Origin of the sequence: Veillonella sp. DNF00869 (assembly GCF_001553345.1) — a bacterium.
Classification (GTDB): Bacteria; Bacillota; Negativicutes; order Veillonellales; family Veillonellaceae; genus F0422.
In genome coordinates this window covers 1-57,671 of the sequence record NZ_KQ960771.1, presented here as the reverse complement: position 1 = coordinate 57,671, position 57,671 = coordinate 1, and the positions used below count along the sequence as shown (strand labels likewise).

61 protein-coding genes and 1 riboswitch (1 of these 62 running past the window's edge) are annotated in these 57,671 nt (G+C 38.0%); of the genes, 2 read left to right on the top strand and 59 right to left on the bottom strand.

Annotated features, from left to right (window positions below; genetic code table 11):
* The 19 genes from fmt to HMPREF3032_RS04520 form a co-directional block, all read right to left on the bottom strand.
* Nucleotides 1-88 carry the 5' portion of a methionyl-tRNA formyltransferase gene (gene fmt / locus HMPREF3032_RS04610; protein ID WP_062402418.1) on the bottom strand. 890 nt of this gene lie to the left of the window's left edge, so 88 of the gene's 978 nt are visible here — the first part of the coding sequence; it begins with the start codon at nucleotides 86-88; its stop codon lies off the left edge, out of view.
* Nucleotides 88-564 carry a peptide deformylase gene (gene def / locus HMPREF3032_RS04605; protein WP_009353453.1) on the bottom strand — a complete coding sequence of 159 codons (477 nt, stop codon included), beginning with the start codon at nucleotides 562-564 and terminating at the stop codon, nucleotides 88-90. The genes fmt and def overlap by 1 nt, the downstream gene beginning before the upstream one ends.
* A gap of 8 nt (nucleotides 565-572) precedes the next feature.
* The gene (priA, locus tag HMPREF3032_RS04600) at nucleotides 573-2,753 is read right to left on the bottom strand and encodes a replication restart helicase PriA (RefSeq protein ID WP_062402415.1); all 2,181 of its coding nucleotides are present in this window, start codon (nucleotides 2,751-2,753) and stop codon (nucleotides 573-575) included.
* A gap of 294 nt (nucleotides 2,754-3,047) precedes the next feature.
* Nucleotides 3,048-4,238 carry a methionine adenosyltransferase gene (metK, locus tag HMPREF3032_RS04595; protein ID WP_062402412.1) on the bottom strand — a complete coding sequence of 397 codons (1,191 nt, stop codon included), beginning with the start codon at nucleotides 4,236-4,238 and terminating at the stop codon, nucleotides 3,048-3,050.
* 49 nt (nucleotides 4,239-4,287) lie between these two features.
* A riboswitch (SAM riboswitch) is annotated at nucleotides 4,288-4,389 on the bottom strand.
* A 57-nt stretch (nucleotides 4,390-4,446) separates the two neighbouring features.
* On the bottom strand, nucleotides 4,447-5,628 hold the full coding sequence (gene coaBC, locus HMPREF3032_RS04590) for a bifunctional phosphopantothenoylcysteine decarboxylase/phosphopantothenate--cysteine ligase CoaBC (protein ID WP_062402410.1): 1,182 nt from the start codon (nucleotides 5,626-5,628) through the stop codon (nucleotides 4,447-4,449).
* A 218-nt stretch (nucleotides 5,629-5,846) separates the two neighbouring features.
* Nucleotides 5,847-6,293, bottom strand: a complete 447-nt coding sequence (locus HMPREF3032_RS04585; protein WP_009353257.1) for a GNAT family N-acetyltransferase — start codon at nucleotides 6,291-6,293, stop codon at nucleotides 5,847-5,849.
* 167 nt (nucleotides 6,294-6,460) lie between these two features.
* Complete coding sequence (locus tag HMPREF3032_RS04580) at nucleotides 6,461-6,901, bottom strand: hypothetical protein (protein WP_009353256.1); 441 nt, start codon at nucleotides 6,899-6,901, stop codon at nucleotides 6,461-6,463.
* Nucleotides 6,902-6,910: 9 nt separating this feature from the next.
* On the bottom strand, nucleotides 6,911-7,402 hold the full coding sequence (coaD, locus tag HMPREF3032_RS04575; RefSeq protein WP_062402407.1) for a pantetheine-phosphate adenylyltransferase: 492 nt from the start codon (nucleotides 7,400-7,402) through the stop codon (nucleotides 6,911-6,913).
* 15 nt (nucleotides 7,403-7,417) lie between these two features.
* Nucleotides 7,418-7,963, bottom strand: coding sequence for a 16S rRNA (guanine(966)-N(2))-methyltransferase RsmD (gene rsmD, locus HMPREF3032_RS04570; protein WP_062402404.1), 546 nt, complete (start codon nucleotides 7,961-7,963; stop codon nucleotides 7,418-7,420).
* Nucleotides 7,964-8,048: 85 nt separating this feature from the next.
* On the bottom strand, nucleotides 8,049-9,050 hold the full coding sequence (locus HMPREF3032_RS04565; protein ID WP_062402402.1) for an NAD(P)H-dependent glycerol-3-phosphate dehydrogenase: 1,002 nt from the start codon (nucleotides 9,048-9,050) through the stop codon (nucleotides 8,049-8,051).
* Between the two features lie 2 nt (nucleotides 9,051-9,052).
* The gene (plsY, locus tag HMPREF3032_RS04560; RefSeq protein ID WP_369813341.1) at nucleotides 9,053-9,652 is read right to left on the bottom strand and encodes a glycerol-3-phosphate 1-O-acyltransferase PlsY; all 600 of its coding nucleotides are present in this window, start codon (nucleotides 9,650-9,652) and stop codon (nucleotides 9,053-9,055) included.
* Nucleotides 9,649-10,983, bottom strand: coding sequence for a ribosome biogenesis GTPase Der (gene der / locus HMPREF3032_RS04555; RefSeq protein WP_009353825.1), 1,335 nt, complete (start codon nucleotides 10,981-10,983; stop codon nucleotides 9,649-9,651). Before der ends, plsY begins: the two co-directional genes overlap by 4 nt.
* Before the next feature lie 137 nt (nucleotides 10,984-11,120).
* Nucleotides 11,121-13,028 (bottom strand): bifunctional 4-hydroxy-3-methylbut-2-enyl diphosphate reductase/30S ribosomal protein S1, encoded by a 1,908-nt coding sequence (locus HMPREF3032_RS04550; RefSeq protein ID WP_062402399.1) that lies wholly within the window; start codon nucleotides 13,026-13,028, stop codon nucleotides 11,121-11,123.
* 9 nt (nucleotides 13,029-13,037) lie between these two features.
* Nucleotides 13,038-13,643: a lysophospholipid acyltransferase family protein gene (locus HMPREF3032_RS04545; protein ID WP_062402396.1), complete on the bottom strand. Its 606-nt coding sequence runs from the start codon at nucleotides 13,641-13,643 to the stop codon at nucleotides 13,038-13,040.
* A complete protein-coding gene (gene cmk, locus HMPREF3032_RS04540; protein WP_062402394.1) occupies nucleotides 13,636-14,322 on the bottom strand; it encodes a (d)CMP kinase in 687 nt (228 codons plus the stop codon). The genes HMPREF3032_RS04545 and cmk overlap by 8 nt, the downstream gene beginning before the upstream one ends.
* Before the next feature lies 1 nt (nucleotide 14,323).
* Complete coding sequence (locus tag HMPREF3032_RS04535) at nucleotides 14,324-15,568, bottom strand: BaiN/RdsA family NAD(P)/FAD-dependent oxidoreductase (protein WP_062402391.1); 1,245 nt, start codon at nucleotides 15,566-15,568, stop codon at nucleotides 14,324-14,326.
* An 8-nt stretch (nucleotides 15,569-15,576) separates the two neighbouring features.
* Nucleotides 15,577-16,299, bottom strand: a complete 723-nt coding sequence (locus HMPREF3032_RS04530) for a pseudouridine synthase (protein ID WP_062402389.1) — start codon at nucleotides 16,297-16,299, stop codon at nucleotides 15,577-15,579.
* Nucleotide 16,300: 1 nt separating this feature from the next.
* The gene (gene scpB, locus HMPREF3032_RS04525) at nucleotides 16,301-16,837 is read right to left on the bottom strand and encodes an SMC-Scp complex subunit ScpB (protein ID WP_082717797.1); all 537 of its coding nucleotides are present in this window, start codon (nucleotides 16,835-16,837) and stop codon (nucleotides 16,301-16,303) included.
* Nucleotides 16,834-17,565 carry a segregation and condensation protein A gene (locus HMPREF3032_RS04520; RefSeq protein ID WP_009353860.1) on the bottom strand — a complete coding sequence of 244 codons (732 nt, stop codon included), beginning with the start codon at nucleotides 17,563-17,565 and terminating at the stop codon, nucleotides 16,834-16,836. The genes scpB and HMPREF3032_RS04520 overlap by 4 nt, the downstream gene beginning before the upstream one ends.
* A gap of 176 nt (nucleotides 17,566-17,741) precedes the next feature.
* Here HMPREF3032_RS04520 and HMPREF3032_RS04515 point away from each other — a divergent pair, with 176 nt between their 5' ends.
* Nucleotides 17,742-19,568 (top strand): phosphoethanolamine transferase, encoded by a 1,827-nt coding sequence (locus HMPREF3032_RS04515; RefSeq protein ID WP_062402386.1) that lies wholly within the window; start codon nucleotides 17,742-17,744, stop codon nucleotides 19,566-19,568.
* A 225-nt stretch (nucleotides 19,569-19,793) separates the two neighbouring features.
* Here HMPREF3032_RS04515 and HMPREF3032_RS04510 read toward each other — a convergent pair whose 3' ends face one another.
* The 29 genes from HMPREF3032_RS04510 to recG form a co-directional block, all read right to left on the bottom strand.
* The gene (locus tag HMPREF3032_RS04510) at nucleotides 19,794-21,401 is read right to left on the bottom strand and encodes an ArnT family glycosyltransferase (protein ID WP_082717796.1); all 1,608 of its coding nucleotides are present in this window, start codon (nucleotides 21,399-21,401) and stop codon (nucleotides 19,794-19,796) included.
* Nucleotides 21,402-21,426: 25 nt separating this feature from the next.
* Nucleotides 21,427-21,762 (bottom strand): hypothetical protein, encoded by a 336-nt coding sequence (locus HMPREF3032_RS04505; RefSeq protein ID WP_009353859.1) that lies wholly within the window; start codon nucleotides 21,760-21,762, stop codon nucleotides 21,427-21,429.
* Nucleotides 21,763-21,770: 8 nt separating this feature from the next.
* Nucleotides 21,771-23,216, bottom strand: coding sequence for an Asp-tRNA(Asn)/Glu-tRNA(Gln) amidotransferase subunit GatB (gatB, locus tag HMPREF3032_RS04500; RefSeq protein ID WP_062402380.1), 1,446 nt, complete (start codon nucleotides 23,214-23,216; stop codon nucleotides 21,771-21,773).
* Nucleotides 23,213-24,670, bottom strand: a complete 1,458-nt coding sequence (gatA, locus tag HMPREF3032_RS04495) for an Asp-tRNA(Asn)/Glu-tRNA(Gln) amidotransferase subunit GatA (protein WP_062402377.1) — start codon at nucleotides 24,668-24,670, stop codon at nucleotides 23,213-23,215. Before gatA ends, gatB begins: the two co-directional genes overlap by 4 nt.
* A gap of 10 nt (nucleotides 24,671-24,680) precedes the next feature.
* Complete coding sequence (gene gatC, locus HMPREF3032_RS04490; RefSeq protein ID WP_062402374.1) at nucleotides 24,681-24,965, bottom strand: Asp-tRNA(Asn)/Glu-tRNA(Gln) amidotransferase subunit GatC; 285 nt, start codon at nucleotides 24,963-24,965, stop codon at nucleotides 24,681-24,683.
* Between the two features lie 107 nt (nucleotides 24,966-25,072).
* Nucleotides 25,073-26,284 carry an ABC transporter permease gene (locus HMPREF3032_RS04485; protein WP_062402371.1) on the bottom strand — a complete coding sequence of 404 codons (1,212 nt, stop codon included), beginning with the start codon at nucleotides 26,282-26,284 and terminating at the stop codon, nucleotides 25,073-25,075.
* Complete coding sequence (locus HMPREF3032_RS04480) at nucleotides 26,277-27,014, bottom strand: ABC transporter ATP-binding protein (RefSeq protein ID WP_062402368.1); 738 nt, start codon at nucleotides 27,012-27,014, stop codon at nucleotides 26,277-26,279. The genes HMPREF3032_RS04485 and HMPREF3032_RS04480 overlap by 8 nt, the downstream gene beginning before the upstream one ends.
* On the bottom strand, nucleotides 27,014-28,081 hold the full coding sequence (locus HMPREF3032_RS04475; RefSeq protein ID WP_082717795.1) for an efflux RND transporter periplasmic adaptor subunit: 1,068 nt from the start codon (nucleotides 28,079-28,081) through the stop codon (nucleotides 27,014-27,016). The genes HMPREF3032_RS04480 and HMPREF3032_RS04475 overlap by 1 nt, the downstream gene beginning before the upstream one ends.
* Nucleotides 28,082-28,342: 261 nt before the next feature.
* Nucleotides 28,343-29,302, bottom strand: coding sequence for a 6-phosphofructokinase (gene pfkA, locus HMPREF3032_RS04470; RefSeq protein WP_062402363.1), 960 nt, complete (start codon nucleotides 29,300-29,302; stop codon nucleotides 28,343-28,345).
* A gap of 1 nt (nucleotide 29,303) precedes the next feature.
* Nucleotides 29,304-29,867 (bottom strand): shikimate kinase, encoded by a 564-nt coding sequence (locus tag HMPREF3032_RS04465; protein WP_062402360.1) that lies wholly within the window; start codon nucleotides 29,865-29,867, stop codon nucleotides 29,304-29,306.
* Between the two features lie 86 nt (nucleotides 29,868-29,953).
* Complete coding sequence (locus HMPREF3032_RS04460; RefSeq protein ID WP_062402357.1) at nucleotides 29,954-30,337, bottom strand: hypothetical protein; 384 nt, start codon at nucleotides 30,335-30,337, stop codon at nucleotides 29,954-29,956.
* A gap of 34 nt (nucleotides 30,338-30,371) precedes the next feature.
* Complete coding sequence (locus HMPREF3032_RS04455) at nucleotides 30,372-30,800, bottom strand: hypothetical protein (protein WP_197413488.1); 429 nt, start codon at nucleotides 30,798-30,800, stop codon at nucleotides 30,372-30,374.
* A 112-nt stretch (nucleotides 30,801-30,912) separates the two neighbouring features.
* Nucleotides 30,913-31,746: a hypothetical protein gene (locus tag HMPREF3032_RS04450; RefSeq protein WP_062402352.1), complete on the bottom strand. Its 834-nt coding sequence runs from the start codon at nucleotides 31,744-31,746 to the stop codon at nucleotides 30,913-30,915.
* 11 nt (nucleotides 31,747-31,757) lie between these two features.
* Nucleotides 31,758-32,198 carry a hypothetical protein gene (locus HMPREF3032_RS04445; RefSeq protein WP_009353848.1) on the bottom strand — a complete coding sequence of 147 codons (441 nt, stop codon included), beginning with the start codon at nucleotides 32,196-32,198 and terminating at the stop codon, nucleotides 31,758-31,760.
* Between the two features lie 193 nt (nucleotides 32,199-32,391).
* On the bottom strand, nucleotides 32,392-32,997 hold the full coding sequence (locus tag HMPREF3032_RS04440; RefSeq protein WP_038144945.1) for a hypothetical protein: 606 nt from the start codon (nucleotides 32,995-32,997) through the stop codon (nucleotides 32,392-32,394).
* 135 nt (nucleotides 32,998-33,132) lie between these two features.
* Nucleotides 33,133-33,489 (bottom strand): hypothetical protein, encoded by a 357-nt coding sequence (locus HMPREF3032_RS04435; RefSeq protein WP_038144948.1) that lies wholly within the window; start codon nucleotides 33,487-33,489, stop codon nucleotides 33,133-33,135.
* Complete coding sequence (locus HMPREF3032_RS04430) at nucleotides 33,486-33,950, bottom strand: hypothetical protein (protein WP_062402349.1); 465 nt, start codon at nucleotides 33,948-33,950, stop codon at nucleotides 33,486-33,488. The genes HMPREF3032_RS04435 and HMPREF3032_RS04430 overlap by 4 nt, the downstream gene beginning before the upstream one ends.
* On the bottom strand, nucleotides 33,950-34,561 hold the full coding sequence (locus tag HMPREF3032_RS04425) for a prepilin peptidase (protein WP_062402347.1): 612 nt from the start codon (nucleotides 34,559-34,561) through the stop codon (nucleotides 33,950-33,952). Before HMPREF3032_RS04425 ends, HMPREF3032_RS04430 begins: the two co-directional genes overlap by 1 nt.
* 22 nt (nucleotides 34,562-34,583) lie before the next feature.
* Nucleotides 34,584-34,961: a competence type IV pilus major pilin ComGC gene (locus HMPREF3032_RS04420; RefSeq protein WP_062402344.1), complete on the bottom strand. Its 378-nt coding sequence runs from the start codon at nucleotides 34,959-34,961 to the stop codon at nucleotides 34,584-34,586.
* 8 nt (nucleotides 34,962-34,969) lie between these two features.
* Complete coding sequence (locus HMPREF3032_RS04415; RefSeq protein ID WP_062402341.1) at nucleotides 34,970-36,145, bottom strand: type II secretion system F family protein; 1,176 nt, start codon at nucleotides 36,143-36,145, stop codon at nucleotides 34,970-34,972.
* Between the two features lie 12 nt (nucleotides 36,146-36,157).
* Nucleotides 36,158-37,150, bottom strand: coding sequence for a type IV pilus twitching motility protein PilT (locus HMPREF3032_RS04410; RefSeq protein WP_062402338.1), 993 nt, complete (start codon nucleotides 37,148-37,150; stop codon nucleotides 36,158-36,160).
* Nucleotides 37,147-38,160, bottom strand: coding sequence for a GspE/PulE family protein (locus HMPREF3032_RS04405; RefSeq protein WP_062402335.1), 1,014 nt, complete (start codon nucleotides 38,158-38,160; stop codon nucleotides 37,147-37,149). Before HMPREF3032_RS04405 ends, HMPREF3032_RS04410 begins: the two co-directional genes overlap by 4 nt.
* Before the next feature lie 211 nt (nucleotides 38,161-38,371).
* Nucleotides 38,372-40,258: an acyltransferase family protein gene (locus HMPREF3032_RS04400; RefSeq protein WP_082717794.1), complete on the bottom strand. Its 1,887-nt coding sequence runs from the start codon at nucleotides 40,256-40,258 to the stop codon at nucleotides 38,372-38,374.
* A 168-nt stretch (nucleotides 40,259-40,426) separates the two neighbouring features.
* Nucleotides 40,427-41,695, bottom strand: coding sequence for a glycosyltransferase family 2 protein (locus tag HMPREF3032_RS04395; RefSeq protein WP_009353839.1), 1,269 nt, complete (start codon nucleotides 41,693-41,695; stop codon nucleotides 40,427-40,429).
* A 12-nt stretch (nucleotides 41,696-41,707) separates the two neighbouring features.
* Nucleotides 41,708-42,379, bottom strand: coding sequence for a CDP-diacylglycerol--serine O-phosphatidyltransferase (pssA, locus tag HMPREF3032_RS04390; RefSeq protein WP_062402329.1), 672 nt, complete (start codon nucleotides 42,377-42,379; stop codon nucleotides 41,708-41,710).
* On the bottom strand, nucleotides 42,372-43,007 hold the full coding sequence (locus HMPREF3032_RS04385) for a phosphatidylserine decarboxylase family protein (protein ID WP_062402326.1): 636 nt from the start codon (nucleotides 43,005-43,007) through the stop codon (nucleotides 42,372-42,374). The genes pssA and HMPREF3032_RS04385 overlap by 8 nt, the downstream gene beginning before the upstream one ends.
* Nucleotides 43,008-43,059: 52 nt before the next feature.
* Nucleotides 43,060-43,785 carry a WecB/TagA/CpsF family glycosyltransferase gene (locus tag HMPREF3032_RS04380; protein WP_156439354.1) on the bottom strand — a complete coding sequence of 242 codons (726 nt, stop codon included), beginning with the start codon at nucleotides 43,783-43,785 and terminating at the stop codon, nucleotides 43,060-43,062.
* A 102-nt stretch (nucleotides 43,786-43,887) separates the two neighbouring features.
* Complete coding sequence (locus tag HMPREF3032_RS04375) at nucleotides 43,888-44,076, bottom strand: 4-oxalocrotonate tautomerase (protein WP_009353866.1); 189 nt, start codon at nucleotides 44,074-44,076, stop codon at nucleotides 43,888-43,890.
* Nucleotides 44,077-44,170: 94 nt separating this feature from the next.
* A complete protein-coding gene (gene recG / locus HMPREF3032_RS04370; RefSeq protein ID WP_062402322.1) occupies nucleotides 44,171-46,207 on the bottom strand; it encodes an ATP-dependent DNA helicase RecG in 2,037 nt (678 codons plus the stop codon).
* A gap of 552 nt (nucleotides 46,208-46,759) precedes the next feature.
* On the opposite strand from recG, the gene rpmB reads away from it, so the two are divergent.
* Complete coding sequence (gene rpmB, locus HMPREF3032_RS04365) at nucleotides 46,760-46,948, top strand: 50S ribosomal protein L28 (protein ID WP_062402319.1); 189 nt, start codon at nucleotides 46,760-46,762, stop codon at nucleotides 46,946-46,948.
* A gap of 169 nt (nucleotides 46,949-47,117) precedes the next feature.
* Here the strand turns inward: rpmB and HMPREF3032_RS04360 are convergent, their stop codons facing one another.
* The 11 genes from HMPREF3032_RS04360 to HMPREF3032_RS04315 all read right to left on the bottom strand — a co-directional run bounded on the left by HMPREF3032_RS04360 (nucleotide 47,118) and on the right by HMPREF3032_RS04315 (nucleotide 57,226).
* Nucleotides 47,118-48,344 carry a phosphopentomutase gene (locus HMPREF3032_RS04360; RefSeq protein ID WP_062402316.1) on the bottom strand — a complete coding sequence of 409 codons (1,227 nt, stop codon included), beginning with the start codon at nucleotides 48,342-48,344 and terminating at the stop codon, nucleotides 47,118-47,120.
* Nucleotides 48,345-48,416: 72 nt separating this feature from the next.
* Nucleotides 48,417-48,941: an NUDIX domain-containing protein gene (locus HMPREF3032_RS04355; RefSeq protein ID WP_062402313.1), complete on the bottom strand. Its 525-nt coding sequence runs from the start codon at nucleotides 48,939-48,941 to the stop codon at nucleotides 48,417-48,419.
* Between the two features lie 9 nt (nucleotides 48,942-48,950).
* Nucleotides 48,951-49,115, bottom strand: coding sequence for a hypothetical protein (locus tag HMPREF3032_RS07590; RefSeq protein WP_156439341.1), 165 nt, complete (start codon nucleotides 49,113-49,115; stop codon nucleotides 48,951-48,953).
* Complete coding sequence (locus HMPREF3032_RS04350) at nucleotides 49,115-49,831, bottom strand: hypothetical protein (RefSeq protein ID WP_062402312.1); 717 nt, start codon at nucleotides 49,829-49,831, stop codon at nucleotides 49,115-49,117. The genes HMPREF3032_RS07590 and HMPREF3032_RS04350 overlap by 1 nt, the downstream gene beginning before the upstream one ends.
* Before the next feature lie 44 nt (nucleotides 49,832-49,875).
* Nucleotides 49,876-50,739, bottom strand: coding sequence for a type II restriction endonuclease (locus HMPREF3032_RS04345; protein ID WP_072270762.1), 864 nt, complete (start codon nucleotides 50,737-50,739; stop codon nucleotides 49,876-49,878).
* Nucleotides 50,730-51,506 carry a DNA-methyltransferase gene (locus tag HMPREF3032_RS04340; protein ID WP_062402309.1) on the bottom strand — a complete coding sequence of 259 codons (777 nt, stop codon included), beginning with the start codon at nucleotides 51,504-51,506 and terminating at the stop codon, nucleotides 50,730-50,732. Before HMPREF3032_RS04340 ends, HMPREF3032_RS04345 begins: the two co-directional genes overlap by 10 nt.
* Before the next feature lie 19 nt (nucleotides 51,507-51,525).
* Nucleotides 51,526-52,359, bottom strand: a complete 834-nt coding sequence (locus HMPREF3032_RS04335) for a DNA adenine methylase (protein ID WP_062402307.1) — start codon at nucleotides 52,357-52,359, stop codon at nucleotides 51,526-51,528.
* A gap of 30 nt (nucleotides 52,360-52,389) precedes the next feature.
* The gene (locus HMPREF3032_RS04330; RefSeq protein WP_062402304.1) at nucleotides 52,390-52,959 is read right to left on the bottom strand and encodes a Cap15 family cyclic dinucleotide receptor domain-containing protein; all 570 of its coding nucleotides are present in this window, start codon (nucleotides 52,957-52,959) and stop codon (nucleotides 52,390-52,392) included.
* Nucleotides 52,943-53,902: a nucleotidyltransferase domain-containing protein gene (locus HMPREF3032_RS04325; protein WP_062402301.1), complete on the bottom strand. Its 960-nt coding sequence runs from the start codon at nucleotides 53,900-53,902 to the stop codon at nucleotides 52,943-52,945. Before HMPREF3032_RS04325 ends, HMPREF3032_RS04330 begins: the two co-directional genes overlap by 17 nt.
* 29 nt (nucleotides 53,903-53,931) lie before the next feature.
* Nucleotides 53,932-56,166, bottom strand: a complete 2,235-nt coding sequence (locus tag HMPREF3032_RS04320; RefSeq protein ID WP_062402298.1) for a S8 family peptidase — start codon at nucleotides 56,164-56,166, stop codon at nucleotides 53,932-53,934.
* A gap of 1 nt (nucleotide 56,167) precedes the next feature.
* Nucleotides 56,168-57,226: an ATP-binding protein gene (locus tag HMPREF3032_RS04315; RefSeq protein WP_062402295.1), complete on the bottom strand. Its 1,059-nt coding sequence runs from the start codon at nucleotides 57,224-57,226 to the stop codon at nucleotides 56,168-56,170.
* Between the last annotated feature and the right edge of the window lie 445 nt (nucleotides 57,227-57,671).

Genomic DNA, 57,671 nt, shown 5'->3' with positions numbered 1-57,671 from the left:
CCACAGTGTGTGGACTATCGATTAAAGCCTGTAACGTTGGGACTGCTATATCTGGAGTACCCATAAATACTATACGTAATGGATTCATTATTGTTGTTCCTTTTTATGGATAAAAATCTCATTGGGATTCACTAACTTTTCCACAAATAAAATACCATTTAAATGGTCGATTTCATGTTGAAAAATACGAGCTAAAAAGCCTTCTGCCTTAATTTTTATCTTTTTATTATTTCGATTGATACCATGTACTTCAATTTTGTCATAGCGTTCTACATCACCAAACAACTCCGGTACACTCAAACAGCCTTCTAAGCCTACTTGAGAGCCTTCTTTTTTCACGATTTCTGGATTGATAACTTCGATTAAGCCATTTCCATCATCTAGTACAATAATTCGTTTGGATACATTGACTTGTGGTGCCGCCAAGCCTACACCATCTGTTTTATACATAGTTTCAGCCATATCATCTAATAATTGACGAATCTTTTTATTTACGAACTCTACCGGTTCTGCTATTTGTTTTAACACAGGATGCCCTGTTTTCATGACTTCTAAAACTGCCATAGTCCCTCCTATACTGGATCCACATCTATATAGATATGGGGCAATGTAAATATATCTGAATGATACATGTGTGATTTTAAATTCGATAAATCAATACCACGAATCATAATACAAAGTCGATACATATCTCGTATCTTTGCGGCGCCATTTTCATAGGGCCCTAGTATATCAATACGCTGACCTTCACAAGCCTGGCGCAAAGTGTTGGCTAATTCTGTCGCTCTTGTTCGTACTACTGAAAGCTTTTCATCTAATAAGGTAATTTGTATCATTTCACCAATTGGTGGATACAACAAAGCTTTACGAGCCTCTATTTCTTCCTCATAAAAGCTAACATAATCATGGTGCGTGCTGTGCTGAATAGCATAATGTTCAGGACTATAGGTTTGTACCACTACTTTTCCTGATTTATTACCACGACCAGCACGACCAGCTGCTTGCGTTAGCAAATTAAATGTTCTTTCAGAAGCCGTATACACAGGAATATGCAATACAGAATCAGCAGTAATAATTCCCACTGCGGTAACATTTGAAAAATCATGTCCTTTTGCCACCATTTGCGTGCCCAACAAAATATCATATTGACCAGCACCAAAGGCTTCTAAAATACGCTGAGATTCTCCTTTTTTAGAAGTTGTATCTTGATCTAGACGAGCAATTCTAGCTTGTGGAAAACGTTTTGCTAATTCTTCTTCTACTTTTTGCGTGCCTGTACCAAAAAATTTAATTTTATGGCTACCACAATGCGGACAAATTTGAGGCACTTTTTCATGATGGTCACAGTAATGGCAACGCAAGTCCTTCCCCGCTTGATGATACACCATAGATATATCACAGTGAGGACAATGGATAGGTTTACCACAGTCACGACACATGACAAATGTACTATGACCTCGGCGATTCAGCAAAAGAATGATTTGCTCACGTTTCTGTAGTGTTTCTTGGATTAAAGTATCTAACGCCATAGAAAATACAGAGTAATTCCCATAGAACATTTCTTCTTTCATATCCACAACAGTCACCTTAGGCATAGGTTGATGAAAAATACGATGCTCTAAAGATAGTAACTCATAGATACCTTGGCTCGCTAAATAATAAGCCTGTACGGACGGTGTAGCAGACCCAAAAATAAGCGGACATTGATGGCTTGCACTGCGCCATCTTGCCACCATGCGTGCATCATAACGAGTCATATCTTGTTGTTTATAAGATGGGTCGTGTTCCTCATCGACTACAATAAGACCGATATCTTCTGTAGGTGCAAACACTGCTGAACGAGCACCTATGATAATATGGCTATCTTTCCGACGTAAACGCTCCCAATTGTTATAACGTTCCGCTTTTGTTAACTGGCTGTGAAAAACGACCACTTCTTGACCAAACTTCTCTACAAATCGTCGCACTATTTGCGTAGTTAAGGCAATTTCTGGAACTAGAATAATAGCAATCTTATCTTGTTGAATCGTCTCTTGTGCAGCTTTTAGATATACTTGTGTTTTTCCACTACCTGTCACACCATGGAGTAAAAACGCTTTACTTTTCTGGTTAGCAATACACTCCTGAATAGGTTCGTATACAGCCTGCTGGGACTCAGTTAAAGGAATGTCTATACTATCCACAACTTCCTCATACCGTGTTTTCGTCATTTCATACCGCCAATCTATGTCGATATGAGAACATTCTTTTACTTGCTTAATGACAGGCAAACTAAATCCTGCCAATCGTAAGGCACTTACTGAGGTTGCTCCATGTTCTAATAAGTATTCTGCCAACAAACGTTGCTTTTGTTTCCTCACTCCAAATAGTTCTACATGAAAGGAATCCTTAGGCACAAGCCATTCAATTTTAGGTCTGTCATAAGATTTTAATTTACTTTTATCGACAGTAAACAAGCTTAATGCTTCTGCAAGGGTACATAGATAATACTCGCTAAGCTTACGAGCTGTTCTCAGCATTTCCGTTGAAAACCAAGGTGTTGGATCTAATACAGCTAATATGGGTTTTATCACAAATGATGGATTTTCTATGTCACAATAACCTATAAGGATTCCCTCTTCTTTAGAGGCTCCTAAGGGAACTGCTACGCGAGTTCCAATAGGTACATTCCCTAATGAATCAGGGATTTCATAGGTTAAAGGTTTATTCAATTGTTTCGCAGGACGATTAATAATAATTTCACCTAAACGCATCATAACCTCCTGACTAAACACTCTTCATTATACCACGTTTGTACCTTCGATTCATACTATTTCATACCCTACTTCTACACATTTGCATATGATGAAATTTCTTTTAGGAGTAAGATGATAGGACAAAATCACTTGGTAGTCTAATTCCATCTTCTTATAAGATGTAAACACATGACAACCTAGACTCTTATAATTTATATACATGACAACTGGGGTAACAAAAATAGAGGACAAAGACATACGTCTTTATCCTCTATATATGTATCATTCAAAAGCGAAGGGCAAATTAATCTATTATAAGCCTGCTTCTTTACGAAGTACTTCTGCTTTATCTGTGCGTTCCCATGGAAGGTCTACATCTGTACGACCAAAGTGTCCATAGGCAGCAGTTTTTTTGTAGTGTGGTTTCAACAAGTCTAACATTTCAATGATACCTGCTGGACGAAGGTCAAAATGTTTGCCTACTAATGCAGAGATTTTTTCTTCTTCAATTTTTGCAGTACCAAATGTTTCCACCATGATAGATACAGGTTTTGCTACACCAATTGCGTAAGCTACTTGTACTTCACATTTATCAGCAAGACCAGCTGCCACGATATTTTTAGCTACATAACGGGCTGCATATGCTGCGGAACGGTCAACTTTTGTAGGATCTTTACCGGAGAAAGCTCCACCGCCATGACGAGCCATACCGCCATAAGTATCTACAATAATTTTACGACCTGTCAAACCAGCATCGCCTTGTGGACCACCGATTACAAAACGACCAGTTGGGTTGATGAAGTATTTTGTATTTTCATCAATAAATCCTTCTGGAAGAACTGGATCAATAACATATTTTTTAATATCTGCTTGGATTTGTTCCAATGTAACTTCTGGTCCATGTTGTGTAGAAATAACGATAGTTTCAATACGTTTAGGTTTTCCATCTACATATTCAACAGTTACTTGTGTTTTACCATCTGGACGAAGATAATCCAATGTACCATCTTTACGAACTTTTGTTAATTGACGAGATAAACGGTGCGCCAAGCTAATAGGCATAGGCATCAATTCTTCTGTTTCATTGGATGCGAAACCAAACATCATGCCTTGGTCACCAGCACCGATTTTATCAAAGGCATCACTACCACCTTCACGAGATTCTAATGCTTCATCAACACCCATCGCAATGTCTGCAGATTGTTCGTCAATCGCTACGTTAACGCCACAAGTATCAGCATCAAAACCGAATTTTGCACGAGTATAGCCGATTTCACGAATTGTATCGCGAACAATGTGAGGAATATCTACATATGTATTGGTAGTAATTTCGCCTACTACATGAACTTGTCCTGTTGTTACTAATGTTTCACAGGCAACGTGCGCTGTTGGATCTTTTTCTAAAATAGCATCCAATACAGCATCTGAAATTTGGTCAGCAATTTTGTCTGGATGACCTTCTGTTACAGATTCAGAAGTGAAAAATACATGTTTTTCTGCCATGAATAAACCTCCAATAAAAAAATTCCTCATCCCAAGATGAGGAATTATATCCCCATCTTCCGATCAAATATCGTTGGATTTAGCACCTCTTCCATCAGGAATGGTTGCTGTAGCTTCACAGGGCCTTTCCCTCCACTACTCTTGATGAGACTTGTATCATACATATAATACTTAGTTTAAAATCACTACCATGTATTATAGCATAGATTTATAGGTCTGCCAAGGCTTGAATGATGCGTTCTGCCACATCAAGTTTCGACATATTAGGTAAACTTACAATTTGATCTCCAGGATAAATAAATGTCACTTCATTTGTATCTACATCAAATCCAGCATTGGATTTACTTACATCATTAGCTACTAACATGTCCAAATTCTTTTTGCGCACTTTTTCTTTTCCATAGGCAATGACATCTTGCGTTTCCGCTGCAAAACCAATTAATTTTTGTTGCTGTTTACGCTCTCCTAAGCTTGCTAAAATATCTGGATTTTTTACCAACTCTAATATCATAGTTTCTTGTTTTTTTATTTTATTATTTGCTACCTCAGCCACACGATAGTCCGCCACAGCCGCAGCCATAATCACCGCATCTGCAGAGTCATAGTGACTATCTATAGCCTCTTTCATCTCTGTAGCAGAACAAACTATAATACGCTCTACACCAATTGGCACAGCAAGATCTGTGGGAGCAGATACCAAAATTGTCTTAGCACCGGCTTGGGCTGCTTTTAATGCTACCGCGTATCCCATCTTTCCACTAGATCGATTCGTAATATATCGAACTGGATCAATTGCTTCTTGCGTACCACCGGCACTGACGATAACCGTTTTACCTTGCAGTAGTTCTGTTTTCCCTAAATGAAAGTCCACCCAGTCCATAATTTTTTGCGGATCTGGCAAACGCCCTTTTCCTTCTACCCCACATGCTAGGAGTCCACTGTCAGGTTCTAGCACATGAACACCTCTACCACGTAAGATAGATAAATTTTCTTGCACAGTTGGATGGGCATACATGTTACTATTCATAGCTGGACATACAAATACAGGGGCCGTTGTGGCCAATAATTGGGTAGATAACATATCATCTGCAATTCCATACGCCATTTTAGCAATCATATTAGCCGTTGCAGGTGCTATCACATAAGCATCTGCCCAAGTTGCATAGGCAATATGCTCTACATTCCAATCCTGTACATTTTCAAACATTTCCACAGCCACTTTGTGTTTACTAATTTCACCAAACACAAGGGGACTCACAAATTTAGTGGCATTTCTCGTCATTACCACTTTTACTTCTGCTCCCGATTTATATAAACGGCTTACTAACTCTACTGCTTTATAAGCTGCTATTCCTGCTGTTACACCTACTACAATATGCTTACCCTTCAAAGGTCTCACCTTCCTATAGAACTAATTCAATTAATAGACTTTCTATACTTACCCTATTATACAGTATCTGGATAAGTAATACATCAATATTTTTATCCATAAAGACTCAAAATATCTTTATCCACGAAAAAAGCTGTATACAAATTAAAAGGAGCATAATTTGTTACAGCTTTTTACGTATTTATATGATGAATATAAAATCCATCAATGATTAACCTCTACAGAGGTAATGATAAATGAACTACTGTCTTTACCGGCTTCTTGGTACCATCTAATTTTTTAAATCCTAAGCTTGTATATAATTCTTTTGCATTTTCCATACTTGGCAAGCTATCTAGTAGCAATGTTTTATATCCAAATTCACGAGCATCTTCTACTACCATTTTAGCCATATTTGTACCTAAAGAACTGTGCCTAAATGCTGGACGAACATACAACCGTTTCATAGCCGCTGTTTTACTATCTACATAACGCAACGCAACACAGCCTGCTGGTTTGTTATCGATAAAGGCAATATACAAGGCTTCACCTTCACCTTTATATTTTTCTTCCAGTCCATGAAACTCTCTTAAATTAGCAGATACTCCTAATGATCGTACATACTCTACAAACAAATCTTTTACTTCATCAATATAATCGTGGCCATTACGAATTTCAAAATTCATAGTATACCTCCTCATAGTATTACATGAAACTGATATTGTTAGTATTCGACGAAATTATAAAAACTCCTTTTATTTTTTTAATTTTGTATGACTAGCAAATATAAAAATCTCTAATTTTAATAAAAAGCACCTTTTAAGAGTACCTCTCAAAAAGTGCTTAATTAATGTTATTTGTGCAATGTTTGACGATTTTCTTGCAATGCTTCTAATGTACGCTCTAAATTAGATTCTACATATTTGAATACATCACTAGCATATTGAATAGAACTATTTTTGAGTTCTTCCGAAGATTTATTAGCCTCTGCAATAATATGATTAGCATGTTCTTGTGCTTGTTTTACCAATTCACTTTCTTCTGTTAATTTTTGAATGTATTCTTTCGCTTGTTCAATTAATGCATCCGCTTGTTTTTGACCTTCCGCTACAATACGATCACGCTCTGCTACAATACGACGAGATTCTTCTAATTCAAGAGGCAAAGATTCTGTTAATGCATCTACAATACGCATAATTTCTTCTTCTTCAATTAATTTTTTATTTGTCATAATCATATTGTTACTAGTAACAATTAAATTTTCCAACTCTTCTAATAATTTTTCTGTTCTCATGATGTCCTCCTATTTATCTTGTTTTCTATGAAATTTATCTTCCAATGCTTGTTTCACAACTGTAGGTACTAAGCCATCTAACTTACCACCATACCTAGCCAATTCCCGTATACCTGTAGAGCTTACAAAGGCATATTTATTATTGGTCATAATAAAAACAGTTTCAATCTCATCATCCAAATATTTTGAAAACAAAGCACGTTGAAATTCATATTCAAAGTCACTTAAAGCTCGAAGTCCACGGATGATGATATGACTATCTCGTGATTTCACATACTCATTCAACAAACCGCTTCCAAAATCAACTTCAATGTTAGAAATATGTGATACAGATTGACGAATTAACTCTGCCCTCTCATCCAAAGTGAATAAATACTTCTTATTTGGATTTTCTAAAATTACTACTATTAACTTATCCACTAATTTACTAGCGCGCTCAAATATATCTATATGTCCATTTGTAACAGGATCAAAACTACCTGGACAAACTCCAATTCTCACAGTATAAGCCCCTTTCTATGGTTCTCGACAAAGAATGTCAACGCGAGTATACCCAAAGGATAAAGCTTTCACAACCACCCACTTAGGCAATAATTCTAGAGTTTCATTCTTATGGCGTTCTATAATTAAAAAGCCATCTTCGGTAAGTAATTGTAACTCGTCCACTAAGTCCAAAGTTTTTTGAACATACCCTTTTTCATAAGGGGGATCTGAAAATATTAACTGAAACTGCTTTCCTTTTAACCGTGTAAGTGCTGATTCCATAGTACATTTCATAATTTCTAATCGATCATCTACTTTACAGTGTCGGCTATTACTTTGGATACAATCAACAGTGCGTGTATCTACTGCGATGGCATGACTAGCACCTCGACTTAAGGACTCTATGGCTAATGCGCCAGTACCCGAAAACAAATCTAGCACCTGAGCTTCAAAAAATCCTCTTCGACTTTGTATAACATTACAAATACTCTCACGCACTCGATCTTGTGTAGGTCTTGTATCCATCCCCTTCGGAGCCTGTATAGTATGCCCTTTGGCTGTTCCTGAAATAATTCTCATATAATTTACTACCTATACTTGTATATTCTACATGATTTTACTATGGGGTACAATAGATTTTTTATAAAATCTTCCTCATAATCTGTTACTTATTACAAACTTCTTGTTTTACATCTCGCATCATTAACTGCATCAACACCTCAGCAGGAGAAACTTGATGATATAATACCTCATACAAAGCATTAGTAATAGGCATATCAATCCCTTTTACTTTAGCTATGTCATATATAATACGTACTGCAAAAAAACCTTCTACCACCATTTGGGATCGATTAATGATATCCTCCATAGTTTCTCCATTTGCCAACTTTTGTCCAGCTCGCCGATTCCGACTATGGGGACTCATACAAGTAGCGATTAAATCTCCCATTCCTGAAAGCCCTGCATAGGTTTCTGATTTTGCTCCCATGGCAACACCAAACTTTGTCATTTCATGAAGACCACGAGTTAATAAGGCTGCTAACAAATTATCTCCTAATTGCATGCCATGTGCAATTCCCGCTGCTAAAGCAATAATATTTTTTGTGGCTCCTCCTAGTTCTACGCCGATTACATCTGTATTCCCATACACTCGAAAACTAGGACCTCCCAAAGCACGTTGCAAACTACATATAGCATCTTCATTTTGACTTGCTACAACTGTGGCAGCCGGCAAACCACGGCCTACTTCTTCTGCATGATTAGGCCCAGATAAAATAGCCGTTGCTTTCACTAAGCCCTGTACCTCTTCTTCAATAACCTGAGATAATCGCTTTTCACTATCTTTTTCCAATCCTTTAGAGCAACCTACTATAATCATAGAAGGTCCTAGATAGGGCTTTAATTCTTGTAGAGTACGCCTCACATAAGTTGATGGAGTAACCATCAATACCACTTCTGCATCTTGTAAAGCTTTGCTATAAGAATGTTGAAACTCTAAAGTAAGTGGTAAAACTACATCTGGCAAATAAGGGTTAATACGATATTCACGCAAATAATTTGCTTTTTCTTCCGTGCGACAATACATCGTCACTTGATGCCCCGCCTCTAGCCCTTTTAGAGCTAATGCAGTGCCCCAGCTACCTGATCCAATGACTGCAATTTTCATAATTACTTATCCTTTGTAATACGTTTAACAGCTAATTCTTTTCCTTGCAAAAGACGTACAATATTTTCTCTATGACGGAATACGACAAATAATGCCGCTATAGCGCCAAAGATGATGTATGGTAAAGGTTCAGATAAACAATACATCACAATAGGCACAAGAGTAGCTGCTACGATAGATCCTAAGGACACATAGGAAGTAAACTTGACAATAATGCCCCATACAGCAAAGCAAATTATAGCCGCTATAGGAGATAATGCAATGAGTACCCCCAATCCTGTCGCAACCCCTCTACCGCCAGAAAAGCCAAGAAAAATAGACCAATTATGACCAATCATAGCACATAAGCCACCTACAATCATCCATTCTGGATTCGGCAAAAATAAGAGAACTCCTATGGCACCCTTTCCAGCATCCCCTAGGAAAACAGGCAAAGCAGCTTTCATCCCTAGTACACGATACGTATTGGTAGCACCAATATTTTTACTACCATATTGACGTACATCTGTATGAAAACATAGCTTTCCAATAATTAAACCTGTAGGAATAGAACCTATTACGTATGCAAGTAAAACTAATACAACAATTTCCACCGTTATCATTCTTCATCAGATCCCTTCTTACCACGAAGTACTAAGCGAATTGGAGTTCCTTCGAATCCAAAGGATTCTCGAAGTCGGTTTTCTAAGAAACGCATATAGGAAAAATGAATCAATTCAGGTTCATTCACAAATAATATAAATGTTGGCGGTTTTACACTAGCCTGTGTCATATAATAAATTTTAGGAATACGGCCACCACGAGATGGCACTGGATTTACTGTTTGCGCATCCGATAACAATTGGTTCAATACACTTGTAGAAATACGCATATGTTGTTGCTCAGATACGTATTTAATTAATTCTGCTAAGCGATGAACACGTTGTTTCGTTAAAGCTGAAGCAAACAAGATTGGAGCATAACGTAAAAATCCCATTTCATCATATATATCTTCTGTGAATCGCAATGTAGTTTTATCGTCTTTTTCAATCAAATCCCATTTATTGACAACAATCACTAAGCCTTTTCCAGATTCATGAGCATAGCCAACAATTTTTTTATCTTGTTCAGTCACTCCATCTGTAGCATCTAATACTAAAACAACAATATCAGAGCGATCAATAGCACGAAGAGAACGAACAATACTATATCTTTCTACAGGTGCATCAATACGAGATTTACGTCGCATACCTGCTGTATCGATTAATACAAAATCCTGTCCATCATGACTCCAATGGGTGTCGATAGAATCACGTGTTGTACCAGCCACATCACTAACAATAACACGTTCTTGACCTAATAAGGCATTTGTTAGAGATGATTTACCCACATTAGGACGCCCAATCAAGGCTACATGGATTGTATCTTCATCTTCCTCACTAGCACTTTGTGGAGGAAAATGTTTCACTACATCATCAAGTAAATCACCTAAATTCATCAAATTTTTAGCAGAAATACCAATTGGGTCACCAATACCTAAATTATAGAACTCATAAATATTAGCCTCTTGATTTACACTATCGATTTTGTTAACTACTAAAATCACAGGCTTACCACTAGCACGCAACAAGTTGGCCACTTCTTCATCAGCAATGGTAATCCCTTGCTTACCATCTACAACAAAGAGAATCACATCAGCTTCTTCAATCGCTAGTTGTGCCTGAAAACGCATCATTTTAGGAATTTCATGACTTTCTGCAGTAATAAACTCAATCCCACCAGTGTCAATCATAGTAAATTCACGTTGTAGCCATTCTGCATCAAAATAAATTCTATCACGTGTAACACCTGGAATATCTTCTACAATCGAAATTCGTTTATTAACAATGGCATTAAATAATGTAGACTTTCCTACATTCGGTCTTCCTACGACCGCAACTAATGGTTTTGACATGCTTTCACCTCATATTTCAACTTCCTCAAAGGAAGAGTAAGAACACATAGTTTATCAACTTATATTGTATCACATAAACGAAAGCAAAAAAAGAACAGTAAGTCCATTGGACCTACTGTTCTTCTATTATCTAGAAATTATTCAGCTTCTTCTTCAGTTGCTACTGGTTCCATTAACTCAGTTAATTTTAAACCTAATTTCTTTTCATCTTTGTTGAAAGAAATCACTTCTACTTCTACTTCTTGACCACGGCTCAAGTAATCTTCTACTTTTGCATTGCGTTGTTTAGTTACTTGAGAGATGTGAAGTAAACCTTGGATATCATCATTGATAGCAACAAATGCACCGTATTGTACTGTGCGAACTACTTTACCAGTTACAACATCACCTACATGGATAGTTTCTTCTGCAACGTCCCATGGGCTTTTGGATAATGCTTTTAAAGATAAAGAGATTTTGCTATTTTCTTCATCAAAGGATTGTAATTTAACGTCGATTTCTTGACCTACTGCTAACACGTCTTCAACGCGTTTAATTTTTTGCCAAGAGATGTCGGAAATGTGAAGTAAACCTTCGATTCCTCCGATATCAACGAATGCGCCATAAGGCATGATTTTGCGAACAGTACCTTTGTAAGTACCGCCAACTTCTACATTTGCTAACGCTTCTTTTAATTTAGCTTGGCGTTCCACTTCAAGTACTTCACGACGGGAAAGAACCAAACGGTTTTTCTTTTCTTCAACTTCAAGTACTTTAGCTTCGAATTCTGTACCTACTAAGTTATCAAGGGATTTCACGAAGTGAATGTCACCTTGGGAAAGTGGAATAAAACCACGTAAAGACTTAACAGTTACGACTAAACCTGCAGGAATTGCATCCACACCTTTACAGATGATTGGCTCATCTTTTTCTTGTGCTTCAATAACATATTGCCAATCTTCATCTTTAGCCAAACGAGTGATAGAAAGATAGATTGGGCTATCTTCTTTGATGTGGTTAAGGATAACAGCTTTGATTTTATCGCCTTCCTTTAATACATCTTTAGCAGAAGCTGGTGTAGGGTATGCCATTTCTTTTCTTTCTAACTGTGCTTCTGTTTTGTAGCCAAAGGATACATATGCACGTTCGTCATCGATTTGTACAACTTCCCCTTCAATCACATTACCTTTCTTAAATTCTTCTGCTTGCGCTTCTGATGCTGCAAATAATTCTGCAAAATTTTCCATCGTCTGAATGACCTCCTTAATTATCCAGTCTGGTGTCGATGCACCAGCCGTGACTCCTACTGTTGTGACGTCCTTCAACCACGTCATTTGTATTTCAGTAGAAGTTTCTATGTGATATGTAGTACATCCTACATCACGACATACTTCTGCTAATCTAGTCGTGTTGCCAGAGTTCTTCCCACCTACCACGATCATAAGATCCACTTCTTTCGCCAAAGCTACAGCAGAGTTTTGACGTTCCTCAGTAGCCTGACAAATTGTCTTGAAGATCTTTTGATCATTAGATTTTTGTTCTAATATTTTTATTATACTTTGAAACTTAAATTGTGAAAAGGTAGTTTGTACTACAACCCCAATTTTTTCCACGAATTGAATATTTTTGGCATCTTCTTCTGTTTCTACAATAATCCCTTTATTACCTGCCCACAGATTAATACTCTTTACCTCTGGATGTTTCTTCTCTCCGAGAATAACTAAAGTTAACCCTTCATCCACTACAGATTTTGCATCTCGCTGTGCCTTCTGTACATGTGGACAAGTAGCATCAATCACTGGTAATCCACGTGTTTCTGCCTCTTCATATACTTCTGGTCCAACCCCATGGGAGCGAATGATAATAGTACCTTCTTCTACATCATTCAATTCATTAATAGCATAGACACCATTATCCTCTAACCGACCTACTACTTGAGGGTTATGAATAATAGGCCCCAATGTATAACTTACATCTTTTGAGTCTGCTGCTTTTTCTGCCATCGTAACAGCACGCTTTACGCCATAGCAAAACCCACAGTTTTCTGCCAATCGTATTGTAAACATAGCATTCCCCTATTTATACTTACCTGCTTTATAATCATCAATCATAGTTTGAATAGCTGTTTTTACCACATCATTCACGTTTGCAATAGCTTCTACAGTTGCTTTTGCTTTTGCTACAGGAATCGGTTTTCCAATAATAACAGCTACTTCTCCACGAATCATTTTGTCGCTACCTACAATGGCCACCGGTACTACTGGTACACCTGTGCGCAATGCCATCGAAGCTACTCCATCGTGAAAGCGACCTAATGTGTCACCCTTTTGTCGTGTACCTTCTGGAAAAATACCTAACATTAAATTATCTTTTAGTAAATTCATAGCATGACGAATAGCTAATTTATCGACTCCACCACGGCGTACCGGAAAAGCTCCTAACCAAGTACAAACTAATTTAGAAATCGGATTTCTAAATAGTTCCTCTTTCGCCATAAAATTCACATGACGTGGCAAGGCAAACCCACATAAAGGGGGATCATTATTACTCTTATGATTGGGAGAAATGATAACCGGTCCTTCTTTAGGCACATTTTCTTTTCCATAGACCTTTGTTCTATACCACCAACCATAAACGATGGTAAATGCAGATCTCCATAAGCATTCAGAAAATTTATCCATGATGGCCTCCTAATTCTGCTTTGCGAATTAAGTCGATAAGAGTTTGTACTGTCTCTTCTATACTAAGATGATCCGTTTCTACAACCACTGCATCATCTACGCATACAAGAGGAGATTCTTTTCGATTCATATCCATGGCATCTCGCTCTGCTACAGTACGACATACTTCTTCCAAAGAGATATTCTCAGAATCTTTCAGCTCCAGCCAACGTCGATATCCACGAGTCTCCACAGATGCTGTTAAATAGACCTTTAGTTCCGCATTAGGTAACACAACGGAACCAATATCCCGACCGTCCAGAATCACACCGCCCACTGATGCCATGTGACGTTGCATTTCTACCAACTTAGTGCGCACTGCTTTTTGTGCAGCCACTTGAGACACATGACTTGTCACATATTGTGTACGGATATCTTGGGATACATCTGTTCCATTTACCCATACAGATAAACCCGTTTCTTCTACACGTAGTTCTAATTGAATCTTAGACAAAGCAGCTTCTACTGCATCTTCATCATCAATAGATATACCCGCATTCAGTAGTGCCCATGTAATGCCACGATACATAGCTCCTGTATCAATATATAAATATCCTAATTTCTTAGCTACTACTTTAGAAATACTACTTTTACCTGCACCAGCAGGACCATCAATGGCTACGGAAATTCGTCGATTCATATTAGACTCCTCCTTCTGCTGCATGAGTGGCAGCTACGTAAGCTGTGGAAAAAGCAACTTGCAGATTATAGCCCCCTGTGAAAGCATCCACATCCAAGACTTCTCCTGCCATATATAAACCATCTACCAATTTAGATTGCATCGTTTTGGGATCTACTTCTTTTACAGAAATGCCACCAGCTGTCACAATAGCCTCTGCTATAGGGCGAGGTTTATGTACGGTGAGTCGCATATGTTGTATGGTATCCACCAGTCGCAAGCGCTCCTCTTTTGTAATATCATGAATAGCCTTGGTTCCTTCCAATTCCGCTAATTGACATATAACTGGAATTAACTTGGATGGCAATAAACCTTTCAATACATTCACTAATTGCTTATTTTGAGACTCACTGAAATCACGTTGTACCCGCTTATCTAGTACTTCTCGAGATAAAGCTGGTTTTAAGTTGATTTCAATAATGATAGGATCTACTTGTTTCTTTAGCAATTTGGTCACTGTATGAGAAGCAGACAAAATAATCGGTCCCGTCACACCAAAATGGGCAAATAGCATTTCTCCAAATTGCTTTGTTTGTACTTTGTTTTTCGCAATAATAGAGACTTCTACATTTTTTAGACTCAGCCCCATCAAGTCTTTCACCCAATGCTCTTTCGTTTCTAAAGGAATTAAGGAGGCCCTTAGTTCCACGATAGTATGTCCAACAGAAGAGGCTAATTCATAACCATCTCCAGTAGATCCTGTTAATGGATAGGACATCCCACCTGTTGCGATGATAGCTGCATCGCACTCATAGGTTCCTTTATCTGTAATCACACCTGTAATAGCGCCATCTCGTACGATTAAATCCTTAACAGTTTCTTCTAAATGAAGTTGTCCACCTAATTTACGATACGTGTCTATAAAGGCATTACGCACATCCGTTGCTTTATCAGACTCTGGAAACACACGGCCACCACGCTCAACCTTAGTAGGGACACCCCAACTATTGAGCAAATGAATCATATCTTCGTTCGTCCATTGTTGGTACGCACTATATAGAAATTTACCATTTCCAGGCGTTTGCTTAATAAAATCTTCTATAGGAGCTGCATTGGTCACATTACAACGTCCTTTTCCTGTAATCCCCATTTTAAGGCCCACCATCTTCATTTTTTCAATGATACGCACAGAGGCACCTAATTGTGTAGCTCGGACGCCAGCCATAAGACCTGCAGCGCCGCCACCGATGACAATAATTTTTTTCATATGTATCCTTATTTTATAGCTTGTAATTGCTTCACTTCTTCTCGTGTCAATTTACGGAATGCTCCTCGTTTTAACCCTTTCAAATTCAATCCCGCATAATTGATGCGTTTCAAATTATGAATAGAGTACCCAAAGTGTTCAAACATACGTCGCACTTGACGATTGCGTCCTTCATGGATGGTAATCTCTACCGTTGTAAGGCCTGTTTTTCCATTAAATCCGTAGTCTGTAATTTCACAAGGCGCCGTCATACCGTCTTCTAGTTTGATACCTACTGCTAACTGTTCTAAATGTTCATCAAGCACACGATCTTTTACTTTTACTTCGTAGGTTTTCGTCACACCTTTTGATGGATGGGCTAAATTTTGCGCCATAGTTCCATCATTCGTCAATAGTAATAATCCTTCTGTATGGTAGTCTAATCGGCCTACAGGATAAATACGAACTTTTACAGAGTTAATATAATCCATAACAGTTTTGCGTCCTTCAGGATCTGTAATGGATGTAATCACCCCTTTTGGCTTGTTAAAAATATAATATTCCAATGCCTCTGGCTCCAATAGTTGTCCATCCACTTTAACGCGGTCCCGTGTAGGATTTACCTTTGCACCCAGTTCTTTTACATATTTACCATTCACAAGTACTTTGCCAGAAGTAATCAATTCTTCTGCTTTTCGTCGTGATGCCACACCACAACGGGCAATATATTTTTGCAAACGTTCTAGTTCCATATTAATCTCCTTCTATATCTATGGATAACCCCGCTGAAAGAGGCATAGACTGTTGCAATTCTTCAATAGAATTGGCACCTACAGTCCTTAAAAAGTTATCCGATGTTCCGTAAATCACAGGACGTCCGATAGTTTCCTTTCGTCCTAACTCTACAATCATGTCACGGGCCAATAATTGTTTTAATACTTTTTCACAGTTCACACCACGAAATTCTTCTACTTCACCTTTTGTGATAGGCTGTTTGAAAGCAATTACAGCCAACGTTTCCATAGCCGCTCCAGATAGCTTTTCATCTCTATGGCGAATTTTAGTAACAAATTCACTGCATTCTTGGGCGCTCACTAGTTCTATGCCCGATGCACTTTTACGAATCCTAATTCCTCGCCGTTCCTGTACTAACCTTTCTTCGTAACCTTTGATAGCTTTTTCAACTTCTGGTGCATAGACTTCAAAAATATCTGCTAATGTATCTATCGTTAAAGGGGTAGCTGCTGCAAATAATACAGCCTCTAACTGATGAAATTCAATGCTATTCACAGCGCATCTCCTTCTTCTATACCTTCTACAATCACGTTATATATATCGTGATTGCCCACTATAATTCGCAATAGTTGACGTTTCATTAACTCTAATAACGCCAAAAATGTAACCACACTTTCTTCCTTCGTCTGTACCGAAGCAAATAAATTTACACAGGGCACTTGTTGATTCCTCGTCGCTAGTAATACATCTTCAATCCCTTGTTCCAATGTATATTCTTCACGTTCCATCATAACTTTGGGAGCTTCTACCTCAGGTCGATCATATCGTTCCTGCACTTTCTGAAAGCATGCCACTAATGCATCCCACTCCACAGTACAAACAAGATCTAATCCCACTTGGCTAAGCTCTTCCGGTCTATTAAATACATAGGATCCATCGGATACACGTTCTTCTAAGAGCTCCGTCAATTCTTTGATGCGTTTAAACTCCACCAATCGATTCACCAATTCGTCTCGTGGATCTTCTGTATCACTTTCATCCTTATGATTTATCTTAGGCAATAAAAGGCGTGACTTAATCTGCAACAACGTAGCTGCCATCACTAAAAACTCACTACTATAGGCAATATCAAATTGATTCCAAGTTTTGAGTATATCCATATATTGTGAGGTGATATGCACAATGGGAATATCGTATATATCAATCTGATTCTTTTCAATCAAATGCAACAAAAGATCCAAAGGGCCTTCAAAAATATCCAGTTTAAAATCGTAGGTATTCATGAAAACTCCTTTCTACCAAAAATAAAGGTATGGCTTTCACCACACCTTGTATGAAAAAATTGCATTTCCTATTAGAAACAGTTAGAATAATACATAGACATACCAACGTATGTATCTAATAAGTATTATAAATGAAATGGGCGAAAATTGCTACACCCAGAAAGAGAGGCGACACTATGCATCGTCAAAGATGGAAACAGTTGGGACTGTATACCATCGTGTCCACTATCATCGCAGTGGCACTATTTTACATCTACGAACCAATTACTTTAGGGTTTGACATAGAAGATATCCTTACCTTATTCGTTCCTACTATTGTAGGCTTAACAGTCTTACAATCGATCATTCGTAGTTCCTTTACAAAGGGATATATCATTGGTCATGGCATCGTAAGTATCAGTTGGGCATTAACATTCCCGCTCTTATTTCACTGGTCTTATGAAAAGCCTTTTTACTTCTACGAATTCGCCAACGATTTTTTATTTGGTCTAGTCTTATTCTGTGGTCTTAGTGTCACCCACTATTGGCTACTACAATGGGGAAAGGCAAAACGTATTTGGTCTGCTCTATACAGCATCCTTGACGTAGCATTGCTCCTTATACCAGTTGGTCAAATCGGGTACTATCTATCCACTTGGCATTGTATTACTCCTGCCACTATGATGGCATTGTATCAAACCAACCCCGAGGAAGCCTTAGGATTTGTAAAAAATATTATCGGCGTAGGTGGCATCGGAGGGGCTATCATAGGTATCGCTATCATACTTGGTCTTTTATACTTTGCCAATGTAAAAGCTCAAACGAACGATGAGCCTACTGTGTTCTATTCCTCTTTCTTTCAGCGATATCAAGATGATATAAAATGGATTCTATCCATCGCCCTCATCGTGTATGGTGGATATTACCTTTTCCCTCGTACAGATATTGTCAGCAATTGGCTAGAAGTTCGAGCCTATATGAAAGAGTTGCAATCTTATAATGATAAGCATGTTAGTGTATTTAACAATTTACAATTAAGCACTACCGAAACAGCGGCGCAAAAAACTCCAGGTACTGTCATCTTAGTCATTGGAGAATCTTCTTCTAGAGATTACATGAAAATGTATACTCCTGACTTCCCTTACGATGATACTCCATGGCAAGGTTCCCTGTATCAAAATCCAAACTTCAATGTCTTTAAACACGCTTACTCTTCCTATGTGCAAACTGTACCAACCTTGGAAAGAGCCTTAACAGAGCGCAATCAATATGACGACAAACCATTCTTTGATGCCACAACCATTATCGATGTAGCAAAAAAAGCTGGATATCACACCTCTTGGTTATCTAACCAAGGTGTATATGGTGAATACGATACAGCTATCTCTCTCATTGCAAAAGCAAGTGATACGCCCCGTTGGGCTCATGAATCCTATGCCTTCTCTGATCAATATGATGGCGCTTTGTTACCACTTTTAAAAGACGTACCAAAGAACCAAAATAATTTCATCGTCATCCATATTATGGGTAGTCATATCTACTACAACGATAGATATCCTCACGAGTTCAGCAAATGGAAACAAGGTCCAAACCCTGAAGGAATTGAAGCTTATGCCAATAGCCAACTATATACTGATTGGCTGTTACAAGAAATTTACACCTATGCTAAGGATAACTTAAACTTACAAGCCATGGTCTATTTCTCTGACCACGGAGAAAATATTAAAACATCTCACAATCCAGACATTTTCAACTTTGGAATGACACGGATACCAATGTGGGTGTACTTATCTCCTACATATCGTAATGCGTACCCAGAAACAGCAATTACCCTACACGATCATGAACAACAATTTTTCACCAATGACTTATTGTATGATATGCTAGTGGGTATCATACATGCTCCATCTGGTAACTATGATGTAACACGAGATTTTTCTAACAAAGCATATCGCTTTAATGTTAATAACTTAACCACAATGTTAGGTACACAACCATTGTCCTTAGATCCTGAGGCGAAATAAAATAGTACAAGTACAAAACAGGCACCAGCTATTGCAGTTGGTGCCTGTTTCATATCTATTTTTGTATATAAATATAAGCCTTTTAGAATCGCTTTCTCTGTCCTCCTGCATCTATTATCGAGTCATACAATATTCCTTGAATGTAAGTCTCATGCCACCTGTCCTATAGTAACAGAAACTTATTGGGGATACTCCCTAGGAGCATCCCCAATACTATAATTACCATTATTTCGCTTTGTAGAAGACTCCTAGAGAATTTCTTTCTACAGGTTGAACCTGGTTATATAAATTTGTTTCTTTAAAATACGTTGCGTATTTATTTGGCACATAAATCAAAGCACGTGATAGTTTCTCTGTATCTTTTGCCAAGTCAGTAGGTTTCACCATAGGCATGATATTTTTCCCATTTTCCCAAACACTTTCGTGTTCTTTGTAATGTATGAAGGAAGTAGTCCGTCCCAAATAGTAGGATAAAGACGTACGATAATTGCCATATTGATACACCTCTAATGGCGTAGTACCTTCCAATGTCATCACTTCATTAGCTAATATTTTTCCAGATTGGTCTTCCATAACTGGCACTAAATTAGGAACTAATGCTAAATAAAAAATGATCGCACTCGTTGCCATACTGCACACTAAGACAGACCCTGTTCGTTTACTAGCGGCATAAATAAACGTCAACACAGTCACTGCCAAACTAATCCAAAGATACGCACTATGTGACAAAGACATACTCAATCCCACTATGACTAATCCTAATAAAAATGGAAATCCACCCAGTGCATATAGGGTAAACACCCTCCATGTCATCTTACGATCTTTGTATCCTTCTATACAAGCATGAATGCCCATGCCTGCCCATAATGCCAAAGGAATCAGCATAATAAATGTGTAGGTAACATATTTAGTGGCCATACACGTGTAGAACAGAACGGTTCCTACAAACCAAAAAATAGACCAATACCAAATATAGGCGTGTTTCTGTTTATTGATACCACGAACTACAAAGCTAGTCCATGGCATCATGCATACTGGCAACAAGGCAAAATATAAATACCACCAATTATGTTCAGGATGTTCTGGTACAGTAGCCCTCGTTATATTATGTAGGCCTAAAAATCCTTGGATAAATGTATCTCCATGAACATGGTACATATATCCATACCAAGGTACTACGACTAGGATAAAAGCAAGAATACCTTTCCAAGAAAAGACATATTTAAACCAATCCATACGACGATTCAAGGCCACATATAGAATTAAAATAATCCCTGGTAGCACGATCCCTACAGGGCCTTTGGTAAGTACCGCTAACCCAGCAAACATATACGCATAGACCATATGGCGATGACTTTCACCAGTGATACCACGATATAAATAGTAAAAAATACCCATAGAAAAGAGAAATAAATATCCATCCGTCACGACAGCATGACCGATGTACCAAAATTCTAACGCCGTTCCTAGGGCAATGGCACTCCACATAGCAATCCGTTCTACTTGATATATACTGAAAGCCATCCGATACATCGCTAATACTGTACAAGTAGAAACGACAATGGATGGCAATCGAGCAGCTAAATCAGAGATACCAAACAAAGAGTAGGACAGTATAAGCCCCCAATATGCCATAATTGGTTTATCATACCAATACATGTCATAAATCATAGGAGACAAAAACTCTCCATGTTTCATCATGGTCACGGCAGACAAAGCGTAGTTTGATTCCACTGTATCCGTCACAGGCAGCGCCCATGCCATAAACAGATAGAACAAAAACGTTCCTATCCCTAGCCATGCAAACCGCTTCCATGAAAATGTTTGTTCCATAGTAATACAACCTCTGTATTTACATTTAAAAAAATAACTTTCCCAACAAGCGCATTACTAGCCAAGCTAAAATAATCACAAAGGCACCAGCAATGATAAATTTAGCTAGTGCAAATAACACTATAATAAGCATCACGACGCCTACTGCTATGCCTAGTTTCCACTTCCAACTAAGAGCATTCCACAAAAATATCTTCATATTAGGAATGGTTTGAAATTGGTCTTGTTCCTGTTGAGAAGATTGATAACGAGGAGCGTCATATGTACGCCCCTCTTCATCTATTGTTGTACCATCAAAGTCACGCAATTCCTCTTCTGAAAGAACGCGCGTTCCTTCATCATACTTTTGTTCTTGACTCATAGTCACTCCTATAGAGCTTGTAAATGTTTTTCCAACAATTCATTCACTACGCCAGGATTGGCTTTACCTTTAGAGGCACGCATCACTTGGCCCACCAAGAATCCGATAGCTTTACCTTTACCAGATTTGAAATCTTCCACAGATTTTGGATTATCTGCAATGACTTGTTTTACAATTTCTTCAATAGCTCCTGTATCGGTAATTTGAACTAAGCCTTCTTCTTCTACAATTTTGTCTGGATTTTTACCAGTTTCAAACATTTTGACAATCACTTGTTTTGCAATTTTACCAGAAATCGTGCCTTTTTCAATTAGGCTAATCATATCAGCCAATTGTTTTGGTTGTACTTTGCTATCCGCATAAGAAATACCAGCATCGTTCACAAGTTTTGCCAAATCACCGATGATCCAGTTAGATGCCGTTTTTGCATCTGCTCCAGCCTCTACGACAGCATCGAAATAGTCCGCTGTACCGCGTTGGCTCGTCAATGTACGCGCATCTTCACTAGACAATCCATAGGATTCCATGAAGCGTTGTTGTTTCGCTTCTGGCAATTCTGGTAAGCATTGACGAATTTCTTCTACATAGTTAGGGTCTACCACAATAGGTACCAAATCTGGTTCTGGGAAGAAACGGTAGTCATTTTCCTTCTCTTTCTTACGCATGGAAAGAGTGATACCTTTACTATCGTCCCAAGTACGAGTTTCTTGAACAATCGTTTCTCCGTCTTCCAATGCTTCTGCTTGACGAAGTGCTTCGTATTCAATGCCTTTTTGGATACCTGTTAAAGAGTTCATATTCTTGATTTCAGTTTTTGTGCCTAATTTAGTTTCCCCTACTGGTCGAATAGAAATGTTCGCATCACAACGCAAACTACCTTCTTCCATACGTCCGTCAGATACGCCTAAATATTGTACAATAGCACGAATTTTATCCACATATTGGCGCGCTTCTTCACCAGAACGAAGATCAGGTTCTGATACGATTTCTAACAATGGTACACCTGTACGATTGTAGTCTACATTGGATCTATCAGAACTAGAAATAGTAGCACCACTATGCACTAATTTACCAGCATCTTCTTCCATATGGATACGGTTGATACGAATGCGACGAGTTTCACCATTCACCTCTACATCAAGATGACCGTTTACGCAGATAGGCAAGTCAAATTGAGAAGTTTGCCAGTTTTTAGGCAAATCTGGGTAATAATAGTTTTTGCGGTCAAATTTATTGAATAGTACGATTTCACAGTTTAATGCTAAACCGACTTTGATAGCATATTCCAACACTTTTTGGTTAAATACAGGCATGGTTCCTGGCAAACCTAAGCAAGTTGGACATACATGTGTATTATGGTCGCCCCCGAAGGCCGTTGTACAGGAGCAGAAAATTTTTGAATTTGTTTTCAGTTCAGTATGAACTTCAAGGCCTACTACTGTTTCATATTTCATAGTTTCAATTCTCCCATAGTTGGCAATTTTGTAAATTCAGGACATTCTTGTTCAAAGCTATAGGCTGCTTGCACCAATGTACTTTCACCCATAGCAGGCGCCAATAATTGCATACCGATTGGCATACCATTAGAACCAAATCCAGCAGGAATACTGATACCTGGGATACCTGCCAAGTTAACTGGCACTGTACATACATCCTCTAAATACATAGTCAATGGATCGTTGATTTTTTCACCAAATTTAAAAGCTGTATTCGGAGCGGTTGGTGTTAATAATACATCACATTCTTGGAATGCTGCATCAAACTCATTTTTAATCAAACGACGAGCTTTTAGAGCTTTTAAATAGTATGCATCATAATAACCAGAACTCAATACATAGGTACCTAACAAGATACGGCGTTGTACTTCTTCACCAAAGCCTGCCGTACGAGTTTTAGTGGACATTTCCACTAAATTATCTGCTGGCACGCGAAGGCCGTAGCTAACTCCATCATAACGAGCTAGGTTAGAACTAGCTTCTGCTAAAGCGATGATATAGTACGCAGACAAGGCATATTTTGTAGTTGGCAAAGAAATATCTACAATAGTGGCACCCATATTGCGATACGTTTCAATAGCTTTTTCCAGAGCTGCACGCACTTCTGGATGTAAACCTTCACCAAAATATTCTTTAGGCACACCGATGCGCAAGCCTTTTACATCTTTCACAAGAGCTTTTGTATAATCGACACGATCTCCTGGGATGGATGTAGAATCATGGAAATCATGGCCTGTAATAGCATTCAACACGATAGCTGCATCACGTACATCTCTTGTCACAGGGCCAATTTGGTCCAACGAAGATGCATAAGCAATTAATCCATAGCGAGATACATTGCCATAGGTTGGTTTCAAACCAACCACGCCACAGTAGGATGCTGGTTGACGAATGGATCCACCTGTATCGGAGCCTAATGCCCAAATAGCGCTACCACTGGCAACCGCCGCTGCACTACCACCGGAAGAACCGCCTGGAACATAATCTGGATTCCATGGGTTTGTCGTTTTGCCTAAAGCAGAATTCTCTGTGGAACTACCCATAGCAAACTCGTCCATGTTTAATTTACCCAAAATAACAGCATCTTGAGCTTGTAATTTTTCGATAACAGTAGCATTGTACGGAGGCACAAAGTTTTCCAACATATGGGATCCACATGTAGTGGCCACACCTTTTGTACAAATATTATCTTTAATCGCCCCAGGAATCCCTGCTAATGGCGAAATAGTTTCTCCCTTGGCGATTTTTGCATCTACAGCCTCTGCTTGTGCTAACGCCGCTTCATGAGAGTCAGACAAGTACGCATGTACTGTTGGCTCTACATTATCTTTATGTGCCAATACAGCTTTTGTAAGCTCTAGGGCAGAAATTTCTTTATTTACTAATTTTTGATGTAATTCAAAAAGAGTCATGTATCTTCTCCTAGTTCTGTACAACACGAGGTACTCTGAAATACCCATTCTCTTCTTCAGGTGCATTTTGTAACGCCGCTTCACGTCGCAATGATGGTTTCATCTCATCTGGACGATACACATTTTGTAATGGCACCGCATGAGCCATCGGCTCTACATCTGTTAAATCTAATTCTTCTAATTCCTCCACATAGGTAAGGATATTACTGAGGGCTTTTTCAGCAGCCTCTAAATCTTTAATTTCTAATCGGGATAATAAGGCAATATTCTTAATTTCCTCTTGACTAATTTTCATAGACACACATCCTTTCAATTCATATATTATACCATATTCTCTCGGGAAAAAGAAAAATACCAATATATAATAGGCCTAGTTTCCTATACATATTGGTATTTAATCAGCTATTCATAATGTAAGGCATCAATAGGATTTAACTTAGCTGCTTTTCTAGCCGGATATAAACCAAATACAAGACCTATCGTCATAGAGAATCCAAAGGATAATAAAATAGGTCCTGTGGTCACTACAGTTTTTAACTTAGCTACTGTAGCAATCAGCTGTGACGCACCAATCCCCACTAAAATACCGATGGCACCACCTACGAGAGAGATAACGACGGCTTCAATTAAAAACTGTGTAATAATCGTACGATACGTAGCACCTAAGGCTTTACGAACACCAATTTCTCGAGTACGTTCCGTAACAGACACAAGCATGATATTCATAATGCCAATGCCACCAACTAATAAAGAAATCGCTGCCACAGCACCTAGGAATAAGGTCATGGTAGCTGTATTTTCTTCTACCGCCTTCATAATGGACGCCATATTGTTCACATTAAAATCATCGAGATCAGGATTTTTAATGCCATGACGGACACGCAAGATATTTTCTATATCTGCTTGCACCCGTTCTAAGTCTTCGCCTTCTTTTGCTTGAATGTAGATCATACGCAAATAATCAACACCCATCACACGTTCCATCATAGTTGTATACGGTACTACAATAACATCATCTTGATCATTCCCCATAGTACCAGAACCCTTTTCATCAAGGACACCTACTACTTTAAAAGAATTTTTATGAATCCGAATATCCTTACCAATGGGATCTTCATTACCAAACAAGTTTTTTGCCACTGTGGCACCTATGACTGCCACCCGTTCACGGCGTTCAATTTGACTATCTGTAATAAAACGACCTGATTTCATAGTCCAATTGTTTACATACTGAAAGTCAGCGTTAGCACCATTCACAGTTGTGGTCCAATTCTTGCTCATGTACACAGTTAAATACGAATTAGCTGCTACTGGTGAAGCTGCTTGCACGCTATCCATCTTCGAAATAGCTTCATAGTCGCCCATTTTTAACGTTTTATTAGCACCAGATACCGGGCGTACCCCTGGTGTTCTAGGAGCCCCTGGATAAACCATTAATAGATTACTACCCAAACTGGAAATAGATTCTGTGATTTGTTGACGAACCCCATATCCAATGGATACAAGTGCAATCACCGCAGCTACACCAATGATGATACCTAGCATCGTCAATAATGATCGCATCTTATTGGCTATTAGAGATGACCAAGCCATTAAGAAACCTTCCTTATACATGGCTTTCACCTCCTACCTGCAATCCTTTCATATGGGGATTTATTCTATCTTCTACAATAAGACCATCTTTTAAAACCACATTGCGACCTGCATATTCAGCAATATCTGGCTCATGGGTGACTAAAATGATGGTACGCCCTTCTCGATATAATTCTGTGAAGATATGCATCACATCTAAACTTGCTTTTGAATCAAGGTTACCTGTAGGTTCATCCGCCATAATAATCGCTGGGTCATTTGCCAATGCCCTCGCAATAGCAACACGTTGTCGTTGTCCCCCTGATAATTCTGCTGGCATATGATCCAACCGAGTACCGAGCCCCAAATCTATCAATAACTGACTAGCCCTAGCTTTACGTTCTGCTTTAGACACTCCTGCATAGACCATCGGTAATGCTACATTATCTAGAGCCGTTAATTTAGGCAATAAATTAAAACTTTGGAACACGAACCCAATTCGTTTATTTCGTACATAGGCCAATTCATCGTCCCCCAGATGGGCTACTTCTTCTCCATCTAATCGATAGGAACCACTGGTAGGTCTGTCAAGACATCCTAAGATATTCATAAACGTAGACTTCCCAGATCCTGAAGGTCCCATGATAGAGGTAAACTCCCCTTCATAAATGGACAAATCAATACCATGTAATACTGGTACCGTTAACTTTCCATTCACATAGGTTTTCGTAATCCCCTCCAAGGTAATGACTGCTTTTTTTGGAGTTTCCATTAGAATGGCCCCCTCTGTTGTTGTTTTTTTGTCGTGCTTACATCACCACTGATAATGATTTCATCACCTTCTTCTACTCCAGAAATAATTTCAATTGTAGAATCACCAGTCATACCAGTTTTTACACTGGTTCTAAGAGGTTTACCATTTTTGATGACATACACAAATTCTCCCACTTTATCAGAACGAACAGCAGCCAATGGAACTACCAATACATTTTGTCGTTCTTCTCCATGAATCGTAGCACGTGCGGTCATACTAGGAAAGAAATGGCTTACATCACCAGCAGGAATTGCTACGCGCACTGTATAATACACTACGGATGAACTGGTCGTTCCCATACTACCTTTTGTACCTAAAGAAATACTTTTAACAGTACCCGTGAAAGTCTTACCAGGATGTGCATCGACCGTGAAATCTACTTTGGCACCTTCTTTTACATTTCCAATATCTGTTTCGTCAACTGTTAAATAAATTTCTAAATCAGACAAATCAGCGATAGTGGCAATGATCATTTGTGTAGAAATACCAGTGGCGATAGTTTGACCTGCTTTCAAAGGTTCTCCAATAATGGTCCCATCCATAGGAGCTGTAATAGTACTATCTGTTAAGTTTGCTGCTACTTGATCATAACTAGCTTTTGCTTTTTCATAGGCTGCTAAGGCATTATCATAGGTTTGCTGTGAAATGGCACCTTGTGACACTAACGTACGGTATCGATCCAAATCTGTGGCTGTTTGGTTGAGTGTGGCCCTTGCATTATCTACAGAAGCCTGTAATTGACGAGAATCAATAGTAGCGATGACCTGACCTGCTGTTACATGCTGATTGGCTTTCACCAAAACAGATTCTAATTTGCCAGGAATATTGGTAGATACATCTACATAGCGAACAGGATTAATCGTTCCCGTTGCATTAATAGTAGATGAAATACTACCTTTTCCTACTTTTCCCGTTGTATAGGTAGGTGCCTCTTTTGTTTGGCTACTACTATACCATTGCCATCCACCAATAGCTACCACTAAGATAGCCACAATGGCAATCCATAATTTTTTATTTTTCCACATAAAATATCTCCTTTTGTCCATCGATTACATATAGAATGCCACCAAAATGGTGTTTCCTTACTCTAATAGGCCCCAACTCCAACATATAGTATAGACTTTCATCTCCTTAAACTGGTTTACGACTGCTGATAGCTTCCTTTTATAAGTAGCCCTTTACTATAGTATAAAACAAAACATACCATAGATAGAGGATAAAAAGAAAAGAAAACTAAAGTTAGTTTTCTTTATCTTATACAATACAATAGCAAAACAACTATGAAATTATTGTCCTAATACTCGTATTAATTGGTATAAAGAAGTATCTAAAGGATACTCACATATTACAGCTTCCTCATAGGCTATCGCATCAATATGATTGCAATGAACCCCTATTAGATGATGTGTATGTCCCTCTAACAAGGCACGTACTCCTGCCTCTCCTAAGCGAGCAGCCATTAATGCATCATAAGCAGACGGTGATCCACCACGTTGTAAATAACCTAACACTGTCACAGAGGGTGCATAGGATGTATGTGCTTTAATATATTGAGCCACTTCAAAAGCACTATAGGCTCCTTCCGCAACGATAATAATACTATTCTTTTTACCATTACGAGTAGTATTTTCTAATGATTCTTTTACCTCTTCTAATGTCATTGGCACCTCTGGTGTCAGTACCACCTCAGCACCGCATGCGACGCCAGCGTACACAGCAATATGACCTGCATGTCGTCCCATCACTTCTACAATAGCTACACGATCATGAGCTGTAGAGGTATCACGAATTTTGCTCACCCCATCAATGATGGTATTAAGAGCTGTATCAAAGCCGATTGTATAATCGGTACCATTCATATCTTTATCAATAGTGCCTGGAATTGTCACCGTAGGTAATCCTAGGTCAGACAACACCTTAGCACCACACATAGAACCATCTCCACCAACAACGACTAATCCATCAATACCATGACGACGTAAATTATCATAGCCTCTTTGTTGATGTTCAGGTTCTTTAAATTCAAGACAACGGGAAGATTTTAAAATCGTCCCTCCCTTATTCACAATATTCCCTACACTACGCCGAGTCAAAGAAATAAAGTCTTCTTCTAAAACGCCCAAAAAGCCTCGTTGTATTCCTACTACATCGAGGCCTTCATATATTGCACTTCTTGTGATAGAACGAATGACTGCATTCATTCCTGGTGCATCTCCACCACTTGTTAAAATAGCTATACGTTTCATATTATTCACCTTGGTGTACTTTTCGCCGTTTAAAATATATGCCCTTAGACTTTATGGATCCGTCAATACTCGTCACCAATTCATCAGTATGACTGTATGTAGTATCTAACACATGGTCACATTTGCGATATAAGGGTTTCCACCGTCGCATCATCCATGCTACATACCCAGATACATCATCATAATTCATAGTCGGCCGCTTACCAATCCACCGATTGACACGATTTACAATCCGATAATGTGAAGCGCGTATACCTATAATAAAAGAGTATTTTTGCATATATCGTAATGTACGCATGTCAATAGGGAAGTTTCCACCTACAGAAATCACCGCTTCATGATACATGGCCACCTTTTTAATTACTTCAAATTCTGCACGACGAAATGCCTTTTCACCTATTGTCTTAAAAATATCAGCAATAGGCATATTATATCGTTTTTCTAAGATTCGATCCGTGTCAACAAACTGCCAGCCTTTGGCATCCGCTAAATTTCGACCTAAGTGACTTTTTCCGCTCCCCATAGAACCAATGAGGATAATGTTTCTCTTGATAGTCGTTTTCATGTTTTATAATATCTCATTCTTCCATCTAGTAGTAAATTTTAACTTTATTTTACTATACTCGACTATACTTTGACAAACCATTAGGACTAATTTTTAGTATTTTCATAAATCTTACATTGTAAAGTAGTCACACTTTGTGAATGAATAAATTTCTCTATCCTAAAACGCAAGGTAGGATGTACCTTTTGCATCCCTACCAACCACTGCACCATATCTAGGGTAGAACCTTGTACTACCACATCTAGAGCTCCCTCTTCTTTATGTGTACTGACCATGATTAGGGGTCTATCTTCCATGGAGGACAGCACCAAATGATACAAGCCTTCTAGGTCTAACATAGTATCATCTAATTGTTTGACAAACTGATAACTTTCACTATTTAAAAATGTTGTTTCTGCCTCCTGTAAAAGTATCTCTTCATCAACCTCTGCAGAGATTCGTTTCGTTTCTCCTTGAAAGTACACCATCATACTAATACCCGTAACCACTACACAACAGTACACACTAACGACTAGAAGTAGACTTTTTTTGGGAATTGGTAAGGCTTTCCATAGTGGCTGTAATACGACTACGGTATAGTGCAGTTCCGGATTCTTTTTCCACCACTTCATCATAATGACGGTGACCTCCTAATCGACTCAACATTGAACTAAACTGATGCAATTCAGTTTCACTGCTTCCTTTAGCTTCTATATACCATTGGTTCATAGTAGACCACTCGACCAATTGAATGTGATATGTATTCGATGCATCTAATACATATATACATTCCTTCAACGTCCCCTGTGGCAATGGTTCTTCTTTTGTATTCTCATGAACCATAGAATCATATACACTATGAGCCTCTTTAGCATCAATATGGCGCGATATTACCTCTTTCTGTTTCTCTACAATGTCTTGATACTGTATATATGCTTTTGTGCCTATCGCCACAGAACCCACTAATATAATGATCACTAGAGCTAATAGGGCCCACCATATGTTTTTGTACCGAATATACCAACACATCCACTGTATATCCGGTTCTATAAAATTAAGATTTTCTTTATTTTCCATCGACAAGTAACCTAATCGCTAAACCATATGCCATTTCATGATTTATATTCTCTGGGTTATAAGCTTCTCCTTTATCTACTATATGAAGGGGTACCTGATCGATTGTTCCATAGGTTTCTAAAATAGACTCAAAGGCTTTAGATCTTGTTTCATCAAAACCAACTACAATAGCTCCCTTAGGATAGGGCACTTGAAATTGTTTGCTATCTTCATAGACCGTTTTACAGGCTTCCAATACTTCATTCACATCTAATGATACTAAGGTATGCGCCGTACAGAATTTATCATTCCATAAAGATACTTGCACCTTATCTTCCTCTGGGGTGATACAAAGCATAGACGATTCTCGACCACGGCTGAACGCAAGAGGTGCTGGCCAGTAATCGATAACACGAAGATCTCCTCCGCCTTGTTGAATCCCTTGCGCCACCTGTTTCACTTGTTTTCGTTCTAAGGCTACGATGAGCATACACATTAGCTCCTCCGTTGTACCTGGTCTAGAGGCAAAATCGATAGCATTAGGGAAATCTTCATTCTGAAAGATTCGTTTTCCCTCACGGTGGGCAAATAAGTACTGATCTATTTTATGCATCATCGGTGTTTCCATGTATACTGATTGAAGTGGCGATTCAAAAACACAACCAATAGATATACCAACTTCTCCATAATAGTCAAAAAACTCTTTCACATCAGTTCCCTTATTACTGTGTCGTTTTTGAACGATTACATCTTCTAGCACAATAGTACCTTCAATTTTGTAGGCTTTTATCCCAACAATTTCATCATGTCCAATGGCAATACCCATCACTCGTTTACTTTTCACTACAAACCTCCTTACTCTCTGACCCATTCTATTTGTATCGTCTCTAATATGTCATTTTTATATATGGTCTTAATGTATACATCTTTTTTTATATTCGTTTCTGTTTCTACATCAGTACATAAGAGCCGTAAACAATAAAGTTGCTCTTCTTGTTCTTTATATAAAATAGCCTCAATCCGCTCCGTATCCGTTTCTTCTAGTACATATTTCGGTGAACCACTACCAGTTATTTCCTTTTGATGAGCTAAAAAGAATTTTTTATTTGTACCTAATACTATGCCTCGCTCTATGCCATATTGACATCGAACAAAACGATATTCATCCATCATGCTTTGATACGTAATCTGCATCGTATGTAGCCAAGCCACCCAAGTACCAATGGTCATCATCGCTATTAGTAATATCATGTATGATACAAAGCCATTTTTCTTTTGCCCTTTCCAGCGCAACATAATAGTTAACCTCGCATACATTACCTAATATAAGTGCTCTACAAGCATCTATTTCTAACTAACTGTTTTTTTGTATATATTTTACGGCTTCTGACATAATTCATAACCCTATAGATAGATTATGCATATTAACATGTATGCTTAGTATTTCTGCTCATATGCGTATTTCTATCTATTATGACAAAGTACCAACTTACTTTGCTATATGTTGTAATCTCTGAAGATAGGTGGCATACGGCAGAATGCCTGTCTGTACATGATATCGGTTCTGTCCACCTTCCATAAGTTGAATATGATCTCGCCGCCAATAGGGACGTACCTCTGAATACCAATGTAAGTCAACAAGACCATCTGATCGTTCCTGAAAAAATGTAGACCCTTGCGGAAACACATGTATTTTTCCAATCTTGGGACTAATTTCATTTTCTGTAATATCCTGCAATTGTCCATCAGATAATATGGTCACAAAGGCATCTTGATAGACGCGTATCCTCCAGTTTGATGGAGATACTAGCCATGACCCATCTTTACTAACTATCGGTCTTTTCTCACTATAGCGAAGGCGATTCATAATCTGTATACGACTAAACCTAGCATCTAACAGCAACTCATGACGATGATGCAACATATGTATCCACTTCACACTATGTGATGTGATTAAGAAAAAACCTGTTACGATGGTCATTAATAACAGACTTCCTAATACTGCTTCCACCAGTAAAAATCCTGCTGTTCCCTGTTTACCCTTGGGTATCCAACAAAAAGTCCTCGTCTTTTTCAAGCGTAATACCATACCCATGCATTTTACCTCGCCATTGCACATCACAATTTTTTATATACTTATCTCGAAATCATAACAATTCGTTTTTTAATCTATATCAGATAACTGCACTATATTTTCAGTTTGCCTCTTTCGTCATCTTGATGATGTATCTCATTGGCTAGAAGGCAATAAATAAGTAGTGAACCGATGTATTTCTTCACCATGACGATAGGCTATTACCATTAATATACGTACTCCTTCTTGATTTATTTCTGTCTTACGCTGAAAAGTAGTTGTTCCCACAGTTGGTGGTTCACCAGACTCCGGAATCTGTCCATGTGCCCAACTAGCCTTCCCCTCTTCCATATACAAAATCATAGCTTGTAATATTCTATCTTCTTCCATCATTTTTCCATATTGTTGGATACTGCTCATCATGAGTACGAATAAAGTTGAACATAATAGACTCATTACAAACAACGAAGCCAATACATCCATATAGAGAAATCCTTCCTCTTTTAGTTTCAAAATTTTGATTCCTCCCAACGTATACGCCCTGATTGACGGGCAAAAATGAATGTACGTTTATAGCGAATTAGATCATCTACTAATGTAACAGTAAATACTTTCCCAACTCCTTTATGAGCTGTAAATCGAATACTGGGGTAAGTTCCAGTAAATTCGATATGCATAGATTCTGGTAAATTACGGTACACTAAAGAGTTATTTGTATTAATATATCCATATCGCATACGCTCTAGGACAACACGATTGGCACCATTATTATTCTGTAAGTTTCCATACAAAGTAGCAAGTTGCATACGTTTCACATGGGCAAATAAGATACGACCTTCTCGATCAAATACATGATACTCTCGTTGCTCTTCATTATGTAATAATAAAACCATGCCTATAACAAGAGAAAAAATAGTCATATATAGTAAAACTTCCACTAATAAGGACCCTTCTATATTCTCTTGGCTTTTCACTAAAGCCACCTCCCTACAGGGCATATGAATAGTAATATGGTTGCCATACTGAAAGAAGGGCCAAAGGGAATATAGGTATGATTCGGAGATGTAACACGCCACACACAACTGTACAAGATGCCAATGACAGAGGAAAGTCCGCATAATGCCAAACATTCCACTGATGTGAGCCAACAACTAATGGCCATCAACCATTTGATGTCACCTAATCCCACACCACCACGGCTAAACCACCGCAATGACCACCACAATCCGCCCATACAGAGGGCATTGACTACTATCATCAATACATCACCATTACCTATCCACTGGTAAACAAATCCACATATACAAATTAGAATAGCTCCCTCATCGGGAAGAATATAATATAGCTTATCGATGGTTGATCCCCAAAAGAGCGTTACCTCCAGCATATAAAGAAGTGCCAGTTCATAGATATTCGTAATGTATCCAACTTGATAGGCATAGCAAAGCCCTACTGTCCCTATGACATGAGCAAAAATGGACATAAGGCACCACATACTATGTGTTTTCATATAGGTCCAAGAAACAATGAGATAGAGGCTTGCAACTCCTGTGATACCTGCAATACCTCCTAATACATACACCATATTTCCCTCTTCCTTCAACTAATTAATTAGCCGCATCAGGTGCAGTGACAGCAATATGTTTACCTTTACCACCTTCATTTTGTACACTGGTGACTGTATATTCTCCACCCTTAGGAGTTTTCACATGTTCTGTTAAATAGCCTTCTTTGTACAATGTCTCTACCGTAGGTACTGTATCGGTAGATTGTTCCATCATATACAACTGTGCTGCATTAGAAATCGTTGTAACATCTGATTTAATTTTTGCTTCCTTCGCCTTGTTTGAGGCATTTAAAAACTGTGGCATTGCCAAGGATGCTAAAATGGCAATGACTGCTACCACAACCATTAATTCCACTAAGGTAAATCCATCTTGTTGCTTCCGTTGTCGAAAAGACAAACGTTGTCGAAATGCTTCCATAATTCCTCCTATTGAATGGCTGAAATTGAATTAAACATCGGTAACATTACTGCTACCACAAGTAAAGCGATTATACTGCCCATAATGCTGAGCATAATAGGTTCTAATAATTGTTCTCCTCGTTTCACAGTCCGGTCCAAAATCCCCTTATAATACGCATGCCCTTGGTCTAACATACTTTCTAGGTCACCCGTTTCTTCTCCGATACGAAGCAAATCCCATAAAAAAGAAGTTCCTAATTGCACCTTTTCTAATGAATCCGTAAATCCATGCCCTTGGGAAATACGAGTTTTCACCTCTTTTTGTAGCGCACTTGCCCAGCGGTTGCCCCACAGCGATTCTGTCATATCCAACAGTTGTAACAAAGGTATACCGCTTTTTAAAAGTAGCTTCCAAATCTGACACATGCGTACCATCGTATACGCCATAAGCCATTCCCTTTGTGCCATACATAGCCAAACCTTACGATGCACACTGAATTTCACAGATTCTCGTTCGTACGATTTCCATAAAACCATACCGAATATTAGTAAAATAACCAGGAGATACACTCCTTTTTGTTGTAACCATGTGCCTCCTGCAAAAAGAGCTGCTGTAAGCGGTGGCAATTCGATTTGCATGCTCTCGAAGACAGATTTAAATTGCGGTAAAATAAAACCTACTGCAACACCTACAAATACTATCATAAGTACCACCAAAAATGATGGGTATGTAATAGCTGATACTAATTGTTGGCGTAATCGATGCTCTTCTTCGTACATACTTTGAATCATGCCTAATGATTCAACTAGGGTTCCTGATGCTTCCCCCGCCTGCAGTATAGTGGTGACAATGATAGGGCACTGGTACTTGGATAAACTCTTTGATAGTGTCATGCCACGTCCTACATCTTCACGAATATCTTCATAAGGGATGGTAGAGCCTTTCGTATTGACCATCATATCTAAGGCTTTTCGTAAAGAAATACCTGCGCCCAACAACATATGTAATCGATAGGCAAAGTGAATCATATGAGCTGCTTTCCATTGCTGTTTTCTTGTCTTCACAACAAGACATTCCAAGTGAATAGGCGTTATCGATTGATAGGTTAGCTTTGCCTGTACTTCCTCTTCAGAGTCCCCCCATACTTTGCCTGACACTATTTTTTTATCCGTCGTAAATCCTTCATACGTATACCAACTCATAGATGTTCTCCACTAATTTACCTGTAATACTGACTCTAATATTGGCGATGAGCCATAAATAGACCGTAGCTCAGCTACTGCCATTTCCAGGGTCTTCATCGGCCTTTGTGTTTCTTGTATGGATACAATTTGCGGTTCCTTTCGTTGCCGTATCAAATTAGCCACTGCAGGGGTATTAATTAAAATGTCTCGTACCGGTATAAATCTATCGTCGATAACAACCAGTCGTTGGCAGATGACGGCTCGTAATATCTGTGAAAGTTGTGTCCGCACTTCCTCTTGTTGGTGTGCTGGAAACATGGAAATCATCCGATTAATGGACATAGTAGCACGTTGCGTATGCAAGGTAGCAAATACGAGATGCCCCGTTTCCGCCGCATGTAGTGCCGCTTCCAATGTTTCCTTATCCCGTACCTCACCGATTAAAATCACATCTGGATCTTCTCGCAATGCATCTCGAATACCGTCTGCCATATGATGAAAGTGTGTATGCAACTCCCGTTGATGTATTAAGGACTGTTGATGTTCCAATACATATTCTATGGGGTCTTCTAGTGTAATAATATGGCGTCGCATACTTTCATTGATGTGCATTAAACAAGAGGTAAGAGTGTAAGATTTTCCTGAACCAGTAGCACCAGCGATAATGACTAAACCTTCTTTGAAAGAAGATATACGGCGCAATAAATTGCCCTCTTCCGATGTATCGAGACCTGTTTTAGGGGGATACAAAATACGTAAGGTACCGCCCCAACCAGAACGCCAACGGAATAGATGAACCCGAATGCGTAAGCCTTCAAAGGTCATGGCTCCATCATAGGACATCATAGTATCCGATATGGTATGTACTTGGTCGGTTAGAAACGTTAGCATGTCTTCATCAGATAAGTGGTACTCTGTAGGTACTACGTCCATGCCCAAGCGCCAAAAGACCGTACCACTTTGTACATGAATATCTGTAGCCCCTCGCTTGATAGCTTCGTGTAATACCTGTGACCAAATCATAGTACTACCCCCACACGAAGTACCTCTTCTTCCGTAGTCAAACCTTCCTCGATCGCTCGGCGAGCTGACTCTTCCAAAGAACAAAGCAGATAGGAATCTAGCTGTTGCCAATGACAATCATGATTCGGAATAGCTAGTAACTCATACAATCCACAACGACCATGATACGCTCCATCTACTAGCGTTCGTACCAATCGTTGCGAGATAACACCGGTCAAGGTGGCACGTACAAGATAGTCTTCTACACCCATATCTACCAATCGTTCCACCACACCGAGGGCATGGTTCGTATGAATTGTGGAGAGCACACGATGCCCCGTAAGCGCTGCCTGTACCGCTAGCTGCGCCGTTTCTTGGTCACGAATTTCACCAACTACTATGGTGTCTGGGTCATGCCGTAAAATAGCACGTAATCCCTTACTGAAAGTCATGCCAATCTGTGGCTGTACACCAATTTGAACGGCTTTTTCTACGATACGTTCCACTGGATGCTCCAAGGTAATGATTTGCTCCTCTTCTCCATTAAGTTCTTGTAATAATGCATACAAGGTAGAACTTTTACCAGACCCTGTAGGCCCACACACAAGCAGTAATCCATGTGGGCGTGCCAATAACCTGCGTACCTCTGCACTGATATGAACAGGCATCCCTAATTCTTCTAAGGATTTTATTTGTTCATCATGCCAAAAGAGTCGGCATACAAGACTTTCACCATACACAGACGGTAAGGAAGACATACGTATCGTTCCTGAGTGATTTCCATGGGTCCACACATACCGCCCATCTTGAGGTAATCTTTTTTCACTAATATCTAAAGATCCTAAGACTTTCAAACGATTCATCAACTGCTCACCTTCTGGCATGGGAATCCGATCTATCTCTTGCAAACGGCCATCCAAGCGGAATCGAACTTGCACCTCTTTTTCTAAGGCATCAAAATGCATATCACTGGCTCCACTTTCATAGGCACGCTGAAAGAAATGATCCAGCTCAATCTCCACATGGTACATAATTTCACCTCCTTTACTTGCGTACTTAGGATTTCTCTATGCATCCTCTAAAACCCTAGAAAACACTCCTACCAGTCAACGTTGACTAGTAGTGCTATTTTAGGAGTAATTAATCAAAAAAGGGTCGTAACAAAGATGTAGAATCTACATATTGTTACAACCCTTATATATTGGCATGTCTAGCTAATTCCTCTTATCGTAAGATAAGTGCTTAGCGCTTTTTCTGTTTTTTATTTGTTTCTGCTTGTTGGAGCAATACTTTTTTTACTTCATCATGGATAAATTTAGAGTATTCTTTCACTCCTGTATCATTCGGATGGATACCGTCATCTCCAAGCCAGTCACGATGTTTTGCTGCTAGGCTAGCCCAGTCGATGATATGCACATTCGGATGTTCTTTGGCAAGCTTAGTTAAGTATGTATTATTGGCTTCAATCCATTGGATGCCTGGCGCATAATTGTTGACCCAGAAAATCTGACGATTGGACCCTAAATACTGCACCAATGCTTTTGTTTCATCTTCATAATAGCCTGTAATGGGACCATTCGTACCAAGGCCAATAAGGACCGCATTGCCTAATTGTTGCTTAGCATCCATTTGCTTTGCAATCCCTAAACCTGCTCCTACATAGCGAGATACTTTGGCATCAATTTGTATACCTGCAAAGTCCTTTCGTAATGCATGCGCGGAACCAAGCATGACGGAATCACCAATGGCTGCCATATGCACCATATCTTGTGGATCACTGACAGTAGACAAATCGATTACCTTCGCATTTTCTGCAGCTTGGGATTCTGCATTCTTCGCCAATCGCACTTGCAATTCAGTCACGTCTTGTTGCTTCTCTTCTGATGCTGTAGCAAATGCATAGATACCTAGGACAATACAAATAGCCCCTACGATAGAAACAACTTTCACATAGTAGGAACGAACGACATCCACAATGGCACGGACACTATGTTGACGGACACACCAATTCGTCACCGCTTCAGACCAAAGTGTAAGGCCTATGATGGCCGAGACTAAAACGATATAGTAGGCTATGGGTGATGCAAAATATTCCATGAAACCCATATGTTCAAAGAGATAAATCATTGGATATTGCCATAAAAATAATCCATAACTATGTTTACCAAACCATGCAAGGAGTGGCACATCAACCAGTTTTCCAAGTGGCGTGTTAGGACGTTCTACTAACCACACCATGAAACCAAATAGACAAGTAAATGCTACCATGCCATAGGTGTAAAGAGAAGGGCTTTGCCCATCTAAATAGATGTACCCTAGCACTGTTACAATGATACCTACCAGTAGAAGTACACTGCTGATGACATTTCCTTTCATAGTGCCCAAAGGATATAGTTTTTGTTCACTCCGGTGCAATCCCAAAAAGGCGCCCAATAGCAACGCGAATAGCCGTGTGTCTGTGCCGTAATAAAAACGAGATACGTCCATGCCCTCTGTATATAGTAGAGGCATAATGACAGAGGAACCTAATGCTAACACCAACATCCATACTAGACCGATGGTATAACTCCATTGTCTTTTCAGTGCTGTATAGATCCAAAATAGAATTGGCCAAATGACAATATATTGAATTTCTACCCCTAAGAACCACATATGGGTGAATGGCGATGTGTTTACTAAACGGGTAAAATAGTCCGCATTTTGTGCAATTTGCCACCAGTTATTATACCCCAGCAAAATGGAAATCACTTCTGGACGTATGCCCGCTAATTTTTCAGGTAATAGCAAATGCCATAGCCCTAATATGACCGTCACCATCAACACTAAGGGGATAAGAATCCGCTCTGCTCTACGCTGAAAAAATTTGGAAATGCTGTAATTTCCCACCTTCCATTGTTGATTTGTGGTAAAAGCTAATAAATATCCCGATAAGACAAAGAAAAGGGAAACCCCCATGAACCCGCCACTGGCTGCATGGGGAAATAAATGAAAGATCGTGACCCCTAGAATGGCTAACCCTTTTAGCCCGTCAAGGCCTTTCACAAACTGACCTGGTTTGACTCCTATAATACGTTTTTTCTGTCTTGAACCGAGCCCTTGATGCGGTTCTTCTAACTCTGGTGGCATCATTCGTCTTCCCTTCCATTATGAATAATATATACTACATTATTTGATACGTAATATACATTATAGCATAGAGAATGGGCACTGCGTAGAGTAAATTTTAAGAATAGTAAGCACTTTCTTATTAGAAAAAAAAGCAACAGAATTTTCACATCCTGTTGCTCTTATCATAGTTTATTCTTTTGTTTTTCGACTGGTATCGCCCATACGGGTTAGTTTCACTTCCCCTAGTTCTACCCCACGAGTATGTTGTGTATGAGACCATACTTTATCGTGGCGATTCAAATATCCTAAGAAGGTAACGGGTACCCAAGAATAGATGAATAGCGGATACAATAGATAATAGATCCAAACTTTTGGTGGCACTTTAATTTGTGCTAACACAATGAGTGGAAATAAATATTGTCCAATACCAATAATCTGCCATACTTGTACTGGTAAAATTTGGTAAATAATATTCGTATACAACGGTACAATACCATTGATATAGGTCATAATAATATAAAAGGCGGACAGTAACAAGAAATAGGGCTGTGTAATCTGCACAATCCCATCTAGAATCGTCCATTTTCCTTTCTTAATACCTTGCACAAAAAGTTTCGGAATATACCGTTCTCCTGTATCAAAATGCCCTTGAGCCCAACGTTTCCGCTGATTCCAAGACTGCATAAAGGTCAATGGTTTTTCATCATAGACGATAGCATTATGCGCCCATGTTGTTTTCACGCCATGGATTAACAGTTTCAAGGAAAATTCCATATCTTCCGTCAAGCTATTACATGACCAACCATAGTCGCGGATAATATCTGTACGAATACACATACCTGTACCACCCAAGGCTGTGGAAAGTCCCAAGTTATATTTAGCCAAGTGCCACATATGATTGACCATCCAAAAGGCAATGGCAAAGGTACCCGCTACCCATGTATCGGTTGGATTCTTCGCATTCAAGTACCCTTGAATCACTGGCTCCCCTTTTTCCAAATGACGATTCATTTCATAGAGGAAATGAGGATGCACTAGATTATCCGCATCAAAAATTACGAATGCATCATACTTGCGTTCCATGGCGAATACTTTGTCAAACATCCAGCCCATGGCATATCCTTTACCCACTTCTTCTGTGTTAAAACGTTCATACACTTCAGCACCAGCTTCACGGGCAATCTTAGCAGTGTCATCTTTACAATTATCTGCCACCACAAAGATATCATATAAGTGGCGAGGATAATCTAAGACTTGTAGATTATTCACCAATTGACCTATCACGGCACTTTCATTATGGGCACAGACAATAATAGCAAAGGAATGTTTCGGCGGACATTCTGTTTTATCACTTTTATGCCACATGCCACAGACCATCAACACAAAGTAATACAAGGTATAAAATACGATAATTACCTGTATGGGAATCATAATTAGGTCAAACCAAACGTAATTCATTCTAGTTCCTTCCTATTTACGAATGTTGTTGATGATAGTATTACTAATACCATATACAGCATATAATACAAAAATCAAAACCGGCCAGGAGCGATAGTCCATCAATAAACAAAACACACCACAACCTACAGTAATACCTACGGCAATCGGTTGTACTGGATCGCTACCTTTCCCTTTGAAATCTGGATGATGCACATTGCTGACCATCAAGTAACCTACGACGATCATAGCCAACATCAATGCCACATCAGGAATACGAACACCACTTAACACATAGGTAGCTGCCATACAACCTGCTGCAGGAATCGGTAACCCTTGGAAGTAACCGTGTACTTCTTCCGTCATAATATTAAATCGTGCCAATCTGAAAGCCCCTAACACAGAGAATACCAACAATGGCACATAGCCTAACCAACCATAGTGATCCAAGCTCATCATATACAGCATAAAAGCTGGAGATACGCCAAAGCCAACTACATCGGCTAAAGAGTCTAATTCACGGCCAAAATCTCCAGAAACACCCAAAGCACGAGCAATCCGTCCATCTAAGCCATCGGCTAATAAGGATAAAAGCACACATATGGCTGCCCCAGTAAAATTACCTGTAGCAGATAAACTAATGCCGATCACACCGAAGGCTAAATTTGCTGCTGTGCAAAGATTGGGAAATATAGACTTATTCATCTTTCACCCTCCCAATAATCGTTTCTCCACCAACTACATGTTGCCCTTTTGTGACGCAAATCTCTACGTCTAATGGAACAAATAGCTCTGTGCAAGAACCGAATTTAATCATACCATACAAGGTACCTTGCTCCAAGGTATCTCCTACATCTGTCCAAGACACGATACGTCTAGCCAACAAGCCCGCAATCTGTGTCACCACAATTTCCATCTTGTCATTTTTAATGCTAATTGTATGACGTTCATTTTCATATCCTACTGAATCTTTATAGGCAGGTAAGAAACGACCTTCTGTATATTGTCGAAACGTAATTTCACCTGCCATTGGAGCCCGATTCACATGGACATCAAAAACAGATAAAAAAATCGTTACTTTTTTACATTGTTGATGTAAATATGTGTCCTCAAACACTTCTACTACTTCCATCACTTTCCCATCCGCAGGTGATACTAACACCATTGGATCATGAGGAATACGGCGATTAGGATTTCTGAAAAAATAAGTAAAGAATAATGCCAGTACAAATGGTATAATTCCTAACCACCATGATAGAAAGTAGCCTACCAGTGCTGTCACAACAAGACAAGCACCGATTAAAGGGTATCCTTCTTTAACAATCAAACCCATATTAAACCTCTCTTAACTAGTGATAGCTCCAACAAGATACAACTATACTGTATCAACGTTTATGGCGCCATACAGTCCACATAAATTTAGGCAATGCTAACATACGAATGATACGTTTCGGTTGCAATGCCAATCGATATAACCACTCTAAGCGGTTTTCTTGCATCCATACAGGAGCTCGTTTCAACATGCCCGCTAACACATCGAAAGAACCGCCCACTCCCATGGCAACTACACCATCTAATTGGGCTAATTTTTCTTGAATCCAAAACTCTTGTTTCGGCACCCCAAAGGCAACAAACACTAATTGAGCGCCACTACGTTGAATCTCATCAAGAATGTCTACTTCTTCCTCCGCTGTGAAATATCCAGAATGATATCCCACTATCGGCAATTCTCCAAGTTCTGCTGTCATATTTTCTAAGGCTTTTTTGACAACTCCCTCAGCTCCACCTAAACAGTATATCTTAACATTATGTGCTTTAGCTGCCTTCAATAACTGTTGCAATAGGTCACAACCTGTCACTCGTTCTGGAAAACGCTGTCCTTGTTGCTCAGCTGCCCATAAAGCACCTGCTCCATCCGGTACAACGAGATCCGCTTGTTGCAGAACCTCTAACAATCTTTGATCATCCTGTGCCATCATAATCATTTCTGCATTGGCCGTTGCCACCATATGTAATTTTGGCTGTCCCACTAATGAAAGCACTCTATCTACGGCTTCCGTCATCGTTACCACATCAATTGGGACGGATAGCACATGTATTTGATTCTGCACCATTCACCTCATCTACTCTAGTATGTAAACAAGAAGGACAGGACATATGAAAGAGACTATACCCTGTCATAGACCTATCCTTCTGGTAGGTAATTTTCCTAATTATTTCTTTTCGCAGCGCATAACGCCAGCTTCCATATAGTTATCAGCTTTCATGTCCACGAAAATTACTTTTACCGCTTCTGCCGGTACTTTTACAGTTTCTACAGTTGCTTTTGTAATCGCTTCGCCAAGAGCTTTCTTTTGTTCAAAAGTACGACCTTCAACAAGTTCTACATGAATAATAGGCATGAGTCTTTCCTCCCTCACCACTAGATATCTATAGCACCATGCTACAGATAAAATCTCACCTTATTGTATCATAGATAGCCCTTAATAAACAACTTTAGATATACAAAATACGCATATATTGTGGACCAAAACGAGATTCCATTTGATGTCGTAATATTTCTTGCACTTCATCAAAGCCATGAGCTTGCAAATAAGCCTTCGCATCTTCACGTGCCTCTACAAGAATCGGTATATCTTTGATAATGTTCGCAACTTTCAAATCTGGCAGACCTGACTGAGCCAAGCCAAATAATTCCCCTGTGCCACGGATAAGCAAGTCTTGTTCTGCTAGTTCAAATCCGTCTTGCGTTTGTTCCATCAGTGAAAGTCGAGTTTTGCTATCAGGATTTTTACTATCACTAATCAGAATACAATAGGCCTGTGCTGATCCACGACCTACACGACCTCGCAATTGATGCAACTGGGATAAACCAAACCGCTCCGCATTATGGATACACATAATCGTCGCATTCGGCACATTCACGCCTACTTCAATCACCGTAGTCGATACTAACAAATGAATCTCTCGACGATAGAACGCATCCATAATTTCTTCTTTTTCCTTTGGACGCATGCGACCATGCACCAAACCTACACGATAGTGTGGCTCAAAATATTCTTTATATTCATAAGCAATCTGTTCCGCAGCTTGCAAATCCATTTTTTCAGACTCTTCCACTAATGGGCACACGGCATAGACCTGACGACCCGCTTGCATTTCTTTTTCAAAAAAATGTAACAATCGCTCTTTATAGGAAGAATCCACAGCGTAGGTCTTCACTGGCTTACGACCAGGAGGCATTTCCTTAATCAGAGAAACTTCTAAATCTCCATAAATGGATAAGGTCATAGTCCGTGGTATAGGGGTTGCCGTCATGATTAGCACATGAGGATGGCCTCCTTTTCGTTGTAGTTTCGCCCGCTGCTCTACACCAAATCGATGTTGTTCATCCACTACAATCAAACCTAATTGATGAAATATAACCCTATCTTGAATCAATGCATGGGTACCTACTAAGATATCGATATCTCCTCGTTCTAAGGCTTCATAGAGATCTTGCTTTTTTTTCGTTGAACCCGTCAACAATGCCATTCGTATAGGAGTATCTTGAAAGAGTTCCTGAAAGCTTTCAAAATGTTGTGTGGCTAAAATTTCCGTCGGCGCCATAATCGCCCCTTGAAATCCATTTTCTACTGCTTTAGCTAACGCCAAAGCAGCTACTACCGTTTTACCAGAGCCTACATCACCTTGTACTAACCGCTGCATAGCTTGGGGCTGCTCCATATCCTTAGCAATCTCCCCAAAGGCTTTCTCTTGGTCCCCTGTTAACGTAAATGGCAATCCTCGGCGTATGCGATTCACTAAGGAACCATTCTCAGTCATAGGGAATCCCCCCTGGTCCTGTTCATGGGCACGAAGAAGCAATACCCCCATTTGCATAATCCATAGTTCTTCATAGGCTAATTGTGCACGTGCCTCTTGGTAGCGTTCCCACGATGTAGGAAAATGCATTTCTCGAAAGGCATCATAACGGCTCATGGTAAACTTGTCTCCCATCACATCTTGAGGGACCACGTCTTCTAAAGTGCCATTATGGTCAAACCAATTTTTAATGGCTACGCGAATCCCCCACTGTTTCATACCTTCCGTCAAACCGTAGACCGGTACAATACCACGGTCTATGACTTGTCCTTCTTCTATCATTTCCACTTGTGGTGTATTCATTTGGTACGCACCATAAGTATGTTCTATCTTCCCATAGGCATATATTTGTTGACCTAGTTTATAAAAGTTTTTCTTATAGGCTTGGTTAAAAAATATCAAGTTTAATTGACGTATTCCATCAGATAGAGTAACCGTTAAAATATGCATACGTGGTCTTGGGCGTTTTTCACTGACCCTTACTACCTGCCCTGTCACACCTATCATCTCTCCTATAGGAGCTTCACAGATCGTATACACTTGCCGTCTATCTTCAAAAGTACGTGGAAAATAATGCAACAAACCTGTTACCGTATAGATTCCTAATTTATTCAATTGTTTCACTCGTTGCGGTCCCACACTCTTTATAGATTGCAATTGTTCGTTCATATTCTATCTGTACTCTTTCCTTTTTTCTAAAAGTACCCTCTACTCTATCCACTCTGAAAGCATGCTACATGACTAATTTGTATTAGTTGCTTAATACATAAGAATCGCCATACTGTAAACACTCGCTAATACTCTGTCATAATCAGCCTTACTGTACCTACGTATGGTATGGTATGCATCTATATGTGTATCTATCCTATGACACACTATCATACGTAACTGCTACTTGATGCTTTATATTATACCATAGAGAGACAATACAATATGAACTCTACCTAAAAATAGGCGCAAAAAAAGAAGGGCACTTTGTAAAAGAGTTACGTGAGTTAGGTTATATAACAAAGTGTCCTTCTATGATTAAATTATACATCTTGTTTAAATTAAACACAAGTCATATTTTAATAAAATTTGACAGTGTTTACTATTTTAGTATATAGTTAATAAGCTAGTATAATCTTATCTAAAAGGAAGAAACGCACTTGCATTGCTATGCCCTTTTATGATAAAATACATATGTTATATTAGTAGTAAACACTTTGGAGGTGGAAACAAATGGCAAACCTTTGCGAAGTATGTGGTAAATCCACTACTACGGGTATGAATGTTTCTCATTCCCATATCCGTTCCAAACGAATTTGGAAACCAAACATCCAAAGAGTACGAGCAATTGTAGACGGCGAAACTAAACGAGTTAACGTTTGCACACGCTGCCTTCGTTCTGATAAAATTACACGCGCGTAAGATTTTGAAGGTACATGTACTCAAAAAAGAGGCTATCAGTCAGGAAGAAATTTCTTCAGTACTGATAGCCTCTTTTGCTATGTTTAGCTTTATTATTTTACTCTATTCTTACACCGATAAAACACAGGGCTCAGTATAAGCCTAACTGTATAAAAAGTAAGCCTCTCCTTTATTTTGCTAATAATTGTAAAAAACTTTCCCCCGCAAATGATTCTTTAACCCCAAAGTTTTCCAATATAGTTTGTCCAATATCTGCAAAGCTACGTCTATCCCCTAGATCAATGGGCCCTGTGAAAGATGGTGAGTACGCCAAGATTGGCACTAGCTCTCGTGTATGGTCTGTCCCCTTCCAAGTCGGATCATTACCATGGTCTGCCGTAATCAGTAGCAAATCACTTTCCGTTAATAGTTCTAGCAATCCCCCTAGTTGATAGTCAAACATTTCTAGCTCACGACCATAACCCTGTACATCACGACGATGCCCATACAAGCTATCGAACTCTACTAGATTGACCATCATATAGCCATAAGTAAATCTACCTTCTAACGTAGTATCTGATGTATCTTGTATACTATGTGTACCATCTGCAGTATGCCCCAACAAGGCAGCTACTAGGTTCATGCCATGAGAATTAGATTTTGTTGGAAAGGATTGATCCAAACCGATATGAGCGTATATATCTCCAATCTTTCCTACTCCGATAGTCGGCACTTTCGCATCTTGTAAGGCTTGTAACACGAAACGTCCTTCTGGCAATCGACTATAATCATGACGATTTGAGGTGCGCACAAAATGACCTGGCTCCCCTACAAAGGGACGAGCAATGATGCGCCCTACATAGTAATCCCCAATACATACTCGTTCCCGTGTAATTTGGCACATCTTGTATAGGTCCTCTAAAGGAATGATACTTTCATGAGCGGCGATTTGAAATACCGAATCGGCAGACGTATACACAATGGGGTTCCCCGTTCTCATATGCTCTTCCCCTAGGCGCTCAATGATTTCCGTCCCCGATGCCGCTTCATTGCCTAGGAATCCATAGCCAGTTTCTTTCGTGAAAGTATCCATTAACTCCTGAGGAAATCCATCATAAAAGGTTGGGAAAGGAACTTTCACAGGATGACCCATCATTTCCCAATGACCACTGGTCGTATCTTTCCCTGTACTTTGTTCATGCATGCGACCAAAGGCACCCACCACTGTATCTTGTTGCGGTGTAATATCCGCAATCCTACCGATACCCAATTTTCGTAAATTCGGAATCTGTAAAGGCCCTACCGCCTCTTCAATATGGCCCAAGGTATTAGCACCCGTATCTCCAAAACGTTCTGCATCTGGATTGTGACCAATTCCTACACTATCTGTGACAATCGTAATAATTCGTTTAAACATAGAGACCTCCTCTTTGTTAAACACTCGTAAACAATCTATGCCTAGGAAGTTAGACTCTTAGGCATTCTTTCGTTATTTCAAATACGGCATAGCTAATAACAACGCGGATAAAGATTTACTATCTTTGATTTTCTCTTCCTTAATGCGTTGTAGCAATTCGTCGAACGTATATCGCTCAACTTCCACATATTCATCTTCATCCCAATGGATTTCCCCTTTGGAAAGTCCTTTTGCCACATACAAATGAATGACTTCATTACAAAAACCAGGAGATGTTGCAATAGTTCCAAGACTAATCCATTCCGAAGCTACAATACCTGTTTCTTCTTCTAGCTCACGTTTAGCACATACCAAAGGATCTTCACCAGCATCTAATTTACCCGCAGGAATTTCCAATAAATAATCGTTCAATGCATAGCGGAACTGTTTTTCCATAATAATGCGATTGTCTTCATCAATGGCTACCACTGCACTTGCCCCTGGATGATGTACCACCTCACGCCAAGCTTCCTTGCCATTGACCTCTGCTACATCATAAGTTACCTTAATCAATTTACCATCGAATTTCATTTCCGATGAAAGTTTACGTTCTTGCATGGGTCCTCCTTAATCTTCATATATAATAAGTCCCTCATAGGAATCTTCTGTTAATCTAATGATTTCTTTCTGTCTACGACTAATACTCATATTCCAAGCTACCGTTTTATCAATCGCTGCAAAGTATTCCTGTTTAGGGTAATTCTCGTCAAAGTTTACTGCCCAATCAGCCACTAAGTCCTGCAACTGTAGTAATACAGCATATTCATGCTTGCAATGGCCTCACAATAGCAATTACATGCAATCGTTTTGATTTGTTCATCTTCATAGGCGAAAGTAATCTCATAGTATTCAGAACCTTGTACAATGGCATAACCCTCTCCCTTATCAATAGAGAGATATGCCACACGATGTTCTTCATAATAGCCTTCCCCACGCTCTGCACGAATAGAAGAAATAGGAAATTGACTTAAATTGCGTAATGGAAAAGGCAGCATATCATTACTACTCACACAAGGCCCATCAGACAAAGGTGATAGAAACCAAAGGCGCATTTTGTCTTTTTCAATGCTATTACGTTGAAACGTTATCCATAAGTGTTCTATGGGAGAAAATTCACCATATAAGGATGTATCAACTTTTGCTACCACCCGTTCATATTTAGAAGGACGTATCTTGCAAAAATAGTCCACCTCCCGTACTGTTCCAATTTTGTCTTGTATCGGACCAGTTACATAGACAAAGTCTCCCTCCCATACATCCATATTTTCACAAATGAAAGTACCTATTTCTCTGGAATTGCTAAATTCAACCTCTACTAGATATATATCTGGACGTGGAAAAATAATATCATCACTTTTGCCTGTAATAGTAGGATGAGAAGTGTGAATTACGTCTTGATCTGTATCAGTGTTTTGTTTGTTATATTGATTAGGAGAAAGTTGTTCCATAGTGGTCCTCTCTGTAGGGGAAAGAAGGATATACTCCTAATATATTAAATAATATTTTTTAATACCCCATTTGATAGATCATTAATATTATATAAGTTAGGCAATACCTCAAATGTTTCCCGTAAGTTATTTTTAGCTTTATGCCAACCTTTTCCATCGGTAAACCACATAAACTCTACATTAGGAATATTCTTAGTTTCTTCTGTAATCATTTTGTACGATCTTGCTGTTTCGTTTAACTTAGACCCGCCCGTAGCATAAAAGTTAACTTCAATTAAATATATTGTTGTATTACATTTAATTACATAATCAAATCGTTTCTGAGTTGTTCCTTCATTAGTAATAGCGGATAAGTCAACGTTAAAGCGTTCTTCAATTTCATTTTGATAGATTTCTTTAAACATAGTCTCTCCCATAACATATCCTTCTTGCTCTAGGTATTGCTGAACAATAGCTTCCATTGAGTGACCAGTTCTGTTTTTACGTCCATTCGTATCCATACCTACTTCTACACCAGTTACATAGTCCAATAGACTTGCAACTAAATGATGTTCTAGTAAATCATATATTCCCGTTTTCTCCATAAATAAAGAATATTCCTCAGGTGTATAATCATGTTTTCTAAAGTCAAAATAGAAATCTTTTTCTGGATCTTTTACAACAACGATGTCTTTAAGTCTTTTAGCAATAATAATAGGCACAGCGCGCAATACTTCTGGATACTCATTATATAACTTTAAAAAATCTTGTTTTATATTCTTACTTCCTATTAAGCTATTCAAAAGGCATAATGGAATTTTAATATCATTGACATTTTCATACACTTTTTCAAAATCTGTATAATATGTCCAACTTGCTACTGAATCCGTCATGGTATTTAACCATTCATCAAAGTTTCTTAAGACCACGTTTTCTCTCCTTCATGCTCAATTCTTCTTATTGCTATATCTAAGTACTCTTTTTCTGCATCTATTCCAATGAATCGACGACCTAAACGCTTTGCTACTACTCCAGTAGTGCCACTACCCACAAAAGGATCTAAAATATAGTCCCCCTCTTTTGTGCTCGCCAAAATAATTCTTTCCAATAAATACTCTGGTTTTTGCGTTGGATGTTTTCCTGCCCATTTTTCAGCTAGTTTTGTCAATGGCCCTGTCCATACATCTTTCATTTGTTTACCTGAATTAATTGACTTCATCAGCTCATAATTATAGTAATGTCTTGCTCTTTTATCATTTTTACGTGCCCATAATAAAGTTTCAGTAGAATGTGTAAAATATCGACAGGATAGGTTAGGAGCTGGATTTGTTTTTTGCCAAGTAATGTTATTTAAAATTTTATAACCTTCTTGCTCTAAGGCCATACCTACAGAATAGATATTATGATACGTTCCAGAAATCCATATGGTACCATTAGGCTTTAGGATTCTTTTACACATTCTAATCCAAGTACGATTAAAATGATGCTTATCTTCTAAAGAGTTGATTTTATCCCAATCACCTTTATTAACTGATACAACATGTCCACCAGAATTTGAAATACCATCATTACTTAAAAAATATGGTGGATCCGCAAAAATCATATCGATACTATTATCTTTCATTTTTTCTAAAAAAGAAAATGTGTTTTCACAAATTAATATAGAGCTTTCTTTATGATAATACGGTGTTATCATATTTTCCTCCTTGAATATATCATGGTTCATAATTTGTTACTAAAATCTCCTTTATCTTTCCTCGGCTCTTTTGTGTTGCTCCATTAGTTCTCACTACATCAATTAGGTGTACATTGAAATCAGAATATAATTCTTGTGTCAGATCACTTGCAGAATTTGAAAGCATAACATAAGCGCCTCTATCTGTTAACTCTTTTACAGTATCCCTTAACCTAACTTGATCTTCAAAAGAAAAACCTTCATGTGTATACGATGTAAATGAACTTGTTTCATTTAATGGAATATATGGAGGGTCAAAATATACAAAATCGCCTTCTTTTACTAATTCTACAGCCTTATAAAAATCTCCTTCAAGAATCGTAATATTATTATTATTTAAATAAGAGCTTATATCACAAATTAAATCCTCATCAATAATTTTAGGATTCTTATAACTTCCATAAGGCACATTAAATTGATTTTTGCTATTAACTCGGTACAATCCATTAAAATCAACTCGTAGCATATACATAATCCTTGCAGCACGTTCTGCATCACTTAGTTTGGCATATGTACTATCTCTATCCCAAGATCTTACTTCTAAATAGTAATCTTTGCTATTATTATCCCTATGTTTTGATAATAATGCAATTAACTCTTTAGGGTTATTTTTAATTACGTTATAGCAGTTAATTAGTTCAGTATTAAAGTCATTAATAACAGCTATATTAGGCTGTAGTTCGAATAAAACAGCTCCTCCTCCAATAAATGGTTCAAAATAAGTATTAAATTGTTTTGGTTTTTTGTCTAATATAACTGGCAGAAGCTGACGCTTACCACCAGTCCATTTAGTAAAGGGTTTTAAATTTATCATGATTATATTCCATAAATAACTTTTTAAAATCTAATAACTATTTAAGCTATTTTTTTCTGACTTAAGTCTTAAATCGCCGATTGTTTTTCTATTTGTCCAATACGTTCCGATAATCTCATTAACATTATCAATTAACAACCTACATGTTCCTCTCTGACTGGGATTAGTATCACTATATTTACTATCAGGATTTGTTATATATGTGTAATATAATACATATTGACCATTTTCTTCTATTATATCACTAGTAATCGTTGCACTATGCATCTCATCCGTTTGTACATTTATATAGGTAAAAAAAAGAGATTGTTTAATATTAATTTTAATATCTTTTTCTCTTATCTCATTTTCATAATTGTAACTTATTATGCCTGAATAGTTTTCTTTCAACTTGGGTAGTTTTATAAAAGGGTCATATCTCCAAAGATACTTTTCATATATTCCCATTATTATAATTGTATATGCCAAGGAATCTTTTAAAGTTTCCCAATATTCTTTAGCAAAATAAAGTTCATTGAAATAAGATAATATGGAAAATAATATAATCACAACAGCACTTGCTAACTTTGTTAGGTGTTTTATTTCATTCTTCATATTCATAATACATTTTCAACTCATCTATAAATCCTAAATACTTTGTTTCATCTTCAGAATATTTTTTACATAGTTCCTTTATACCATTAATTTCATAAAACTCTACAACTTTAGACTTATTAAAATACAAATAATTTATAGCCATCTGAAATATATACCTATATTCTTTACTGCTAAGATAGACATAGTCTGGTACATTATAAAACAAAGATTCAATACCAAAGGAACTAATATCAGATGCATATTTATATCCAAGATCATTCATTTGATATCTTATTTCTTTTCCTATTCTCACCATCTTTTTAAAATAATGCTTAGTCCTTTTATTTTTCTCTATACCATTTTTAATATGCTGTTCCGGATAATTTATTATTACTTCACCATTGTCAGTATCTATCCGTATTCCTCCTGTAAAATTATTAGGGTCCAATCTTTCATCCTTAGAATAATCTCTATATCTCATTGCTGGTACAACATCAGTATCTTTTCTATATGTATTCCCATTTATTTTAATAGATTTATTTTTTCTAACCACATCATCAATAAATTTATTACGTAGAGAATCAAAAACTAAATCTTTGAAAACTTTAGTATTAGGATTAACCGTCCAAAAACCATAATCTTCTCTAGATACCCCTGGTCGATATAATGGTATAAATCTATCTTCTTGGACGACTGCAATATCTACATCACTATGCCCTCTAACGTTTGTATTATTAGCGTAAGATCCTTGTAAAAAAATTTTCACATCATATCCTTCTTCTTCTCTACTCATTTTCACTTCAAAAGAAGCGGTATTTTCATAAGCTTTTATAATATTATCTTTAGCATGAAACCCTAATTCCTTTAAAGCATCCATAACCATGCTAATAGCATTTTTACACATTGTTTCCTCAGTTTCACTTAAAGGTCGTGCATAATTCTTTAACATCTCTTCTGTAAAAATCATATTTTCTCCTAAAAAATAACGTATACGTCTCACTCAAATTCAATCTCTTCATTCATCTTCTGATGAATATTAACTCGATTCTTCACATCTATTTTATTCACATTCCACCCGTTTAGTGTACAGTTACGAATGAACTCATCTATACGATTGACTCCATTTATTTCTTTTAATGTCACTACAACACCAAATCGTACTCCAATTCCATCTTTAGGATCTAATCGATTGTTCGTCTTAATTTCCATACCCCAGTTTTTATACTCATAGGAAGTCTTTGCTCTCATGCGTTTTGTGATGCTTTCAGAAATATATTTAACATTATCCCATTTTCTAAACTGTTTTCTAGCTTCTTTCTCATATAGATAAGATATACCCTCATCAAATACAATATCTGAGTTTTGTTTATCACCTTTTATATCTATAATTTTTTTATTATTACCTATTCTTCCAAAATGTAAATTAAGCTCCGTATTGGTATAATCAACGCCCTGTAATCGATCACATAACGGAAAATAGCACATAGTCGCTTTCGCAATGTACGGATATTTATCATCTTTAAGAGGGACTGGAAAGTGATAATTATAGGTATTCCACTTTTCACTTATATCAGATACCAAAAATTTAATCTCATCGTCTTTAGTTTGAATAATATCGTTAATATGAATTGGTACAATACCATGTCCATAAGTAGCTATTACATTAGGATCTAAATTCTCCTCCCAACCTCGAGCGGAATCAATAAGTAATGCTTTCGCTACTTCCTTCTGTAAGCCCAGTATATCGATTAAGTAAGATAGTTTTCTAGCTATCCACGGCGATGCATACGACGTGCCCGCAACGCTCTGAACTCCATTGGGTTCACACACTTGAATATAAGCCTCTTTACTTCCACCATAATAACTTACATCAGGTTTGGCGAAGAAAGATAACACAGGACCTCTTCTTGTATAGGCTGTAGATAAGCCCTCCTTTGTAACTGCATTTACAACGACACTATTAATAGAGTCAGCTGGTGCCCCTATTTTTGTAACATCTTCACTAGATTTATTTGTACCTGCTACCACAAAAATAACATCCTCTTCAAATTGAATCCTATCTAATGTAGCTGCTTCCACTGATATAAAGTTATCATTAATTTCATAACTACTTCCTAAAGATATGTTCCAAACCTTTATATCTTTATTGTTAGCTATAATTTTCTTTATATTTTTAATTATAGTATATGATGAAAAACTTTTTCCTACAGCGACGCCAAAATGACGAACCCTAAACCGACCACAACCATCATCTAACCATGGATTTAATCTGGGACCATCTACAATAATAGACGATACCGCTGTGCCATGATTATAGTCAAGTGATGATTTCTCGATATCGCTAGAAACCATCTCATGATATTCTACCCACTCAGAAAAATATACCCTTTCATCAAATAATGTATCGATGACTCCTATTATTGGCTCAATTGTTGGTTCTGGAATGCTAACCCTATAACTTTCATATGTATCTATAAATTCATCTGGTGGTAATTGGGATACATCAAAAGTAGCCATTGCCACCAAATACGCCGCATTTTCAAATAAAATTTGTACTTGTATATCTGTTAAATATATAGTTTGATCATCTAACATAGTCACATGTAAAGGGTCAATTCCTATTTCATCTAACAATTCTTTGATATCTTTTTTTACATCATATAAAGTAACAATACTTTGGCTTTTGACTAGCTTAGGTTGTTGTACTTCAAATGATTCAATATATGAAACATCAGCCAGCACACTTTTAAATACAGACATACTAATCGGATATTTTATAAAAATATTTGAGTGCACCTTTTCAGCATTATCAAATATTTTTTTACTCATTTTCCCGTCATATATATCAATTAGAACTTCTTTTACTTGTAAAAGTAATTTAATGCTGTTAGTAAGGTCTACATCTTCTAAAAAATACGTAATAATATGTTTAGACTTATCATCATTAAACTTGGCTCCTACTACAGCATCATTAGAATCTATCCCTTTAAATAATCCAGAAATACGATTACTTTTTGCCGCAATTTTATTATACTGAACACTGACTAAAAGTCCTGTAAATAGTTTATTTTCTCTCTTCCAAAACTCTTGGATAGAACGCAATTGCTTTATCAAAGTATCTAAATGCGTAACGGTAACATCTACTTTACTATTCATAGTAATTCCGCCACCTTTATTTTTCTTATCTGCTTGTATAAATCGTTTATTCTTTAACTCAAGAACATAATTCACACTATACTACCTCCTTTTGTAGTTTCCTAGATACAGTACTTTTAGATTCTCCTTTCAATTTTTCAATTTCACGTACTGTAAATCCTTCCAGATGTAAGTCTGAGATATCTTTTTGTTCGAGTTTTCCTATTAATGCATTATATAACCGCTTTAAATAATCATATTCTGATGATACATCACTAAATGCGATAGATGTTTTAATAATATTTTTGAGTTCACCCGGATATGGCAATTTTTCACTTACTTTTAAAATTTTACGCAATAGTCGAATATCTTTAGTGAGCCCTTTAAAATTTTTAATAAAAGAAGAGAAATAAAACTCACTAATTTCTATTAAATCTTCTTTTGTATATCGATTAAAGTTTATAGTAGCATCAAAGCGTCTAAGTAGAGCTTTATCAAAATTATTGAATAAATTTGTTGTGGCAATTAAAATAATATCCTTGTTAATATCAGATAATCTATCTAACTCTCGTAATATAGTTGAGGTAACCCTTCCCATTTCTCTCACATCGTTAGAGTTCACTCGGTCAAGTGCAATAATATCAATCTCATCAAATAGTATTACCGCTTGTCTAGCATTAGGAAGAGAGTGGATTTCATCAAAAACTTGAATAATATTTTTATTAGTTTTTCCTAATTTACTATCAATCAAACTTTCCAAATCTACTCTATATAAACTTCGATTTAATAATCTTGCCACTTGTTTAGCTGCCTCGGTTTTACCGCTACCAGGATAACCTTCAAAAAGAAACTTATTTATTCCGACATTATGCCCCACTGCGTTAATAATACCTTTTATATCATTCACAATTTCTATTGGTAAATGTAAAGGCTCTAATTTAGTCGTATCTAATTGTTCTAAAAATTCACTATTAACCTCTAGATTTTGAGGGCTAAATTGAGGTAATTCAGATAGTAACCCTAATATATATTCTGCTAAATCCTGATCACCAATACTATCAAAATATCTAGCAATAGAAATGCTCTCATTTCTGAAGGCACTATCATTCTTCTCTACATGGTATTTTATTAAATTAAGTATATTCTTTTTCTTCATGACCGTCCCCTCCTATTATTTATATTATTTATATTGTTTATATTATACTACAAACTGGGACATTTTTGTATATAATGGGACAAAAAATACAAAAAACTACCTCATTATGAGATAGTTTGTATATGTTATGGGGATATAAAGTTAGTGTAGTAGAGAGAACTGGCAAAGCGGATATAACCTTGTCATTTTCAACTTCCTGTTCTGCCCTGTGGATTTTCTTTACTCCCTTCGGTCGTAGAAAATCTTACGTTAAGGACTTTTATCCCTTGTCCTTTTTGTTCCTAGCTGTGGGTTTTGTTAGCTCCTATAGAGCTACAAAACCTTACGCTAGGAACTAAGCGATACTCTATGATTTGCGCGTCGTTTCACTCCTTCAAATCATGAGTCCTGCTTATGCGCGTGCTTCGCTCCTTTAAAAGTGGTTCACTGGGGATCCCAGGCCTAT

Bases quoted from the DNA above. Each gene is read 5' to 3' on its own strand.
- HMPREF3032_RS04445 (WP_009353848.1), bottom strand. From the start codon at position 32,198: ATGTTGCGCTGGAAAGGGCAAAAGAAAAATGGCTTTGTATCATACATG.
- rpmB (WP_062402319.1), top strand. From the start codon at position 46,760: ATGGCAAACCTTTGCGAAGTATGTGGTAAATCCACTACTACGGGTATG.
- gatB (WP_062402380.1), bottom strand. From the start codon at position 23,216: ATGAAATATGAAACAGTAGTAGGCCTTGAAGTTCATACTGAACTGAAA.
- pssA (WP_062402329.1), bottom strand. From the start codon at position 42,379: ATGAATAAGTCTATATTTCCCAATCTTTGCACAGCAGCAAATTTAGCC.
- HMPREF3032_RS04460 (WP_062402357.1), bottom strand. From the start codon at position 30,337: ATGATGGTGTACTTTCAAGGAGAAACGAAACGAATCTCTGCAGAGGTT.
- HMPREF3032_RS04545 (WP_062402396.1), bottom strand. From the start codon at position 13,643: ATGGATAAATTTTCTGAATGCTTATGGAGATCTGCATTTACCATCGTT.
- HMPREF3032_RS04565 (WP_062402402.1), bottom strand. From the start codon at position 9,050: ATGAAAATTGCAGTCATTGGATCAGGTAGCTGGGGCACTGCATTAGCT.
- HMPREF3032_RS04340 (WP_062402309.1), bottom strand. From the start codon at position 51,506: ATGATAACACCGTATTATCATAAAGAAAGCTCTATATTAATTTGTGAA.
- HMPREF3032_RS04535 (WP_062402391.1), bottom strand. From the start codon at position 15,568: ATGAAAAAAATTATTGTCATCGGTGGCGGCGCTGCAGGTCTTATGGCT.
- HMPREF3032_RS04330 (WP_062402304.1), bottom strand. From the start codon at position 52,959: ATGAATATGAAGAATGAAATAAAACACCTAACAAAGTTAGCAAGTGCT.
- priA (WP_062402415.1), bottom strand. From the start codon at position 2,753: ATGCGTTTAGGTGAAATTATTATTAATCGTCCTGCGAAACAATTGAAT.
- metK (WP_062402412.1), bottom strand. From the start codon at position 4,238: ATGGCAGAAAAACATGTATTTTTCACTTCTGAATCTGTAACAGAAGGT.
- pfkA (WP_062402363.1), bottom strand. From the start codon at position 29,302: ATGAAACGTATAGCTATTTTAACAAGTGGTGGAGATGCACCAGGAATG.
- HMPREF3032_RS04550 (WP_062402399.1), bottom strand. From the start codon at position 13,028: ATGTTTACAATACGATTGGCAGAAAACTGTGGGTTTTGCTATGGCGTA.
- def (WP_009353453.1), bottom strand. From the start codon at position 564: ATGGCAGTTTTAGAAGTCATGAAAACAGGGCATCCTGTGTTAAAACAA.
- HMPREF3032_RS04415 (WP_062402341.1), bottom strand. From the start codon at position 36,145: ATGAGTTGGTATACGTATGAAGGATTTACGACGGATAAAAAAATAGTG.
- HMPREF3032_RS04335 (WP_062402307.1), bottom strand. From the start codon at position 52,359: ATGATAAATTTAAAACCCTTTACTAAATGGACTGGTGGTAAGCGTCAG.
- HMPREF3032_RS04520 (WP_009353860.1), bottom strand. From the start codon at position 17,565: ATGAATACCTACGATTTTAAACTGGATATTTTTGAAGGCCCTTTGGAT.
- HMPREF3032_RS04400 (WP_082717794.1), bottom strand. From the start codon at position 40,258: ATGATGCCACCAGAGTTAGAAGAACCGCATCAAGGGCTCGGTTCAAGA.
- HMPREF3032_RS04405 (WP_062402335.1), bottom strand. From the start codon at position 38,160: ATGTACCATGTGGAGATTGAGCTGGATCATTTCTTTCAGCGTGCCTAT.
- HMPREF3032_RS04485 (WP_062402371.1), bottom strand. From the start codon at position 26,284: ATGTATAAGGAAGGTTTCTTAATGGCTTGGTCATCTCTAATAGCCAAT.
- HMPREF3032_RS04315 (WP_062402295.1), bottom strand. From the start codon at position 57,226: ATGAAGAAAAAGAATATACTTAATTTAATAAAATACCATGTAGAGAAG.
- HMPREF3032_RS04375 (WP_009353866.1), bottom strand. From the start codon at position 44,076: ATGCCTATTATTCATGTAGAACTTGTTGAAGGTCGTACTTTTGAACAA.
- HMPREF3032_RS04355 (WP_062402313.1), bottom strand. From the start codon at position 48,941: ATGCAAGAACGTAAACTTTCATCGGAAATGAAATTCGATGGTAAATTG.
- HMPREF3032_RS04385 (WP_062402326.1), bottom strand. From the start codon at position 43,007: ATGGGTTTGATTGTTAAAGAAGGATACCCTTTAATCGGTGCTTGTCTT.
- HMPREF3032_RS04440 (WP_038144945.1), bottom strand. From the start codon at position 32,997: ATGGGTATGGTATTACGCTTGAAAAAGACGAGGACTTTTTGTTGGATA.
- HMPREF3032_RS04395 (WP_009353839.1), bottom strand. From the start codon at position 41,695: ATGAATTACGTTTGGTTTGACCTAATTATGATTCCCATACAGGTAATT.
- HMPREF3032_RS04510 (WP_082717796.1), bottom strand. From the start codon at position 21,401: ATGGAACAAACATTTTCATGGAAGCGGTTTGCATGGCTAGGGATAGGA.
- HMPREF3032_RS04325 (WP_062402301.1), bottom strand. From the start codon at position 53,902: ATGATTTTTACAGAAGAGATGTTAAAGAATTATGCACGACCTTTAAGT.
- HMPREF3032_RS04465 (WP_062402360.1), bottom strand. From the start codon at position 29,867: ATGAAAACGACTATCAAGAGAAACATTATCCTCATTGGTTCTATGGGG.
- cmk (WP_062402394.1), bottom strand. From the start codon at position 14,322: ATGAATCGACGAATTTCCGTAGCCATTGATGGTCCTGCTGGTGCAGGT.
- HMPREF3032_RS04530 (WP_062402389.1), bottom strand. From the start codon at position 16,299: ATGGAACTAGAACGTTTGCAAAAATATATTGCCCGTTGTGGTGTGGCA.
- plsY (WP_369813341.1), bottom strand. From the start codon at position 9,652: ATGATAACGGTGGAAATTGTTGTATTAGTTTTACTTGCATACGTAATA.
- recG (WP_062402322.1), bottom strand. From the start codon at position 46,207: ATGAACGAACAATTGCAATCTATAAAGAGTGTGGGACCGCAACGAGTG.
- HMPREF3032_RS04410 (WP_062402338.1), bottom strand. From the start codon at position 37,150: ATGATTTGGTCACAGGTATTACACGAAGCTATCAAGCGAGGGGCTACA.
- der (WP_009353825.1), bottom strand. From the start codon at position 10,983: ATGTCAAAACCATTAGTTGCGGTCGTAGGAAGACCGAATGTAGGAAAG.
- rsmD (WP_062402404.1), bottom strand. From the start codon at position 7,963: ATGAGAATTATTTCAGGAACAGCCAAAGGGCATACTATACAGGCTCCG.
- HMPREF3032_RS04515 (WP_062402386.1), top strand. From the start codon at position 17,742: ATGCATCGTCAAAGATGGAAACAGTTGGGACTGTATACCATCGTGTCC.
- HMPREF3032_RS04475 (WP_082717795.1), bottom strand. From the start codon at position 28,081: ATGTGGAAAAATAAAAAATTATGGATTGCCATTGTGGCTATCTTAGTG.
- HMPREF3032_RS04505 (WP_009353859.1), bottom strand. From the start codon at position 21,762: ATGAGTCAAGAACAAAAGTATGATGAAGGAACGCGCGTTCTTTCAGAA.
- HMPREF3032_RS04580 (WP_009353256.1), bottom strand. From the start codon at position 6,901: ATGAGAACAGAAAAATTATTAGAAGAGTTGGAAAATTTAATTGTTACT.
- HMPREF3032_RS04420 (WP_062402344.1), bottom strand. From the start codon at position 34,961: ATGGAAGCATTTCGACAACGTTTGTCTTTTCGACAACGGAAGCAACAA.
- HMPREF3032_RS04480 (WP_062402368.1), bottom strand. From the start codon at position 27,014: ATGGAAACTCCAAAAAAAGCAGTCATTACCTTGGAGGGGATTACGAAA.
- HMPREF3032_RS04360 (WP_062402316.1), bottom strand. From the start codon at position 48,344: ATGTTTAAACGAATTATTACGATTGTCACAGATAGTGTAGGAATTGGT.
- gatC (WP_062402374.1), bottom strand. From the start codon at position 24,965: ATGAAAATTAGTCAAGAGGAAATTAAGAATATTGCCTTATTATCCCGA.
- HMPREF3032_RS04350 (WP_062402312.1), bottom strand. From the start codon at position 49,831: ATGGAACAACTTTCTCCTAATCAATATAACAAACAAAACACTGATACA.
- gatA (WP_062402377.1), bottom strand. From the start codon at position 24,670: ATGACTCTTTTTGAATTACATCAAAAATTAGTAAATAAAGAAATTTCT.
- HMPREF3032_RS04585 (WP_009353257.1), bottom strand. From the start codon at position 6,293: ATGAATTTTGAAATTCGTAATGGCCACGATTATATTGATGAAGTAAAA.
- HMPREF3032_RS04425 (WP_062402347.1), bottom strand. From the start codon at position 34,561: ATGGTGTATGTATTAGGAGGTATTGCAGGTATCACAGGAGTTGCAAGC.